The organism is Escherichia sp. B1147, from assembly GCF_001660175.1.
GTDB lineage: Bacteria > Pseudomonadota > Gammaproteobacteria > Enterobacterales > Enterobacteriaceae > Escherichia > Escherichia whittamii.
Genome location: NZ_LFHY01000017.1, coordinates 115,344 through 163,977 on the forward strand (window position 1 = coordinate 115,344; position 48,634 = coordinate 163,977).

Annotated in this window: 42 protein-coding genes, 2 tRNA genes, 1 other RNA gene and 2 pseudogenes (1 of these 47 running past the window's edge); 24 read left to right on the forward strand and 23 right to left on the reverse strand. The window is 50.0% G+C overall.

Annotation, left to right across the window (positions count from 1 at the left end; genetic code table 11):
- From nemA to A9180_RS18570, 4 genes are all read left to right on the forward strand, one after another.
- A protein-coding gene (gene nemA, locus A9180_RS18555) for an N-ethylmaleimide reductase (RefSeq protein WP_064530037.1) crosses the window boundary here: on the forward strand, nt 1-757 show its 3' portion. It extends 341 nt beyond the left edge of the window; the window shows 757 of its 1,098 coding nt (coding positions 342-1,098); its start codon lies off the left edge, out of view; the stop codon is at nt 755-757.
- A gap of 80 nt (nt 758-837) precedes the next feature.
- Nucleotides 838-1,245 (forward strand): lactoylglutathione lyase, encoded by a 408-nt coding sequence (gene gloA / locus A9180_RS18560; protein ID WP_064530038.1) that lies wholly within the window; start codon nt 838-840, stop codon nt 1,243-1,245.
- Nucleotides 1,246-1,346: 101 nt separating this feature from the next.
- The gene (gene rnt, locus A9180_RS18565; protein WP_001282281.1) at nt 1,347-1,994 is read left to right on the forward strand and encodes a ribonuclease T; all 648 of its coding nucleotides are present in this window, start codon (nt 1,347-1,349) and stop codon (nt 1,992-1,994) included.
- A gap of 92 nt (nt 1,995-2,086) precedes the next feature.
- Nucleotides 2,087-6,703, forward strand: coding sequence for an ATP-dependent helicase (locus tag A9180_RS18570; protein WP_064530039.1), 4,617 nt, complete (start codon nt 2,087-2,089; stop codon nt 6,701-6,703).
- 47 nt (nt 6,704-6,750) lie between these two features.
- Here the strand turns inward: A9180_RS18570 and grxD are convergent, their stop codons facing one another.
- The gene (gene grxD, locus A9180_RS18575) at nt 6,751-7,098 is read right to left on the reverse strand and encodes a monothiol glutaredoxin 4 (RefSeq protein ID WP_000108172.1); all 348 of its coding nucleotides are present in this window, start codon (nt 7,096-7,098) and stop codon (nt 6,751-6,753) included.
- A gap of 335 nt (nt 7,099-7,433) precedes the next feature.
- On the opposite strand from grxD, the gene A9180_RS18580 reads away from it, so the two are divergent.
- A complete protein-coding gene (locus A9180_RS18580) occupies nt 7,434-8,264 on the forward strand; it encodes a C40 family peptidase (protein WP_064530040.1) in 831 nt (276 codons plus the stop codon).
- Between the two features lie 127 nt (nt 8,265-8,391).
- On the forward strand, nt 8,392-8,973 hold the full coding sequence (gene sodB / locus A9180_RS18585) for a superoxide dismutase [Fe] (protein ID WP_064530041.1): 582 nt from the start codon (nt 8,392-8,394) through the stop codon (nt 8,971-8,973).
- Nucleotides 8,974-9,210: 237 nt separating this feature from the next.
- Here sodB and A9180_RS18590 read toward each other — a convergent pair whose 3' ends face one another.
- A complete protein-coding gene (locus tag A9180_RS18590) occupies nt 9,211-10,380 on the reverse strand; it encodes an MFS transporter (protein WP_064530042.1) in 1,170 nt (389 codons plus the stop codon).
- Between the two features lie 165 nt (nt 10,381-10,545).
- A complete protein-coding gene (locus A9180_RS18595; protein WP_064530043.1) occupies nt 10,546-10,635 on the reverse strand; it encodes a YnhF family membrane protein in 90 nt (29 codons plus the stop codon).
- A gap of 297 nt (nt 10,636-10,932) precedes the next feature.
- Between A9180_RS18595 and purR the strand changes: the two genes are divergently transcribed.
- Nucleotides 10,933-11,958: an HTH-type transcriptional repressor PurR gene (gene purR, locus A9180_RS18600; protein ID WP_000190978.1), complete on the forward strand. Its 1,026-nt coding sequence runs from the start codon at nt 10,933-10,935 to the stop codon at nt 11,956-11,958.
- On the opposite strand, the gene punR is transcribed toward purR, so the two are convergent.
- A complete protein-coding gene (gene punR, locus A9180_RS18605; RefSeq protein WP_064530044.1) occupies nt 11,955-12,887 on the reverse strand; it encodes a DNA-binding transcriptional activator PunR in 933 nt (310 codons plus the stop codon). The two genes, purR and punR, sit on opposite strands and share 4 nt — an antisense overlap.
- Nucleotides 12,888-12,999: 112 nt before the next feature.
- On the opposite strand from punR, the gene punC reads away from it, so the two are divergent.
- Nucleotides 13,000-14,211, forward strand: coding sequence for a purine nucleoside transporter PunC (punC, locus tag A9180_RS18610; RefSeq protein WP_064530045.1), 1,212 nt, complete (start codon nt 13,000-13,002; stop codon nt 14,209-14,211).
- A 288-nt stretch (nt 14,212-14,499) separates the two neighbouring features.
- The gene (cfa, locus tag A9180_RS18615) at nt 14,500-15,648 is read left to right on the forward strand and encodes a cyclopropane fatty acyl phospholipid synthase (RefSeq protein ID WP_064530046.1); all 1,149 of its coding nucleotides are present in this window, start codon (nt 14,500-14,502) and stop codon (nt 15,646-15,648) included.
- Between the two features lie 44 nt (nt 15,649-15,692).
- On the opposite strand, the pseudogene A9180_RS18620 reads toward cfa, so the two are convergent.
- Nucleotides 15,693-16,333, reverse strand: a pseudogene (locus A9180_RS18620) (riboflavin synthase subunit alpha).
- A gap of 215 nt (nt 16,334-16,548) precedes the next feature.
- Here A9180_RS18620 and mdtK point away from each other — a divergent pair.
- Nucleotides 16,549-17,922: a multidrug efflux MATE transporter MdtK gene (mdtK, locus tag A9180_RS18625; RefSeq protein ID WP_064530048.1), complete on the forward strand. Its 1,374-nt coding sequence runs from the start codon at nt 16,549-16,551 to the stop codon at nt 17,920-17,922.
- A 37-nt stretch (nt 17,923-17,959) separates the two neighbouring features.
- Here the strand turns inward: mdtK and A9180_RS18630 are convergent, their stop codons facing one another.
- Complete coding sequence (locus A9180_RS18630) at nt 17,960-19,216, reverse strand: AIDA repeat-containing protein (protein WP_064530049.1); 1,257 nt, start codon at nt 19,214-19,216, stop codon at nt 17,960-17,962.
- A gap of 309 nt (nt 19,217-19,525) precedes the next feature.
- On the opposite strand from A9180_RS18630, the gene A9180_RS18635 reads away from it, so the two are divergent.
- The 4 genes from A9180_RS18635 to A9180_RS18650 all read left to right on the forward strand — a co-directional run bounded on the left by A9180_RS18635 (nt 19,526) and on the right by A9180_RS18650 (nt 21,840).
- Nucleotides 19,526-19,602: transfer RNA gene (locus A9180_RS18635), tRNA-Val, on the forward strand.
- 4 nt (nt 19,603-19,606) lie between these two features.
- Nucleotides 19,607-19,683 (forward strand) — tRNA-Val (locus tag A9180_RS18640).
- Nucleotides 19,684-19,795: 112 nt separating this feature from the next.
- Nucleotides 19,796-20,101: a monooxygenase gene (locus tag A9180_RS18645; RefSeq protein WP_064530050.1), complete on the forward strand. Its 306-nt coding sequence runs from the start codon at nt 19,796-19,798 to the stop codon at nt 20,099-20,101.
- A gap of 134 nt (nt 20,102-20,235) precedes the next feature.
- Nucleotides 20,236-21,840 carry an FAD-NAD(P)-binding protein gene (locus tag A9180_RS18650; protein WP_064530051.1) on the forward strand — a complete coding sequence of 535 codons (1,605 nt, stop codon included), beginning with the start codon at nt 20,236-20,238 and terminating at the stop codon, nt 21,838-21,840.
- Between the two features lie 11 nt (nt 21,841-21,851).
- Here A9180_RS18650 and ydhT read toward each other — a convergent pair whose 3' ends face one another.
- The 7 genes from ydhT to fumD all read right to left on the reverse strand — a co-directional run bounded on the left by ydhT (nt 21,852) and on the right by fumD (nt 28,263).
- Nucleotides 21,852-22,664: a protein YdhT gene (gene ydhT, locus A9180_RS18655; protein ID WP_064530052.1), complete on the reverse strand. Its 813-nt coding sequence runs from the start codon at nt 22,662-22,664 to the stop codon at nt 21,852-21,854.
- A gap of 3 nt (nt 22,665-22,667) precedes the next feature.
- Entirely contained in the window at nt 22,668-23,453 is a 786-nt protein-coding gene (phsC, locus tag A9180_RS18660) for a thiosulfate reductase cytochrome B subunit (RefSeq protein WP_064530053.1), read from the reverse strand.
- A complete protein-coding gene (locus A9180_RS18665; protein WP_064530054.1) occupies nt 23,450-24,118 on the reverse strand; it encodes a 4Fe-4S dicluster domain-containing protein in 669 nt (222 codons plus the stop codon). Before A9180_RS18665 ends, phsC begins: the two co-directional genes overlap by 4 nt.
- A gap of 63 nt (nt 24,119-24,181) precedes the next feature.
- A complete protein-coding gene (locus A9180_RS18670; protein WP_064530055.1) occupies nt 24,182-24,832 on the reverse strand; it encodes a YdhW family putative oxidoreductase system protein in 651 nt (216 codons plus the stop codon).
- 12 nt (nt 24,833-24,844) lie between these two features.
- Entirely contained in the window at nt 24,845-26,947 is a 2,103-nt protein-coding gene (locus A9180_RS18675) for an aldehyde ferredoxin oxidoreductase (protein WP_064530056.1), read from the reverse strand.
- 20 nt (nt 26,948-26,967) lie between these two features.
- Complete coding sequence (locus A9180_RS18680; RefSeq protein WP_064530057.1) at nt 26,968-27,594, reverse strand: ferredoxin-like protein; 627 nt, start codon at nt 27,592-27,594, stop codon at nt 26,968-26,970.
- A 459-nt stretch (nt 27,595-28,053) separates the two neighbouring features.
- Entirely contained in the window at nt 28,054-28,263 is a 210-nt protein-coding gene (fumD, locus tag A9180_RS18685) for a fumarate hydratase FumD (protein ID WP_000528337.1), read from the reverse strand.
- Between the two features lie 350 nt (nt 28,264-28,613).
- On the opposite strand from fumD, the gene A9180_RS24815 reads away from it, so the two are divergent.
- The 3 genes from A9180_RS24815 to lpp all read left to right on the forward strand — a co-directional run bounded on the left by A9180_RS24815 (nt 28,614) and on the right by lpp (nt 30,775).
- Entirely contained in the window at nt 28,614-28,808 is a 195-nt protein-coding gene (locus tag A9180_RS24815) for a hypothetical protein (protein WP_242664678.1), read from the forward strand.
- A gap of 7 nt (nt 28,809-28,815) precedes the next feature.
- Nucleotides 28,816-30,228, forward strand: coding sequence for a pyruvate kinase PykF (pykF, locus tag A9180_RS18690; RefSeq protein WP_064530058.1), 1,413 nt, complete (start codon nt 28,816-28,818; stop codon nt 30,226-30,228).
- A 310-nt stretch (nt 30,229-30,538) separates the two neighbouring features.
- Nucleotides 30,539-30,775 carry a murein lipoprotein Lpp gene (lpp, locus tag A9180_RS18695; RefSeq protein WP_000648420.1) on the forward strand — a complete coding sequence of 79 codons (237 nt, stop codon included), beginning with the start codon at nt 30,539-30,541 and terminating at the stop codon, nt 30,773-30,775.
- 63 nt (nt 30,776-30,838) lie between these two features.
- On the opposite strand, the gene ldtE is transcribed toward lpp, so the two are convergent.
- From ldtE to A9180_RS18745, 10 genes are all read right to left on the reverse strand, one after another.
- Nucleotides 30,839-31,843, reverse strand: a complete 1,005-nt coding sequence (gene ldtE / locus A9180_RS18700; RefSeq protein ID WP_064530059.1) for a L,D-transpeptidase LdtE — start codon at nt 31,841-31,843, stop codon at nt 30,839-30,841.
- 148 nt (nt 31,844-31,991) lie between these two features.
- Nucleotides 31,992-32,408, reverse strand: a complete 417-nt coding sequence (sufE, locus tag A9180_RS18705) for a cysteine desulfuration protein SufE (RefSeq protein ID WP_064530060.1) — start codon at nt 32,406-32,408, stop codon at nt 31,992-31,994.
- A gap of 12 nt (nt 32,409-32,420) precedes the next feature.
- Nucleotides 32,421-33,641 (reverse strand): cysteine desulfurase SufS, encoded by a 1,221-nt coding sequence (sufS, locus tag A9180_RS18710; protein WP_064530061.1) that lies wholly within the window; start codon nt 33,639-33,641, stop codon nt 32,421-32,423.
- Nucleotides 33,638-34,909, reverse strand: a complete 1,272-nt coding sequence (gene sufD, locus A9180_RS18715) for a Fe-S cluster assembly protein SufD (protein WP_064530062.1) — start codon at nt 34,907-34,909, stop codon at nt 33,638-33,640. The genes sufS and sufD overlap by 4 nt, the downstream gene beginning before the upstream one ends.
- On the reverse strand, nt 34,884-35,630 hold the full coding sequence (sufC, locus tag A9180_RS18720) for a Fe-S cluster assembly ATPase SufC (RefSeq protein ID WP_064530063.1): 747 nt from the start codon (nt 35,628-35,630) through the stop codon (nt 34,884-34,886). The genes sufD and sufC overlap by 26 nt, the downstream gene beginning before the upstream one ends.
- 9 nt (nt 35,631-35,639) lie before the next feature.
- A complete protein-coding gene (sufB, locus tag A9180_RS18725; RefSeq protein ID WP_000089364.1) occupies nt 35,640-37,127 on the reverse strand; it encodes a Fe-S cluster assembly protein SufB in 1,488 nt (495 codons plus the stop codon).
- An 8-nt stretch (nt 37,128-37,135) separates the two neighbouring features.
- On the reverse strand, nt 37,136-37,504 hold the full coding sequence (gene sufA / locus A9180_RS18730) for a Fe-S cluster assembly scaffold SufA (RefSeq protein WP_064530064.1): 369 nt from the start codon (nt 37,502-37,504) through the stop codon (nt 37,136-37,138).
- Nucleotides 37,505-38,056: 552 nt separating this feature from the next.
- A complete protein-coding gene (locus A9180_RS18735; RefSeq protein WP_064530065.1) occupies nt 38,057-38,245 on the reverse strand; it encodes a YdiH family protein in 189 nt (62 codons plus the stop codon).
- A gap of 98 nt (nt 38,246-38,343) precedes the next feature.
- On the reverse strand, nt 38,344-38,754 hold the full coding sequence (gene menI, locus A9180_RS18740; RefSeq protein WP_064530066.1) for a 1,4-dihydroxy-2-naphthoyl-CoA hydrolase: 411 nt from the start codon (nt 38,752-38,754) through the stop codon (nt 38,344-38,346).
- Complete coding sequence (locus tag A9180_RS18745) at nt 38,751-41,807, reverse strand: FAD-binding and (Fe-S)-binding domain-containing protein (RefSeq protein WP_064530067.1); 3,057 nt, start codon at nt 41,805-41,807, stop codon at nt 38,751-38,753. Before A9180_RS18745 ends, menI begins: the two co-directional genes overlap by 4 nt.
- Before the next feature lie 388 nt (nt 41,808-42,195).
- Between A9180_RS18745 and ydiK the strand changes: the two genes are divergently transcribed.
- The 7 genes and pseudogenes from ydiK to aroD all read left to right on the forward strand — a co-directional run bounded on the left by ydiK (nt 42,196) and on the right by aroD (nt 48,566).
- Nucleotides 42,196-43,308, forward strand: a complete 1,113-nt coding sequence (gene ydiK, locus A9180_RS18750; protein ID WP_064530068.1) for an AI-2E family transporter YdiK — start codon at nt 42,196-42,198, stop codon at nt 43,306-43,308.
- Nucleotides 43,309-43,494: 186 nt separating this feature from the next.
- Nucleotides 43,495-43,602: antisense sRNA RprA (gene rprA, locus A9180_RS18755), an RNA gene on the forward strand.
- Between the two features lie 134 nt (nt 43,603-43,736).
- Nucleotides 43,737-44,093, forward strand: coding sequence for a YdiL family protein (locus tag A9180_RS18760; RefSeq protein WP_064530069.1), 357 nt, complete (start codon nt 43,737-43,739; stop codon nt 44,091-44,093).
- 98 nt (nt 44,094-44,191) lie between these two features.
- On the forward strand, nt 44,192-45,406 hold the full coding sequence (locus tag A9180_RS18765) for an MFS transporter (RefSeq protein WP_064530070.1): 1,215 nt from the start codon (nt 44,192-44,194) through the stop codon (nt 45,404-45,406).
- Between the two features lie 226 nt (nt 45,407-45,632).
- Nucleotides 45,633-46,899 (forward strand): annotated as a pseudogene (locus tag A9180_RS18770) (MFS transporter).
- A gap of 11 nt (nt 46,900-46,910) precedes the next feature.
- Nucleotides 46,911-47,777, forward strand: a complete 867-nt coding sequence (gene ydiB, locus A9180_RS18775) for a quinate/shikimate dehydrogenase (protein ID WP_064530072.1) — start codon at nt 46,911-46,913, stop codon at nt 47,775-47,777.
- 30 nt (nt 47,778-47,807) lie between these two features.
- Nucleotides 47,808-48,566 carry a type I 3-dehydroquinate dehydratase gene (gene aroD, locus A9180_RS18780; RefSeq protein ID WP_064530073.1) on the forward strand — a complete coding sequence of 253 codons (759 nt, stop codon included), beginning with the start codon at nt 47,808-47,810 and terminating at the stop codon, nt 48,564-48,566.
- Nucleotides 48,567-48,634: the final 68 nt, after the last annotated feature.

Genomic DNA, 48,634 nt, shown 5'->3' on the forward strand with positions numbered 1-48,634 from the left:
ACCAGGCGGTCAGCCCCCGGTAGCCCCTTCTGCGCTAAGTGCGGGGACTCGTACATCACTGCGTGACGAAAATGGTCAGGCGGTCCGCGTAGAAACATCGATGCCACGTGCACTGGAACTGGAAGAGATTCCGGGTATCGTCAACGATTTCCGCCAGGCCATCGCCAACGCCCGTGAAGCCGGATTTGATCTGGTCGAACTCCACTCCGCTCACGGTTATTTACTGCATCAGTTCCTGTCGCCTTCTTCGAACCATCGTACCGATCAGTACGGCGGCAGCGTGGAGAATCGCGCACGTCTGGTACTGGAAGTCGTCGATGCCGGGATTGAAGAATGGGGTGCCGATCGCATTGGCATTCGCGTTTCGCCAATCGGTACTTTCCAGAACACGGATAACGGCCCAAATGAAGAAGCCGATGCACTGTATCTGATTGAACAACTGGGCAAACGTGGCATTGCTTATCTGCATATGTCCGAACCAGACTGGGCTGGAGGCAAACCGTATACTGAGGCGTTCCGCGAAAAAGTGCGCGCTCGTTTCCACGGCCCGATTATCGGGGCTGGTGCATACTCTGTCGAAAAAGCCGAAACGCTGATCGGTAAAGGGCTAATTGATGCGGTGGCGTTTGGTCGTGACTGGATTGCGAATCCGGATCTGGTTGCCCGCTTGCAGCGCAAAGCAGAGCTTAACCCACAGCGTGCCGAAAGCTTTTACGGCGGCGGTGCGGAAGGTTATACCGATTACCCTACGCTGTAATCCAACATTGCGAGCGGCGCAAAGCCGCCGCTATACTAAAACAACATTCTGAATCTGTTAGCCATTTTGAGGATATAAAAATGCGTCTTCTTCACACCATGCTGCGCGTTGGCGATCTGCAACGTTCCATCGATTTTTATACCAACGTGCTGGGCATGAAACTGCTGCGTACCAGCGAAAACCCGGAATACAAATACTCACTGGCATTCGTTGGCTACGGCCCGGAAACCGAAGAAGCGGTGATTGAGCTGACTTACAACTGGGGCGTGGATAAATACGAACTCGGCACCGCTTATGGTCACATCGCCCTTAGCGTCGAGAACGCCGCAGAAGCGTGCGAAAAAATCCGTCAAAACGGCGGTAACGTAACCCGTGAAGCGGGTCCGGTAAAAGGTGGCACTACGGTTATCGCGTTTGTGGAAGATCCGGACGGTTACAAAATTGAATTGATTGAAGAGAAAGACGCCGGTCGCGGTCTGGGTAATTAATCTCCGCCGGGCGTGAATTCATCGCGCCCGCATCTTTACTGCATCAGCGGGTAATATTTGTCATAATGCGCGCTGCAATTTATCCGTATTAAGAGAATCAGATGTCCGATAACGCTCAACTTACCGGTCTGTGCGACCGTTTTCGTGGTTTTTATCCCGTTGTGATCGATGTTGAAACAGCCGGATTTAACGCCAAAACCGATGCGCTGCTTGAGATTGCCGCCATCACCCTGAAAATGGATGAACAAGGCTGGCTGATGCCGGACACCACATTACATTTCCACGTCGAACCGTTTGTCGGCGCGAATTTGCAACCAGAAGCCCTCGCCTTCAACGGCATTGACCCAAACGATCCCGATCGCGGCGCGGTCAGTGAATACGAGGCGCTGCATGAAATTTTTAAAGTTGTACGTAAAGGCATTAAAGCGAGCGGCTGTAACCGCGCCATTATGGTGGCGCACAATGCTAATTTCGACCACAGCTTTATGATGGCCGCCGCAGAACGCGCCTCACTGAAACGTAACCCGTTCCACCCTTTCGCCACTTTCGACACCGCGGCGTTGGCCGGGCTGGCGCTCGGACAAACCGTATTATCAAAAGCCTGCCAGACCGCTGGCATGGACTTTGATAGCACCCAGGCACACTCTGCACTATACGACACCGAACGCACTGCTGTGCTGTTTTGTGAAATCGTCAATCGCTGGAAACGTCTGGGAGGCTGGCCGCTGCCTGCCGCCGAAGAGGTGTAATCGAGTTGATGCCTGATGACATGTAATGACGCAGGCATCTATAGTGAGGCTATTCCACGAATCATGCATGATAAACACGGGGAATAGCGTTAATGGCAGACAGCCCAACCCCTTCATCGCCCCTGCCGGACGTTTTTTCACCGGCGACCCGCGACTGGTTTCTTCGCGCCTTTAAGCAGCCAACCGCCGTCCAGTCACAAACCTGGCATGTGACGGCGAGAGGCGAACATGCGTTGGTGATTGCACCCACCGGCTCCGGGAAAACGTTGGCGGCTTTTCTCTACGCTCTGGATCAACTTTTCCGCGAAGGCAGCGAGCATGCCAGCGAGGCGCATAAACGCAGAACCTCGCGTATCCTCTATATTTCACCGATTAAAGCCTTAGGCACCGACGTTCAGCGCAATTTGCAGATCCCGTTACAAGGCATTGCAGAGGAACGGCGACGGCTCGGCGAAGCGGAAGTCAACCTCCGCGTGGGGATCCGAACTGGCGATACGCCCACGCAGGAACGCAGCAAACTGACCCGCAATCCGCCGGATATTCTGATAACCACGCCCGAATCACTCTATCTGATGCTGACTTCCCGCGCACGCGAGACGCTGCGCGGCGTCGAAACGGTAATTATTGATGAAGTCCACGCGGTTGCGGGCAGCAAACGCGGGGCGCATCTGGCGTTAAGCCTGGAACGGCTCGATGCACTGCTATACACCTCAGCACAGCGAATTGGCCTTTCCGCCACCGTACGCACAGCCAGCGATGTGGCCGCGTTTCTTGGCGGCGATCGCCCGGTGACGATAGTCAACCCACCCGCAATGCGACATCCGCAGATCCGCATTGTTGTTCCAGTGGCCAATATGGATGATGTCTCATCGGTCGCCAGCGGCACCGGGGAAAACAGCCATGCGGGGAGAGAAGGTTCAATCTGGCCGTATATTGAAACCGGCATTCTTGATGAAGTGTTGCGCCATCGCTCGACCATCGTCTTCACCAATTCTCGCGGCCTGGCGGAAAAACTGACGGCTCGGCTGAATGAGCTTTACACCGCACGATTGCAGCGTTCCCCGGCCATCACCATAAACGCCGATCATTTTGAGTCTACCTCTGGCGCAACCTCTAACCGCGTACAAAGTAGCGACGTTTTAATTGCCCGCTCGCACCACGGTTCCGTCTCTAAAGAGCAACGGGCGGTAACCGAACAAGCGCTGAAATCGGGCGAACTGCGCTGCGTGGTCGCGACTTCCAGTCTCGAACTGGGGATTGATATGGGCGCGGTGGATCTGGTGATTCAGGTGGCAACGCCGCTTTCTGTCGCCAGCGGGCTACAGCGCATTGGTCGCGCCGGACATCAGGTTGGCGGTGTATCTAAAGGGCTGTTTTTCCCCCGTACCCGGCGTGATTTAGTCAATTCCGCCGTCATTGTCGAGTGTATGTTTGCAGGCAGGCTGGAAAACCTGACGCCACCGCACAATCCGCTCGATGTACTGGCGCAGCAAACCGTTGCCGCTGCAGCAATGGACGCCTTACAGGTGGAGGAATGGTACGCTCTGGTGCGTCGCGCGGCACCGTGGAAAGATCTGCCGCGGCGCGTATTTGACGCCACGCTGGATATGCTTTCAGGCCGCTATCCTTCCGGTGATTTTTCCGCTTTCCGCCCCAAACTGGTATGGAATCGGGAAAACGGAATATTAACTGCGCGTCCAGGCGCACAACTGTTAGCGGTAACCAGCGGTGGCACCATTCCGGACCGTGGCATGTACAGTGTGTTATTACCGGAAGGTGAAGAACAGACAGGATCGCGGCGAGTGGGCGAACTGGATGAGGAGATGGTGTATGAATCGCGAGTGAATGACATTATCACTCTCGGCGCTACCTCATGGCGGATCCAGCAAATTACCCGCGATCAGGTCATTGTGACACCTGCACCGGGTCGCTCTGCCCGACTTCCCTTCTGGCGGGGCGAAGGCAATGGACGCCCCGCTGAATTGGGCGAAATGATAGGCGATTTTCTCCATTTGCTGGCGGATGGCGCTTTCTTTTCCGGAAATATTCCGCCGTGGCTGGCAGAAGAAAATACGCTCACCAATATTCAGGGGCTGATTGACGAACAGCGTAACGCCACGGGCGTAGTCCCTGGAAGTCGCCACCTGGTTCTCGAACGCTGTCGTGATGAAATTGGCGACTGGCGCATTATTTTACACTCACCCTATGGACGACGCGTGCATGAACCGTGGGCGCTGGCGATTGCCGGACGACTGCATGCGCTATGGGGCGCTGATGCCTCGGTTGTCGCCAGCGATGACGGTATTGTTGCCCGCATTCCAGATACCGACGGCAAATTGCCTGACGCCGCGATATTCTTGTTTGAACCGGAAAAATTGCTGCAAATTGTCCGCGAGGCGGTGGGCAGCTCGGCACTTTTCGCCGCCCGTTTTCGCGAATGTGCCGCACGGGCATTATTAATGCCTGGCCGAACACCGGGACATCGCACCCCACTCTGGCAACAACGTTTACGCGCCAGCCAGTTACTGGAAATCGCCCAGGGCTATCCGGATTTCCCTGTCATTCTCGAAACTCTGCGTGAATGCCTGCAGGATGTGTATGATCTTCCCGCGCTGGAACGTTTGATGCGTCGCCTGAACGGTGGCGAAATTCAAATTTCCGATGTCACCACCGCAACGCCCTCACCTTTTGCCGCCAGTTTATTGTTCGGTTATGTGGCGGAATTTATGTATCAAAGCGATGTCCCACTCGCGGAGCGGCGAGCTTCAGTGCTGTCGCTGGATAGCGAATTGCTGCGCAATCTACTCGGTCAGGTTGATCCTGGTGAGTTACTCGACCCACAGGTCATTCGTCAGGTGGAAGAAGAGTTACAGCGGCTGGCTCCTGGCAGAAGAGCGAAAGGTGAAGAAGGATTGTTCGACCTGCTGCGCGAACTGGGACCAATGACCGTTGATGACCTGACGCAACGGCATACAGGCCGCCGTGAAGAGATTGAGACGTATGTAGAAAATCTTCTCGCGGCAAAAAGAATCTTCCCGGTGATCGTTGCAGCTCAGGAGCGTCTGGCCTGCATGGACGACGCTGCCAAATTACGCGATGCACTCGGAGTGCAACTGCCGAACTCGCTGCCAGATATTTACTTGCACCGTGTCAATTACCCGCTTCGCGATCTTTTTTTGCGCTATCTCCGGACACATACTCTGGTGACTTCAGAACAACTTGCCCGCGAAATTGGCCCTGGCATCGCCATTGTCGAAGAGCAACTTCATCAATTGCGCGAACAAGGGCTGGTGATGAATCTTCAACAAGACATCTGGGTGAGCGATGAAGTTTTTCGTCGTTTGCGTTTACGTTCCCTGCAGGCTGCCAGAGAGGCTACGCGTCCGGTACCAGCCATTGCTTATGCACGATTGCTACTGGAGCGTCAGGGTGTGCTCCCCGCCACCGATGGTAGCCCGGCACTTTTTGCCTCAACATCGTCAGGCGTTTATGAAGGCGTGGATGGCGTCATGCGGGTTATCGAACAGCTTGCTGGTGTCGGTTTACCCGCCTCGCTGTGGGAAAGCCAGATCCTGCCCGCTCGGGTGCGCGACTATTCGCCCGAGATGCTGGACGAACTGCTGGCAACCGGCACGGTTATCTGGTCGGGGCAAAAAAAACTCGGGGAGGATGACGGTCTGGTGGCACTGCATTTACAGGAATATGCCGCCGAATCGTACATTCCCGCAGAACAGGATCACGCGAAACGTTCAGCGCTTCAGCAAGCAATTATCGCAGTTCTGGCTGACGGGGGCGCCTGGTTTGCGCAACAAATCGGTCAACGAACAGGCGAGAAAATTGGCGAGTCAGTAGATCCATCAGCCCTGCAAGAGGCGCTCTGGGAATTGGTCTGGGAAGGCGTCATCACCAGTGATATTTGGGCACCGTTGCGCGCCCTCACCCGCAGCAGAGCCAGCGCACGCCCCTCAACTCGCCGTAGTAGCCGGGCTCGTCGTGGACGTCCGGTCTATGTACCGTCAGTCATGCCGTTAGTAACTTACAACACGCCGAAACTGGCCGGACGCTGGTCTTTATTGCAGGTAGAGCCACTAAACGATACCGAATGGATGCTGGCGCTGGCGGAAAATATGCTCGACCGCTACGGCATCATCAGCCGTCAGGTGGTAATTGCTGAAAATATTCCTGGTGGATTTCCGTCGATGCAAACGCTTTGCCGCAGCATGGAAGATTCCGGGCGAATTATGCGTGGCCGGTTTGTTGAAGGTCTGGGCGGCGCACAATTTGCTGATCGCCTGACTATTGACCGATTGCGCGATCTCGCCACCGCCACCAGCCAATCGCAGCAATTCACGCTGGTTGCACTCTCTTCCAACGATCCGGCGAATGTGTGGGGAAATCTCCTGCCCTGGCCTGCACATTCGGCGACGCTGGTTCCGACTCGTCGAGCTGGCGCGCTGGTGGTCGTCTCCGGTGGCAAATTGTTGCTCTATCTGGCGCAAGGTGGCAAAAAAATGCTGGTCTGGCAGGAAAAAGATGAATTATTACCACCGGAGGTTTTCCAGGCGCTAACTACCGCGTTGCGGCGAGAACCACAGCTACGCTTTACGCTGACAGAAGTGAATGACCAACCGGTCCGGCAAACGCCGATGTTTACGCTGCTGCGTGAGGCGGGATTTTCAAGTTCGCCACAAGGGCTGGATTGGGGATAAAAGCACTGACGGATGCCTGTTAGCATCCGCCAGTATTGCGGGACGGATTATTCAGCATCCGGCTCTTCAGACTTGTATTTAGCAGCAGTTTCTTTGATCAGCTGCTGCAGTTCGCCACGCTGATACATTTCAATCACGATATCACAGCCGCCCACCAGCTCGCCGTCAACCCACAGTTGCGGGAAAGTCGGCCAGTTAGCATATTTCGGCAGCTCCGCACGAATGTCCGGGTTCTGCAGGATATCAACGTAGGCAAAACGTTCGCCACAAGCGGCAAGCGCCTGGACTGCCTGAGCAGAAAAACCGCAGCTTGGCAGTTTTGGTGAACCTTTCATGTACAGCAGGATCGGGTTTTCAGCAATCTGGCGTTGGATTTTTTCGATAGTGGTGCTCATTGTCTTGCTTCCTCAAACTTCTTTACGGCAGTAATCTGACATTGTAGCGGGTCAGTGCGGCATCGGAAAATAACATTTTCATCACGCTTTTGCTATTTTATCCCTTTGCTCTATTTGTTGCATTTCAAATATTCGTTTCTTCTCTGCCACGCTGCAAGCTGGCGCATTTGTGACCACTTTTAGCTTTCACTGCTGCTTTTTTTTTGCACTCGCCGACGAAACGTATTTTTTAACAATAAAAGCTATTAACTTTCTCTTCTTCTATGCATTAGAATCATCAAGTTTTGTAAATCAGACGCAGGCATGATAGACCTGCCTTAACAGAGGGACGCTCAGTGGCGCGGATAAACCGTATTTCGATCACGCTCTGTGCTTTACTTTTTACCACCCTGCCTTTAATGCCTATGGCCTATGCTTCCAAGCAAGCCAGGGAGAGTTCTGCTACCACTCATATCACCAAAAAAGCAGATAAAAAGAAAAGCACGGCAACTACCAAAAAGACCAATAATAAAGGCAGTCAGAAAACCGCCAAAAAAGCCGTCAGTAAAAGTACGACCAAAAGTAAAACCGCTTCTTCCGTTAAAAAATCCTCCATTACCGCTTCTAAAAACGCTAAAACTCGCAGCAAAAACGTTGCCACTAAAACGGCGTCTGCCAGCTTTACGGAAAAGTGCACCAAACGTAAGGGCAATAAATCACATTGCGTGAAAGTCAAAAATGCCGCCCCAGGCACTATTGCCGACGCGCACAAAGCCAAAGTTCAGAAAGCCACTAAAGTGGCAATGAATAAACTGATGCAGCAAATTGGCAAGCCATATCGTTGGGGGGGAAGTTCGCCGCGTACCGGTTTTGATTGCAGTGGACTGGTTTATTACGCCTATAAAGACTTGGTTAAGATCCGTATTCCGCGCACAGCCAACGAAATGTATCACCTGCGCGATGCGGCACCTATCGATCGCAGCGAACTGAAAAATGGTGACCTGGTCTTCTTCCGCACTCAAGGGCGTGGGACTGCCGATCATGTAGGCGTGTATGTTGGCAATGGTAAATTTATTCAGTCACCACGCAGTGGCCAGGAAATTCAAATCACGTCGTTAAGTGAAGATTACTGGCAACGCCACTATGTTGGCGCCCGTCGGGTAATGACCCCAAAAACACTTCGCTAAAAGTTTACCCTGTTGTTACGACAACAGGGTAAGTTCATCTTTTGTCACACCTTTTAATTTGCTACCCTATCCGCACGCACAATAAGGCTATTGTGCGTATACCAATGAATAATAAAGGAGAGTAGCAATGTCATTCGAATTACCTGCACTACCATATGCTAAAGACGCTCTGGCTCCGCACATTTCTGCGGAAACCATCGAGTATCACTACGGCAAACATCATCAAACTTATGTCACTAACCTGAACAACCTGATTAAAGGTACCGAGTTTGAAGGTAAATCACTGGAAGAGATTATTCGCAGCTCTGAAGGTGGCGTATTCAACAACGCAGCTCAGGTCTGGAACCACACTTTCTACTGGAACTGCCTGGCACCGAACGCCGGTGGCGAACCGACTGGCGAAGTCGCTGAAGCTATCGCCGCATCTTTCGGTAGCTTTGCCGATTTCAAAGCACAGTTTACTGACGCTGCGATCAAAAACTTTGGTTCTGGCTGGACCTGGCTGGTGAAGAACAGTGATGGCAAACTGGCTATCGTTTCTACCTCTAATGCTGGTACTCCGCTGACTACCGATGCGACCCCACTGCTGACCGTTGATGTCTGGGAACACGCTTATTACATCGACTATCGCAATGCGCGTCCTGGTTACCTGGAGCACTTCTGGGCACTGGTGAACTGGGAATTCGTAGCGAAAAATCTCGCCGCATAATAACTGATGGCAGATGCAACATTGCCTGATGCGCTACGCTTATCATGCCTACGCGGATCATCAATCCAGGTCGGATAAGGCGCTTGCGCCGCATCCGACAAGCGATGCCTGATGCGACGTTTAACGCGTCTTTTCAGGCCTATGCGGATGAGGCGTTAACAACACATCTGGCAAGATAAATCGCACTTTGCCTGAAAATCGTAACGCAGAAGGTATCCCTTCTGCGTTTTTGTTTTATTAGCTGTTGGCAACGCAAACTGCTTCAGGTTGTTTTCTGGCTGACATCAACACCAGCAACAATGCCAGTCCTGCGACAATCGCCCCCATCACCGGCACAAAACTGTACCCCAGACCACCTGAAATCACTGCGCCACCTGCCGCAGCACCCAGCGCATTGCCCAGGTTAAAGGCACCGATATTCACTGACGAAGACAGCCCCGGCGCTTCGCTGGCAACTCGCATCACACGCATCTGTAACGGTGGCACCACCGCAAAAGTTGCTGCGCCCCACACCACCATGCTGATAGCGGCACCAAACTCATTACGAGCCAGGAACGGGATCGCCAGCATAATCACCATCAGCAGCAACAAAAAGCCTTTCAGCGTGCCATTAACCGAACGGTCCGCCAGTTTACCGCCGAAATAGTTACCGATAGAAAACCCGACGCCAATCAGTACCAACATTGCCGTTACGAATATCGGTGTCGCGTGGGTGATGCTTTGCAGTACCGGAGAAATATAGGTATAGAGCGTAAACATTGCCCCTGCCCCCAGCACTGTTGTCAGCAATGCCGAAAGCACCTGCGGACGCAACAGGACCGCCAGCTCTTTTTTCACTTCCGGTCGCGCTCCTGCGCCACCTTTTGGTAACGAGAAGAACAGGCTAACCATTGAAATCACGCCCAGCCCCGCCGTTGCCAGAAACGACATCCGCCAGCCAATAGTTTCGCCAAGCCAGGTCGCCGCAGGAACACCGCCAATATTTGCCAGAGTTAAACCCATAAACATAGTGGCGACGGCGCTGGCCTGTTTGTGTTTAGGTACAACGCTTGCGGCCACGACTGAACCCAAACCAAAAAATGCCCCGTGATTCAGGCTGGTCAAAATGCGTGAAAGCATCAGCGTCATATAATCCGGCGCGATAGCAGAAAGCACATTGCCAAGAGTGAATATGGCCATCAGGAAAATAAGCGCACTACGCCGGGCACGGTGAGACAGTAGTAATGTCATCAGCGGCGCGCCAACCATTACGCCAACCGCATAAGCGCTGATAAGCATGCCCGCAGCGGGAATCGAGACATCCACACCGCGCGCAATGACGGGCAATAAGCCCATTGGCGAGAACTCCGTTGTCCCGATACCAAACGCGCCAACTGCCAGCGCCAACAACGGATAGTTAATTTTCATGCCTAATCTCCACCTCTTCGCGTCATTACACGATATTCATCAAAGTGGCGAAAGCATGACAGCAATCACAAAAAATTGAAAATAACAAAAAGAGAAAACACTTTTGCCATTTTGCTAACAAAAGGGAAGAGAGTGCGAGGGAGGATGCGCTCCCTCGAAGGGAAATCAGTGCAGCGCGGCAGTCAAACCTACGGCTACGATCAAACCGAGGACAATAATGGTTGTTACCAGTGAAGATTTAAGGTCGGCACTCATCAAGTTTTCTCCTTTTTTATTACCCTACAAAAAGTGATATTACGCATTTTTACACACTGTGAAGAAAAAATCTCCCGTCATTTATAATGATAAGTGTTTTACCACTTCCCCTTTTCATCAAGATCGGCCAAAATTCCACGCTTACACTATTTGCGTACTGGCCATTAACCCCTTCCTGACGCTCTGTGTCGTTTTTCCGGCGTACCGCAACACTTTTGTTGCGCGTAAGGTGTGTAAAGGCAAACGTTTACCTTGCGATTTTGCAGGAGCTGAAGTTAGGGTCTGGAGTGAAATGGAATGGCAACAATAAAAGATGTAGCGAAGCGAGCAAACGTTTCCACTACAACTGTGTCACACGTTATAAACAAAACTCGTTTCGTCGCTGAAGAAACGCGCAACGCCGTGTGGGCAGCGATTAAAGAATTACACTACTCCCCTAGCGCGGTAGCGCGTAGCCTGAAGGTTAACCACACCAAGTCTATTGGCTTACTGGCTACCAGCAGCGAAGCGGCCTATTTCGCGGAGATCATCGAAGCGGTTGAAAAAAATTGCTTCCAGAAAGGTTACACGCTGATCCTCGGCAACGCGTGGAACAATCTGGAGAAACAGCGCGCCTATCTGTCGATGATGGCGCAAAAACGCGTCGATGGCCTGCTGGTGATGTGTTCTGAATACCCGGAACCGTTGCTGGCGATGCTGGAAGAGTATCGCCATATCCCAATGGTGGTGATGGACTGGGGTGAAGCAAAAGCTGACTTTACCGATGCGGTCATTGATAACGCGTTTGAAGGTGGCTACATGGCCGGGCGTTATCTGATTGAACGCGGTCACCGCGAAATCGGCGTTATCCCCGGCCCGCTGGAACGTAACACCGGTGCAGGCCGCCTTGCCGGTTTTATGAAGGCAATGGAAGAAGCGATGATCAAGGTGCCGGAAAACTGGATTGTGCAGGGTGACTTTGAACCTGAATCCGGTTATCGCGCCATGCAGCAAATCCTGTCGCAACCGCATCGCCCTACTGCTGTCTTCTGTGGTGGTGATATCATGGCAATGGGCGCACTTTGCGCTGCTGATGAAATGGGTCTGCGCGTACCACAGGATGTTTCGCTGATCGGTTATGATAACGTGCGCAACGCACGCTACTTTACCCCAGCGTTGACCACTATCCATCAGCCAAAAGATTCGCTGGGCGAAACGGCATTCAACATGCTGTTGGACCGTATCGTCAACAAACGCGAAGAACCGCAGTCTATCGAAGTTCATCCGCGGTTGATTGAACGCCGTTCCGTGGCTGACGGTCCGTTCCGCGACTATCGTCGTTAATCATCCGTTGCGGGAGTCTCTTCAGGCTCCCGCAACCACTCCTTATTTAGCGTCTCACTATCGCCGAGATACTCCAGCAACCAGGTTAAGGCTGGCGACATATCATTCTGCTGCCATGTCAAACAACATGCCGAATCAGGGAATGGGTTTTCCAGTTCTAATGCTACCCACTTCCCTTCGTTGAGCCAGGGTTTAGCGAAATGCGTCGGCACCATGCCAATGCATAATCCAGCCGAGATACAGGTTGCCGATGATTCCCAGTCAGGCACCACCACCCTTTTTTGGTTATCAAGCAGCCAGGTAATACGTTTGGGCAGCGTACGTGAGGTATCTTCGCGCACCAGCGATGGCCAATTGCGCAACGTATCGTCGCTGAACGGCCCATTCATCGACACAAGCGGATGATGACTGGCAACAACGCAACTCCAGCTCAACATTCCCATATCCCGGAAGGCATAACGGCCCCCGACCGGAATCGCTCGTGTCGCGCCAATCGCCAGCTCCACGCGCCCATCGGAAAGCGCATCCCAGACGCCGTTGAACACTTCCTGAAATACCAGAAGTTCGACATCATCAAAATGGCGATAAAAATCAACGATCATCTGCCGCGTGCGTTCTGGTCTGACAATATTATCTACCGCGATGGCTAACTGACCGCGCCAGCCGTTCGCTATCTGCTGGCATTGCTGGCGAGTGATCTGCATTTTTTTGACAACAGACCGCCCTTCTTTGAGAAACCACACCCCGGCAGCGGTCAGTTCCACATCACGATGTCGACGTTCAAAAAGCGGCACTGCCAGCCACTCTTCCAGTTGACGCACGGTATAGCTGACCGCAGAAGGAACACGATGCAACTCCTGGGCCGCAGCGCTGAAGCTACCATTTCGCGCCACCGCATCAACAACTTCCAGAGAATACTCGGACCACATAGCTTGCCTGCAAAATTTTTGAAATCAGTCATCAAATATTACCGTTTCACAACACGAATTTCACTCCCTACACTTTGCGGCGGTGTTTAATTGAGAGATTTAGAGAATATACATGCAACCTGGGAAAAGATTTTTAGTCTGGCTGGCGGGTTTGAGCGTACTCGGTTTTCTGGCAACCGATATGTATCTGCCTGCTTTCGCCGCCATTCAGGCCGACCTGCAAACGCCTGCGTCTGCCGTCAGTGCCAGCCTTAGTCTGTTCCTTGCCGGTTTCGCCGCTGCCCAACTTCTGTGGGGGCCACTCTCCGATCGCTATGGCCGTAAACCCGTTCTTTTACTCGGCTTGACGATTTTTGCTCTTGGTAGTCTGGGAATGCTGTGGGTAGAAAACGCGGCGACTCTGCTGGTATTGCGTTTTGTGCAAGCTGTTGGCGTCTGTGCCGCGGCCGTTATCTGGCAGGCATTGGTGACGGATTACTATCCTTCACAAAAAGTTAACCGTATTTTCGCGACCATTATGCCTTTAGTGGGTCTTTCTCCGGCGCTTGCTCCGCTGTTAGGTAGCTGGCTGCTGGTACATTTTTCCTGGCAGGCGATTTTCGCCACCCTGTTTGCCATCACCGTGGTATTGATTCTGCCTATTTTCTGGCTTAAGCCCACCACGAAAGCACGTAATGATAGCCAGGATGCACTGACCTTTACCGACCTGCTGCGCTCTAAAATCTATCGTGGAAACGTGCTGATTTATGCGGCCTGTTCAGCCAGTTTCTTTGCCTGGCTAACAGGTTCACCGTTTATCCTCAGCGAGATGGGCTACAGTCCGGCGGTAATCGGATTAAGTTATGTTCCGCAAACCATCGCGTTTCTTATTGGTGGTTACGGCTGTCGCGCCGCATTGCAGAAATGGCAGGGTAAGCAGTTGTTACCGTGGCTGCTGGCACTGTTTGCCGTCAGCGTGGTAGCAACCTGGGCTGCAGGCTTCATTAGCCATGTGTCGCTGGCCGAAATTCTGATCCCATTCTGTGTGATGGCCATTGCCAACGGCGCAATCTACCCGATTGTGGTCGCCCAGGCACTACGCCCTTTCCCGCATGCGACAGGCCGCGCGGCTGCATTACAGAACACCCTGCAATTGGGGCTATGTTTCCTCGCAAGCCTGGGGGTTTCCTGGCTCATCAGCGTTAGCACGCCGCTGTTCACCACCACCAGCGTAATGTTATCGACCGTAGTGCTGGTTGCTATCGGCTATAAGATGCAGCATCAACCTGAATCTCACTGCCCGAATCATGGTGAGACGGAAGTCGCGCATAGTGAATCACATTGATCTATAGCGATATCTTTATACTTAGGCTGCTAACAAAATTTTGTTGTATGATTGAGATTAGCAGCCTATACTGAATCCCAGTTGTTAATATTACGATAAATATTATGTTTTTACGGGGACAGGAGCGTTCCCGAGTCACTATGGATGGTCATTTCGGCAAGGGTTCCTCCTTTCCTCTGTTCTACGTCGGATTATAGACTCGCGGTTTTCCTGCGAGATTTCTCACAAAGCCCAAAAAGCGTCTACGCTGTTTTAAGGTTCTGATCACCGACCAGTGATGGAGAAACTATGAGTTCATCGTGTATAGAAGAAGTCAGCGTACCGGATGACAACTGGTACCGTATCGCCAACGAATTACTTAGCCGTGCAGGCATCGCCATTAATGGCTCTGCCCCGGCAGATATTCGAGTTAAAAACCCCGATTTTTTTAAACGCGTTCTACAGGAAGGATCGTTGGGGTTAGGCGAAAGTTATATGGATGGCTGGTGGGAATGTGACCGACTGGATATGTTTTTTAGCAAAGTCTTACGCGCTGGGCTTGAAAACCAACTCCCCCATCATTTCAAAGACACACTACGCATTGCTGGCGCACGTCTCTTCAACCTGCAAAGTAAAAAGCGTGCCTGGATAGTCGGTAAAGAGCATTACGACCTTGGTAATGACCTGTTCAGCCGCATGCTGGATCCCTTCATGCAGTATTCCTGCGCTTACTGGAAAGATGCCTATGACCTGGAATCTGCCCAACAAGCGAAGCTCAAAATGATTTGTGAAAAATTGCAGTTAAAACCGGGCATGCGGGTTCTGGATATCGGCTGCGGTTGGGGCGGACTGGCGCATTACATGGCGTCCAGGTATGACGTAAGTGTGGTTGGTGTCACGATTTCTGCCGAACAACAGAAAATGGCCCAGGAACGCTGCGCAGGTCTGGATGTCACCATTTTGCTACAGGATTACCGTGACCTGAACGACCAGTTCGACCGTATTGTTTCAGTTGGTATGTTCGAGCACGTCGGACCGAAAAATTACGATACCTATTTTGAGGTGGTGGATCGTAATCTGAAGCCAGAAGGGATTTTTCTGCTACATACTATCGGCTCGAAAAAAACCGATCTGAATGTTGACCCGTGGATTAACAAATATATTTTCCCGAATGGTTGCCTGCCCTCTGTACGCCAGATTGCGCAATCCAGTGAACCACACTTTGTGATGGAAGACTGGCATAACTTTGGCGCTGACTATGACACTACATTGATGGCCTGGTATGAGCGATTCCTCGCCGCCTGGCCGGAAATTGCCGATAACTACAGTGAACGCTTTAAACGGATGTTTACGTATTATCTGAATGCTTGCGCTGGTGCCTTCCGCGCCCGTGACATCCAGCTCTGGCAGGTGGTGTTCTCACGTGGAGTCGAAAGCGGCCTTCGCGTGGCTCGTTAAGTGTTATTTCATCGCCCCCATTTCGGGGGCGATGTCATTTCAAATCAGGCTTCAGTATCGGGCTGATTTATTTCTTTTCCCGCGCCGCCAACACACGTTCTACCGTATCTACCACTGCCTGAGTTTGCGGATCGATTTCGATATTGACGCGTGCGCCGAGTTTTTTCTTACCGAGAGTGGTACGTTCCAGCGTTTCTGGAATTAAATGCACACAAAAACGGGTCGCTGTCACTTCACCAACCGTCAGGCTGATGCCATCAATACCAATAAACCCTTTATACAGGATATATTTCATTAACTGCTCATCCTGTACTTTGAACCAGATCTGGTGGTTATTTTCTGATGTTATTATTTTCGATACTTCTGCGGTGGTCATAATATGACCTGACATTAAATGTCCGCCGATTTCATCGCTGAATTTAGCAGCGCGTTCTACGTTTACCCAATCCCCAACGTTTAAATCGCCAAGGTTAGTTATACGTAACGTTTCTTTCATCAGATCAAAACTGATACGGTTGCCGTTAATTTCCGTTACAGTCAGGCAGCAACCGTTATGCGCGACTGAAGCACCTGTCTCCAGACCATCCAACATGTAATCAGGTAATTCCACTACATGGGTTCGAAAATTTGCTTTCTCGTCAATCGACACCAACTTCGCAGTGCCCTGCACTATCCCCGTAAACATACTTACAACTCCTGAAATCAGTTAGGACATTCTGTTCAGCACAATAGCAGGTGGGAAACGTCCTTACCAGTAAAGGGGATTGAGTGGTTATTTTTTCACTGGAGAATTAATAAATCCTCGCTACAATAGACTGAAATTCCCCTGCTTCTTCTTTTTGCTGCCCATTCAGGCGGTTTTTTAGTCTCTCATATAACAACAATATAAAAGGTGTTCACGTGCAGAAATACATCAGTGAAGCGCGTCTGTTATTAGCATTAGCAATCCCGGTGATTCTCGCGCAAATCGCCCAAACAGCGATGGGTTTTGTCGATACCGTCATGGCGGGCGGCTATAGCGCCACCGACATGGCGGCAGTCGCCATTGGTACTTCTATCTGGCTCCCGGCGATTCTTTTCGGTCACGGACTGCTGCTGGCAATGACGCCAGTCATCGCGCAATTGAATGGTTCCGGTCGCCGTGAACGTATTGCGCATCAGGTGCGACAAGGTTTCTGGCTGGCCGGTTTCGTCTCCGTGCTTATTATGCTGGTGCTGTGGAATGCGGGTTATATCATCCGCTCCATGCAAAATATCGATCCGGCCCTCGCCGATAAAGCAGTAGGTTATCTGCGTGCACTGCTGTGGGGGGCGCCAGGCTATCTGTTCTTCCAGGTCGCACGTAACCAGTGTGAAGGTTTGGCAAAAACCAAGCCGGGCATGGTAATGGGCTTTATTGGCCTGCTGGTGAACATTCCGGTTAACTATATCTTTATTTATGGTCACTTCGGTATGCCTGAACTCGGTGGCGTCGGCTGTGGTGTGGCGACTGCGGCGGTGTACTGGGTAATGTTCCTTGCTATGGTTTCCTATATTAAACATGCCCGTTCTATGCGCGATATCCGCAACGAAAAAGGCACCGCTAAACCAGACCCGGCAGTAATGAAAAGACTTGTGCAACTGGGTTTACCTATCGCACTGGCACTGTTCTTTGAAGTAACACTGTTTGCGGTGGTTGCGCTGTTGGTATCTCCACTCGGTATTGTCGATGTGGCAGGCCACCAGATTGCCCTGAACTTTAGTTCTCTGATGTTCGTTCTTCCGATGTCACTGGCAGCGGCTGTGACTATCCGTGTGGGTTATCGTCTGGGTCAGGGTTCCACGCTGGATGCGCAAACTGCCGCACGAACCGGACTTATGGTTGGCGTCTGTATGGCAACGATAACGGCAATTTTTACAATCTCGCTACGGGAGCAGATTGCTCTTCTGTATAACGATAATCCAGAAGTTGTGACACTGGCCGCACACTTGATGTTGCTGGCTGCGGTGTATCAGATTTCTGACTCGATACAGGTAATCGGTAGCGGGATTTTGCGTGGTTATAAAGATACGCGATCAATTTTTTATATTACCTTTATCGCGTATTGGGTGTTGGGTTTACCAAGTGGCTATATTCTGGCATTGACCAATCTGGTGGTTGAGCCGATGGGGCCGGCAGGCTTCTGGATAGGCTTTATTATCGGTCTGACTTCTGCTGCCATTATGATGATGCTACGAATGCGCTTCTTGCAGCGTCTGCCATCGGCTATCATTTTGCAACGCGCATCTCGATAAAAAATGAGGCGCAATCCGCAAAGATTGCGCCTTAATTTTAGGCTGACTGGAGCGTTGCGCCAATACCATCTTCGTCCGGTTGCAATTTAAGTGCGCTGCAAACAGGCTGCCGACTGGCATCCGTTATCTCAACATGAATATCACCGCTGACTTCCCCTTTCACGCTGATGAATTCCGGAGAAATTTCTTTCGCACTGGTTTGCAGGCAAATCGTGCCTTCCCCACGCAGACATTTCACCTTCAACTGCACATGGGTTGCGGTTGACGTTATCAGCCACACTTTTCCACCATCGAGATTCAGGTTGCCAACATAGAAAGTGACATTGTCACCTTTAACCGTACTGCCATCGAGGATCAGCACGCCTTCCTGCTGGACCGTTATCGTTGATTGTTTCAGATCAGCACCATAGCCAACTATCATAGAAGCGCCGACCTGTAAGGCAACGCTCCCCGTCAATTCAACCGGAGCACAGTCTTCTTCTACGACGAATTTTTCATCCGCACTGGTGGGAGACATCACAATCACTGTCCCACTTTGTACCACTGCGTTTTCCAGCGTACCCGCATGCACTTCAGCCCGACCACCGGTTTTAACTGTCAGGTTTTTAGTCTTACCAGAACTGTAGAGCTGCAGACCATCTGTCCCCAGGCGATAAACGGCGCCATTCTCAACGATGGTATGAATATCTTCACCGCCGAGATTATTCATGGTGCCGCCCGCAAGCAGCGTTTCACTGGCTTTACCTGCCAGCATAAAAACGCCGCCGTGGTTTATCTCACCATTGATGGCTTCTCCACCAGGGTAAACCAACAGTTCACCACCTTCATCAACAACAACTGCTGATACTGTTCCGTTGACCAACAAGCCACCATCCTGATCCAGAATGATTTTTTCCGCGCGATGGCCCTCCAGTACCCGCAGATTACCGCCATTCTCCAGCAATAAACCGCAGGCATAGCCCTGATCAACGCTAAATTCACCTTCGGGATGGCGGCCATTAACAGTAGCGAGCGTTGAGAGACTAATCGCTCCGCCGTCTGACTGAACAATGTCAGTGGCTATTGCGCCGTCACCGACGGATAACGTGCCATTGTTGCTGTACTGTGTACATTTGGCGATGCCACCAGTTTCAACTTTCAGCCAGCCAGCACCTGTGACCACGGTATTTTCTGCTCTTCCGCCAGCCTCAACAATCAACTCGCCATCAGTAAGTTGAGTCGCGCCAATAACGTCGCCAGCATGAACAATTTGCACTTTCCCGTCGCTCATCAAGTTTTTTGCTTCAGATCCCATGACTTATTCCTTTACTGCATCTGTGTGCCTTTATTGATACCTAAGTGTAAAGGCTACGAAGGATTTATCCACGATAGAATTGATGTGGTGGCAACGTGCTCTGTTTTACATTGTGGGTCGAGGAATAATTGGCTGTATCAGCTCTAAATATGATCTATGGCTAAAAATCGCCCTTGCAAATCAACAAAATATAGACAATTTGCTTAAAAGCTCTGCAAACGATAGAAATAGCGCAGAAAATTGCGATTTGCCTCTTGCCACCTTCACTCTCTGCCGCTAATATTCGTCCCCGTTGTCACCTACAACGTTGCGTTCATAGCTCAGTTGGTTAGAGCACCACCTTGACATGGTGGGGGTCGTTGGTTCGAGTCCAATTGAACGCACCATCCTGCGTCCGTAGCTCAGTTGGTTAGAGCACCACCTTGACATGGTGGGGGTCGGTGGTTCGAGTCCACTCGGACGCACCAGATTTTCTTAATCTGGTCTTCTCTCTCCTTTTTCTTCCCTGTTTCTTCTCTGTATCCAATACGTTAAAAGATTTACACTATCTTCGTATGAATTATCAGAAGGAGAATAGCTATGGCAACTTTATTACAACTTCATTTTGCTTTTAATGGCCCCTTTGGCGACAAAATGGCTGAACAACTTAAACCGCTTGCCGAGTCGATTAATCAGGAACCCGGTTTTCTGTGGAAAGTGTGGACAGAAAGTGAAAAGAACCGCGAAGCCGGTGGCATCTATCTCTTTACTGATGAAAAAAGCGCCCTGGCCTATCTGGATAAACATACTGCCCGCCTGAAAAATCTCGGTGTCGAAGAAGTTATTGCCAAAGTTTTCGATGTCAATGAGCCACTGAGTCAAATCAATCAGGCAAAACTCGCCTGACAAGTCTTCATGAAGGGCGGTTAGCGCCCTTTTCATCCCTGTCTGAAATTTCCCAAATTCTAAAAATCTCAACCAAACTTATCTGATAACACTCAATTCGATTCGCAAGAAAGAATGCATACAGGTAAGTAACAATGAAAAAAATTGCCATTGTGGGTGCCGGGCCAACAGGGATCTACACTTTCTTCTCGCTTTTGCAGCAACAAACGCCACTTTCCATTTCTCTCTTCGAGCAAGCCAACGAGGCTGGTGTCGGTATGCCGTACAGTGGTGAAGAAAACTCTAAAATGATGCTGGCAAATATTGCCAGCATTGAAATACCGCCGATTTATTGTACTTATCTGGAATGGTTGCAAAAGCAAGAGGCCAGCCATCTGCAACGTTATGGCGTTAAAAAGGAAAGCTTGCACGATCGCCAGTTTTTACCGAGGGTCCTGTTAGGAGAATATTTCCGTGATTGCTTTTTACGGTTGGTAGCGCAAGCACGGCAGCAGCAATTTGAAATCAACGTTCATGAATCTTGCCAGGTGACTGATCTGCAAGTCACAGACTCTGGCGTGCTTATCTTCACAGATCGGGATTTGCCAGTTGAGACGTTTGATTTAGCCGTGATAGCCACCGGTCATGTCTGGCCCGACGAAGAAGAGGCAAGCCGAACCTATTTCCCCAGCCCATGGTCAGGGTTAATGGAAGCGAAAATTGAAGCCTGTAGCGTAGGCATTATGGGAACATCTTTGAGCGGGCTGGATGCCGCAATGGCGGTTGCTATCCAGCATGGATCTTTTATTGAAAAAGATAATCAACGCATTCTGTTTCAGCGCGATAGCGACAGTGAAAAACTCAGTATTACATTGATGTCACGCACCGGCATTTTGCCAGAAGCCGATTTCTATTGCCCTATTCCCTACGAACCTTTATGCATTGTCACTGAACAGGCCCTGAACGCGGAAATTGAAAAAGGTCCACAGGGCCTTCTGGATCGGGTATTTAAACTTATAGTGCGAGAGATTACTTCGGCTGATCCTGACTGGAGCCGACATATTGCGATAGAGCGCCTGAATGTCGATACCTTCGCTCAAGCCTGGTTTGCCGACCGCAAACAGCATGACCCATTTACCTGGGCAGAAAAAAACTTAGCAGAGGTCGAGCGCAATAAACGTGAAAAACATACCGTTCCCTGGCGCTATGTCATTCTTCGCCTGCATGAAGCCGTACAGGAAATTGTTCCGCATCTGAATGAGCACGACCATAAACGGTTCAGTAAAGGCCTTGCCAGAGTATTTATCGACAATTATGCAGCTATCCCTTCTGAATCTATAAAGCGATTACTGGCTTTGCGCGAGGCGGGAATTATTCATATTCTCGCCCTCGGTGAGGACTACGATATGGAAATTGACAAAACGCGCACAATCCTGAAAACAGCAGACAACAGCGACTCGTTTGACGTTTTTATTGATGCTCGTGGGCAGCGCCCGCTCAAAGTGAAAGACATTCCTTTCCCAGGACTACGTGTTCAGCTACAGAAAACAGGCGATGAAATCCCTGATGTCGGTGAAGATTATACGCTACAGCAACCGGAAGAAGTTCGTGGTCGCGTGGCGTTCGGCGCGTTGCCCTGGCTAATGCACGACCGGCCTTTCGTTCAGGGGCTTACGGCTTGTGCTGAAATTGGCGAGGCTATGGCGCAGGCCGCCGTGAAGCCAGCATCCCGTGCACGTCGGCACCTGTCGTTTGATTAAGGGTAACGGTGTCAGCATTCCACAAATTGATGCTGCTCATTCAGACGATAGCGAACTCCGGCGCGAATATTATTTTCACCTTCAACGGCTACGGCAAAGCGCACTCTTTCGCCGTCATGATACGCCAGCGCGGCGCTGCCCCCTGGCCCGAGAATAATTGAATCCACTACGCCCGTACTCACTACCGTTGAATTTTCACCGCTGGCGATGATATGAACGTTATCGCCGCTATTGGCAATTTTGGCGTTTGCGCCAAAGCTGGCGATTTGCACCAGATCGCCATTACTGGCGACATGACACCGTTCACCCAATGTACAAACGCGTACTCGCATTCCGGTATTCGCTATACGACTACTGTCTCCGGCGCTGCTTATCCGCGAGGAATTACCAGTTACAGCAACACGAGCACGTTCACCTGAACTACCGATATGGCTGTTAAACCCGACACTGCCAATCCGCACGCTATACCCCATGCTGGCAATTTGCGCAGCATACCCCACGGTGGCGATTCTGGCGTTATCCTCACAGCTGCCGACGCGTGCATGATCGTCGCCCCGGGCAATCTGACTGCAAAATGGCATCTCTACGGGGTCTTTGGCCAGTTTTTGCATTGAGGAAACTTCCTGACGGGCGAAATTTTCGTCTGCCAGCCATTTTTTCCAGGCGTACTCAACCAGACTTTCCGCCCAGTCAGTAAATCCTTCGCCAATCAGGGCGTGGTGAATATCGGCATAAATTCCACCTTGCGGAAAACGCCGCAGAAACCAGCGGTACATAACCGCGCCTACACGCCACTCGCGCAGGTCAGCTCGTGTAATGATCATTCGTTAATGCCGGTGATAGCCATCGACCATACATTTAAAGGTTTCGTGCGGAGTACGCCCCGTGGTGCAAAGATAGAGATGGCCGAAGATAAAAAAGAGGCTTATAACTGCCAGAGCAAAATGGGCCTGTAATAACCAGTATCTTACGCCAGGGAACACGTCCCCTACGGCTTGCGGGTAAAGGCATAGCAGCCCCGTCAACAGTAACAGCGGCAGCAATCCATACATCACACCAACATAGGCAGCCTGCTGTAACGGATTGAATTTAGACTGTGTTGTTGCAGGAAATGGATGATCTTCCCCTTGCATAATTCCAAGCAGATAAAATCGCGTTTGTTTAGCCGCTCGCCCCAGCCAGCCCTGACGACGGATAATGTAGTGATGACCATTACCCCCAACGGCATTAATTAGAACAAAGCCAAGCCAGCAAGCCAGTAACAGGAATCCACAAACTTCATGTACGGCAACCAGACTCTTGACTGCAGCAACGCCCACTAGCGCAAAGTGATTGATTAGCCCACTTGCCAGCAACAAGACAAAGAGTAACGCGTTCGACCAGTGCCATAATCTCACCGCCTTGCTATAGAGATAAACCATCTCGCCATGACCGGTGGAGGATTTCTTTATGCCACGAGCGCGAAGCAAGGCGTGAAGCCCCAACACTAACCACATCCCGACCAGCAGCAGCCCGGCAATGACCAACCACACTGGCCAAAATTCGGGAGAAAACTGCGGTACATAGTTCGCCAACTGGTTATGAAATTGTTCAGCATTTTGCGACGGGTTCATACATTTTCCTTTTTAATCAAATGTTGACCGAACCGGCGATACAGATGCGGTTTCCCGGCACCAGGCAGCTGATATTGATAGTATTTATTTTCCCGTAACCACGCCTGAATCTCTGGGCTATCTTCGCGACCAAAGATCAACGCATGTTCCGGACAGGCGCTAACGCAGATGGGTGGAAAACCTTTTGCCAGTCGTGACTCGGCACAGAAATCACATTTATCCGCCACTTTGGTCAGCGGATTAAGGTAACGAACCTGATACGGGCATGCGCCAATGCAATAGCTACAGCCAATGCATTGCGATTTTTCTACCCGCACAATCCCCTGCTCATCACGCCACGATGCCCCTGTTGGGCAAACGTCGATGCAAGGAGCATCTTCACAGTGCTGGCATGACTGGCGAAAAAAGTGATACAGCGTTTCGTTATTGTTATCGGTGACCGGGATATGCGCGATAGATAAACGACTGCCCTGTGCCGGTACATGGTTAGTTTTACGGCATGCTCTGGCACAAATATTACAGCCATTGCACCGTGATTCATCGTGAATCATGGCATATCGAACTTCCTTTCCTTGTCTGGTATTCGCTAACAAAGAAGGTGCTGAACCGGTAAAAAAGATTACCGTTCCCATCCCCAGAACAAATTTGCGTCGAGTGAAGGACATCTTATTATCCTCTAATGCTGTGGCTGCGACTGTCCACCCTATCCATGATATCTCCCTGAAACTTCAGGGATTCTGAAACTGCTCAACCTCGAACCATTCGCATAAGCCATAAGCTTTGCCATAGCTCATAAAACGCTCGCTAAACAGATACAACACATCCGTCGATGACGTTACCTGACGTATATCGGCATATTCAGGAGCGATATCCATCGCGGCGAGCGCGGCTTCAATCTGCGCCCCCTGGTAGTAATATGGCGCTTGCGTCAGCATGGCGACCTTATAAGGCCGGGGATACGTCTGGCATTCGAAGCGAACGGCGTGTGCAATGGCCCGACAGATGTCCTGCTCAACGACCTGCAAAGACATAGCGGCATAGTTTTCGCTCATGGTTTGCGTTGAGTAGTAATAATCATCTTGACTGCCCGTCATACAGGCGATATCTGCGAAGTCTGGACTCTGCCGTATGCTTTCCAGCAGTGCAGCAAGATCCTCTTCAGCAACCGAATATGGCGGCGACAGGAACACAGCGCGAGCAACCAGTTGACCCGCCGTCGAATGCTGGCGGATAAACTCTGCCAGAATTTCAGCCGGTTCAGGCTCTGTAACCTTATTGTCCGCAGTGTCATCGGGCTGACGCACACTGTGCAACCATTGACGCTTAGTCACGTCAATATCAGGTGCTTCCAGTTGTGTCATTTCCTCCTGCTGGCTCATTACATCCGTTCCTTATGCTGGTAGCAGGTTATGTGTCGCCAGATCGGCGGCAACATCTTCCAGCCCGAGTCGATGAAGCGTTTCTCGCGTTGGACAACCAAGCTGTGGATCCCACCCCATTTCCTTATAGAAAAGCGTGAGTGACTGGTGCATATCATCGCGGTCCATTTTGTCAGTACCTTCGCTAAAGACTGGAATCTGCGGATCTTTATCAAATACCCAGGAACAGATCAGATCATGCTCATTACGCATATCTTTGGTTTGCATCAGTTTTACCGTGTAAGCACGATGCAACGTAAAGATTCGCTCTGCTGCTAAATCTAATTTTTCCTGCGTCATCTCTTCGCCAGTGATTGCTTTAAAGAATTTGGCTTCTAGTGCAAGGTCGCCGCGATAATTGCGGCTTTTCAGCGGCGAAACGGTCATTGGCCACACCCAGTTGCACAGAGTGACGGCGTTATGCAAACAAACCCGCAACAGCGACCATTTGGCATATTTAATTTTTGCGTCATTGATCGGCGTATAGTTTTTGGTTTCATCGTAAGCATCTTCAGAACCAAAAAGCTCTTTTGCCACTTCGCGCTGCAGTTTCAACGGCAAACCGGAGCCAATAAAGTTGATGTGGGTATGCGTCATACAGTCACGGTTGAACATGCAGTTAACAATAGAACCAACCTGTGCCGACGCTTCATTGGCGTGGTGAACCGGATAACCAAACGGCGACCAGAGTTTATTTTTTGCGTAGCCCCAGTACTCTTCACCCAAATTCCAGCGTTCCGCAATGGCATACGAGCCATCAGCCAGGTGACTCAACTCACCCACGCGGTGCGCCAGACGGTAGTAAAAATCTTTAATGAAATTAACGTCCCCAGCTTCCAGTTGATCCCAACGAATTTCCGCATACTCTTCAGCAGGCAGAACGCGCTTAAACACACCTTTGCTGTAACAATAGGTAAAGTCGCGATGCAACTGCCCATAGTTACACCACAGCCCGTAGTCATCGAACAGATTCAGACCAACCAAATTACCAATCACCCGGCCATCATCTTTATCTTCAAAATCTTTCGGCCCGTTCGGGAAAATGGTGGTATGGACGAAGTTAGCGACACAGGTGTTCCCCCCTGTACTGGGTACACCAAACTCTTTAACCCGAGGAATATTCATCTGGGTCATACAACGAATTGGGCATGAGTGGCAGCCACTCATTTTGACGGTGTATTTCTCTGCTGCCGGACCTAAGTCAAAAACGGATTTATAGGTGCGGAAACCAACCGTGTTCTGATTGCCAGGCGGGATTTCCCCTGTTTCAATCGGACCGCCTTCCGCTGCGCCCCAAAACAGCCCTTTACGTGCTGTCCAGCGTGACTTAGGATCAGAGTACTCTGCCCACGATTGTGGCGTACTTGGCACGACATGGTTGTTATTAGCGCCAATAAGTTCGGTCATCATATAGTCATTGAGCCGTTTCATCTCCTGACGATCGGCAATGCTGACCCCTTTTGTCCCTTCAACCGCAATCGCTTTCAGGTTTTTGGAGCCCATTATTGCGCCAGTTCCCGCGCCGCCACTGTGGTTACGGCTATTCAGCATGCCAGAGAGCGGCACTAGATTTTCACCAGCCTGACCAATAGCCGCTACACAGGTTTCAGGGCTGGTTAAACGGCAAATTTCTTCCGTGGTTGCACGCGTCCCTTTCCCCCACAAGAAATCGGCTTTCTCCAGACTAACTTTGTCATCTTTTATATTTAGCCAGACCGGTGATTTCGCTTTACCTTCGATAATAATGACGTCGTATCCAGCAAATTTCATTTGCGCAGCAAAAAAGCCGCCCATATGGGCGTCGACGACTAAATTTCCTTTGGTAAATGTGGAAAGTGAAGTGATATTTACGCGCGAACTACAGGGCGCACCAGATCCTGTCAACGGCCCCGTAGCAAAGACTAATTTATTTGCTTCATCGAAAGGTTTGGTGCCTGGAGGTACTTCGTCATACATAATTTTGTAGCCAAAGCCCATACCACCGACAAAACTTTTAAACTTACTGGAATCTTCGTGGGTAATATTTCCTGTCGTAAGATTGACTCTTAATATATTACCAGTCCAACCGTTAGCCATGATTTTTTCCTTTGCAAGATTCACACAGTAATATCTTTCCACTCGATAATTTTTAACGCCCCTGTCGGGCAGGCGTTTGCGCATTCACCGCACAACACACATTTCGAGGATTTTTTAGTTTCAGTATTTACGGTAGCCATCATCCACGGACACGCAGTGGTACAGGCGCTACAACCAATGCAACGTTTATGATCCACGGTTATACATCCCTCTTCCTGTTGCCAGGTAATCGCGCCAATCGGGCAAACCTTCAGGCATTGCGGATCTTTACACTGGCGACAGGTGTCGGCGGTATAATTCAGATCGCCGTATAATCCGCCACCGGAACCTACGCCATTGTCGCCAAAGAAATAATTACGATGGATTTTGATGCGGGAGAAAAAAGTACCAACGGCGCCATCGTTATAGTTGGTACAGGAGATTTCGCAGCGATGGCAGCCAGTGCAACGCGCACGCTGGGTAACTAACACCCCTTTGGGCGTGTTTATCAGCCCCACCGTTCCGCTATCGACATCTTCCTGTTTACAGCCCAAAAGTGACAATAACGCAGGGGCAATAGTTAAACCAGCAAGACCTTTTCCTGATATACGTAAGAACTCTAATCGCGTTAAGCCAATATCTAATAGTGGACGTTCAACCGGGTTCATTTATTTCGCATCCTCTTCGCAAACACAGTGCTGACAATTCAGCAGCCTGATATTAATCACTCAACTAATACGCTGCTGACTATGCCTCCAACACCAGATATTTTTGTCCTAACCCGATAGCGCATGAGACATGATTTAACGCAAACAAACTAATCCTTTATGGTTAGGCAAAAAAAATAATGTGATTATTCTTAGTGCTTAACATTGATCGTCATCAATTAAAAACGGAAAGCAGGAGATTAAAAGCGGAGTGATATTTATTATCATTTGAAATGAATTTCACTTACCCTACAGTAATTTGTGATATACATTCCAGAATAAAGAAATAGTTAATTCGCTATAAATTAAAATATATATCGAAATCAACTGGATTGCCTTGCTCCATTTATAAAAATAAACTTAGTTGTGACGATATAATAAAGCAGAGGGGATAAGGCATTGCGCACTATCCCCGCGCAATTATTTCACCAGTGCATTAATGACTGTTTCCATCGCTTGTTTTTCCAGTTCGCTGCGTTGGATACGTTTATTTGCTAATGCTGTACGCAGCACACCAGCGATGACGATGTGTTTTGGCTCCTGACCCAGGTCACGCATCTCCAACACCACTTTCCCTACCACTCTGCACATTTCGCGGTACAGCTCATCATCTTTTGTCCGGTTGCCCATTATTCACACCTATTTATCATGCCAGTTATCAGCATATATCAATCTCATTATTTAAACAAAAAACAAACAAAATCAAATAAATAACTCGATAAATTATTATAATTGCATCTGTTGTATACCGAGAGTAGGCACTCTGTCTTTTCTCCAGCAATCCCCCATCTTCCAGCCATCGCTTTCCCATTGCGCAAACAGCGATGATTTTGCGTAATCTGCTACCGAAGACGTTAAATCTTTGATAACAGTTTATTGTGTATATGCATGAATGTTTTTGAAACGCTGTTTTTGTTTTCCTTTTTGATTAAATTCAGCGTATAATCCGCGCCAATTGACTCTTGAATGGTTTCAGCACTTTGGACTGTAGAACTCAACGACTCAAAAACAGGCACTCACGTTGGGCTGAGACACAAGCACACATTCCTCTGCACGCTTTTTCGATGTCACCTATCCTTAGAGCGAGGCACCATCACTTTCGTAATACCGGATTCGCTTTCCGGCAGTGCGCCCAGAAAGCAAGTTTCTCCTATCCTTCTCAACTTAAAGACTAAGACTGTCATGAAAAAGACCAAAATTGTTTGCACCATCGGCCCAAAAACCGAATCCGAAGAGATGTTAGCTAAAATGCTGGACGCGGGCATGAACGTCATGCGTCTGAACTTCTCTCATGGTGACTATGCAGAACACGGTCAGCGCATTCAGAACCTGCGCAACGTGATGAGCAAAACCGGTAAAACTGCCGCTATCCTGCTCGATACCAAAGGTCCGGAAATCCGCACCATGAAACTGGAAGGCGGTAACGACGTTTCTCTGAAAGCAGGCCAGACCTTTACTTTCACCACTGACAAATCTGTTATCGGCAACAGCGAAATGGTTGCGGTAACTTATGAAGGTTTCACCACCGACCTGTCCGTTGGCAACACCGTACTGGTTGACGATGGTCTGATCGGCATGGAAGTTACCGCTATCGAAGGTAACAAAGTTATCTGTAAAGTACTGAACAACGGTGATCTGGGCGAAAACAAAGGTGTGAACCTGCCAGGCGTTTCCATCGCCCTGCCGGCACTGGCAGAAAAAGACAAACAGGACCTGATCTTCGGTTGCGAACAAGGCGTAGACTTTGTTGCTGCTTCCTTTATCCGTAAACGTTCTGACGTTGTCGAAATCCGTGAGCACCTGAAAGCGCACGGCGGCGAAAACATCCAAATTATCTCCAAAATCGAAAACCAGGAAGGCCTGAACAACTTCGACGAAATCCTCGAAGCATCTGACGGCATCATGGTTGCACGTGGCGACCTGGGTGTAGAAATCCCGGTTGAAGAAGTTATCTTCGCCCAGAAGATGATGATCGAAAAATGTATCCGTGCACGTAAAGTCGTTATCACTGCGACCCAGATGCTGGATTCTATGATCAAAAACCCACGTCCGACTCGCGCAGAAGCCGGTGACGTAGCCAACGCCATCCTCGACGGTACCGACGCAGTCATGCTGTCTGGTGAATCCGCAAAAGGCAAATATCCGCTGGAAGCTGTTTCTATCATGGCGACCATCTGTGAACGTACCGACCGCGTGATGAACAGCCGTCTCGAGTTCAACAACGACAACCGTAAACTGCGTATTACCGAAGCGGTTTGCCGTGGCGCCGTTGAAACAGCTGAAAAACTGGATGCTCCGCTGATCGTTGTAGCAACCCAGGGCGGTAAATCTGCTCGCGCAGTACGTAAATACTTCCCTGATGCAACCATTCTGGCGCTGACCACCAACGAAAAAACGGCTCATCAGCTGGTACTGAGCAAGGGCGTTGTACCGCAGCTGGTTAAAGAAATCACCTCTACTGATGATTTCTACCGTCTGGGTAAAGAACTGGCACTGCAGAGCGGTCTGGCACACAAAGGCGACGTTGTAGTCATGGTTTCCGGTGCACTTGTACCGAGCGGCACTACCAACACCGCATCTGTTCACGTCCTGTAATATTGCTTTTGTGAATTAATTTGTATATCGAAGCGCCCTAATGGGCGCTTTTTTTATTTAATCGATAACCAGAAGCAATAAAAAATCAAATCGGATTTCACTATATAATCTCACTTTATCTAAGATGAATCCGATGGAACCATCCTGTTTTCTCTCAATTTTTTTATCTAAAACCAAGCGTTCGATGTTTCTTTGAGCGAACGATCAAAAATAAGTGCCTTCCCATCAAAAAAATATTCTCAACATAAAAAACTTTGTGTAATACTTGTAACGCTACATGGAGATTAACTCAATCTAGAGGGTATTAATAATGAAAGCTACTAAACTGGTACTGGGCGCGGTAATCCTGGGTTCTACTCTGCTGGCAGGTTGCTCCAGCAACGCTAAAATCGATCAGCTGTCTTCTGACGTTCAGACTCTGAACGCTAAAGTTGACCAGCTGAGCAACGACGTGAACGCAATGCGTTCCGACGTTCAGGCTGCTAAAGATGACGCAGCTCGTGCTAACCAGCGTCTGGACAACATGGCTACTAAATACCGCAAGTAATAGTACCTGTGAAGTGAAAAATGGCGCACATTGTGCGCCATTTTTTTTGCCTGCTAATTACGCCTATTGCGTTGCACGTAACATATTTCCTTGCTCTGGTTCGCCATTCTGCGCTGACTCTACTGCAGGCGCATTGCTGGCTGTGGGTGTCGCTCGGCTGCTCACCGCAACCGGATACCCTGCCCGACGATACAATGCTTTATCGACTAACTTCTGATCTACAGCTTTATTATCTTTAAATTGCGTAAAGCCTGCAGGCAGCGTGTACGGCATTGTCTGAACGTTCTGCTGTTCTTCTGCCGATAACGGTCGATGTACTTCAACATAACGCATCCCGTTCGGTTCTAGGGAGTATTTCACCGGCTCATTGATCACTTTTACCGGCGTTCCCGTTCTCACGCTGGAGAACAGTGCTTTAATATCTGGCGCATTCATACGAATACAGCCCGAACTGACGCGCAAACCGACGCTGTCCGGCGCGCTGGTGCCATGAATGAGATATTCGCCGTTACCGTGCGCCAGGCGCAGTGCGTAGCGTCCTAATGGGTTATTCGGCCCGGCTGGAACAACTGGCGGTAATTTGATGCCTCGCTCCAGTGAACGCTGACGAATACCCGCCGTGGGCGTCCAGGTAGGATTGGGGATTTTCTGCCCTACACGTGTTTCCATCACCGGCGTTTCCAGCCCCTGCAAGCCAATGCCTATCGGGTAGACCTGCACGATATTTTCTCCCGGCGGATAATAATAAAGACGCAGTTCCGCAAGGTTCACGATTATCCCCTGACGCGGTGCATCAGGTAATAAGAGTTGCGAAGGAATGGTTATTGTCGTGCCTGGTTTTGGCACTGGGGCAATAGTGTTATTGGCCTCAAGGATTAACATCGCCGCAGTATCAAAACGACGGGCAATAGCCTGAAGGTTTTTATCCCCCTCTTGCACCGTATAGGTTTGATTTTGCCCAACCAGTCGGCTTCCGGTTGGCGGGAGCGGGTAATCTACCGCCCAGGCTGCCTGGATGGCGCTAAAAGCGCCGATAAGAGTCAGTGTTAGCAAAGACGCGCGTTTCATTGTAAACCTCCTGTATTTGCCGGAGACTCACGCTAAGACGACGGATGGCGCTTATGTTTACCTGAAACCGAAACACTCCTGTGCAGGCCAGTGTAAGCATTGACCATCCGGCAAAGTGAGCCAACCGGATGAAAGCTGTTCCTTTAGTTTAGCTAAGTGCAGCGGCTTTGGCGCGAATTGCGCGAATCATCGCTTCCAGACCTTGTGAGCGTGATGGGGTGAGATGTTGGGTAAGCGCCATTTTTTCAAACCACGGGCGCACATCAAAATTGACAATATCCTGCGGTGTCATTTGATCGTAGAGAATAAAGACGACTGCAATAAGCCCTTTCACAATGGCCGCATCGCTGTCTCCCTGCAATTCAATAATTCCCTTCGCATTCTGGCGCATCACAATCCACACCTGACTCTGACAGCCCTGAATGCTATTTTGCGGACTTCTGTCTTCGTCGTGTAATTCTGGCAGACGCTGGCCCAGTTCAATAATGTAGAGATATTTCTCTTCCCAGTTGGCGCAGCGTAAAAAATTACGCAGCAATTTTTCTTTATCCGGCAATACAGCCATAGAGCCTCCCTTTTACCCCAGTAGACGATGAATACGTTGCAATCCAGTCACCAGACGATCCACTTCTTCATGGGTGTTGTACATTGCCAGCGACGCCCGACACATAGCAGGGACGTTGTAATAGGCCATTAATGGCATTGCGCAGTGATGTCCGGTACGCACGGCAATACCGTAGTTATCAAGAAAACTGCCGACATCATAGGCGTGGTGTTGGCCGAGATTAAAGGCAATAACGCCAAGTCTGTCTGGCGGACCATAGAGCGTCAGATCCGGCACCGCTGCCAACTGCGACAATGCGTAATGCATCAGATTCTGTTCATACTCGGCAATGTTGTTAAGCCCCAGCGCCGAAACATACTCCAGCGCCGCGCCAAGGCCAATAATACCTCCCGTATTGGGCGTACCTGCTTCAAACCGCCACGGCGCTTTGGCCCAGGTAGTGCCTTCACTCAGGCTGACGGTGGCGATCATTGAACCGCCTCCTTCCCACGGCGGCATCTCCTGCAACAAGGCTTCTTTGACATACAGCACGCCAATGCCAGTGGGGCCATACAATTTATGCCCGGAAAAAACGTAGAAATCGCAGTCCAGCGCCTGAACGTCCACCGGATGATGCATCACCGCCTGAGCGCCATCCACCAGCACTTTTGCACCATGCTGATGTGCAAGTGAGATCATCTCCACCAGCGGATTTTCAGTTCCCAACACGTTAGAGACATGGGTAATTGCCAGCAGTCGGGTTTTCTCGTCGAACAGATTGGGCAGAGTCTCCAGTTGCAACGTGCCGTCGGGGTTAAGCGGGATCACTCGCAACTCTGCGCCAACGCGTGCGCAAAGCATTTGCCAGGGAACAATATTGGCATGATGTTCCATTTGGCTAATGATGATATTGTCGCCCGCCCGCACGTTGCTGTTGCCCCAGCTATTGGCGACCAGGTTAATGCCTTCCGTCGTGCCGCGGACAAACACCAGTTCTTCCGCAGAACGGGCATTGACAAACAACGATGCCCGCTTGCGCACGTTCTCCATTTTCTCGGTCGCCTGGGCGCTTAACGTGTGAATGCCGCGATGCACTGCCGCGTAGCCGTGGCGATAGAATTCGGCCTCTGCGTCAATAACCTGACTCGGTTTCTGCGCACTGGCGGCGCTGTCGAGATAAGCCAGTGGCAGACCGTTAACCTCACGCGAGAGCACCGGAAAATCGGCTCGTACCTTCTCAACGGAAAAAGTCATCTTGCACCTCCCGGCAGCCGTTGACCGATTCGGGCCAGCACCTGCTGTTTGAGCCCATCATCACGCAATGCTTCCGTCAGTTCGGCGGCAAAGGCGTAGATGATCATCTGCAGGGCATCCTGTTGATTGATCCCACGCGAACGCAGATAGAACATCTGTTCGTCATCAATACGCCCCACCGTCGCGCCGTGGCTGCATTTCACATCATCAGCATAGATTTCCAACTGCGGTTTGGTATCCACTTCCGCCAGCTTGCCCATCAGCAGATTATTGTTGGTCATCTGGCCGTCAGTCTTGACGGCATGCTGCGCGACGTTAATCAAACCGTTAAATACCGCGCGGCCTTTGTCGCTGACGATAGTTTTGTGCAACTGGCGGCTATTACAAAAACCTTTATTGTGTTCCAGCCAGGTGCGGGTATCGCAAACCTCGTTTTTCACCGGCATCGCCAGGCTATTGATCCGCAGCGTGCTGTTTTCGCCATTAAGTTGCGTACTGGTGTTGTGTCTCAGCACGGCACCACCAAGCAGGAAACTATGGCTAAATGCCGTGGCATCGTCAGCCAGTAGCAAGTCGTTGTGCGCAAAGTGGTGGCTAACCGGGTTTTCAAACGCCAGCTTGATATGCTGCAAGTTGGCGTTAGCTGCAACGTTGATGGTAAACCGCGCCCCGGTAAAATGGCGGGCATCATTAAGGCTGACAAAATGTTCAATCACCGTCGCTTCGGCACCTTCCGCCAGATCCAGATGATGGCGGTAATGGACGGTGTTCACCTCTTCACCAGTCACGCCCTGGGTGATATGTATTAACAGCAAGGGTTTAGCAGGTCGTTGACCGCGCTTCACGGCGATATGCGTAACACTTTGCGCCAGACTTTCCGTTAGATGCAGAAATACTTCCGGCTGTATGGCATCAGGCAGTCCCTGGCGTTCGTCATTAATACTCACCTCATAGCCGCTGCCTTCGGTCGTATCGCTAAGTGATGGTACGTAGCGTCCATCGACAAACACCAGCCGTACAGCGTCTAACGTTAACGCTAAGGCATCACGCTGCTGCGGTGATATCTCCCCCGCAATGCTGACAAACTGGCTATTGGTTAGCCCTTCCAGCGGTGTATATTTCCAGTGTTCATGTTTACGTGTCGGCAAACCGGTACGCAGCAATTGTTGTAAATGCTGTTGAGCTTCGGGGGAGCGTTTCGCCCCTTCGGCCTCAAACAAGTGATGCCACTGTTGCAGCGCATTACTGCTGTTCGGTAAGCCAGCCATAACCCTGCTCCTCCAGTTGTTTGACCAACGTGAAATCACCGGATTTCACAATTCGCCCCTGATACAGCACGTGGACGTAATCAGGCTTGATGTAGTCGAGAATGCGCTGGTAGTGCGTCACGATAATGAACGAACGCTTGCCATCACGCAGCGAGTTCACGCCATCGGCAACCACTTTTAATGCATCGATATCCAGCCCGGAGTCCGACTCATCAAGAATGCATAACTCCGGCTCCAGCACTGCCATTTGCAAAATATCGTTGCGCTTTTTCTCGCCACCGGAAAAACCAACGTTTACCGAACGGGTTAATAAATCTTCCGGCATCTTCAGCAAGGCAATTTTTTCTTCCATCAAATCCTGAAAATCGAAGCGGTCGAGCGTTTCCTGACCGCGATAACTACGCACCGCATTGAGCGCCGTTTGCAGGAAAAACTGGTTACTGACGCCAGGGATCTCCACCGGATACTGGAAGGCCATAAAGATGCCTTCGCCCGCGCGATCTTCCGGCGACAACGCAAGCAAATCTTTGCCTTTAAACTCAACTGTGCCGTCCGTCACTTCATAATCTTCGCGCCCGGCAAGCGTTGCCGATAAGGTACTTTTACCCGAACCGTTTGGTCCCATAATGGCGTGAACTTCGCCGGGACGAACGTCGAGGCTTAATCCGCGCAGGATAGCTTTATCTTCCACGCTGACATGTAAATCTTTAATACTTAACATATTTATTCCTTATCCGACGCTGTGTTCAAGGCTGATGGCGAGGAGTTTTTGTGCTTCAACGGCAAATTCCAGTGGCAGTTCCGAGAACACATCTTTGCAGAAACCGTTAACAATCATCGAGATGGCGTCCTCTTCGCTGATTCCGCGCTGCAGGCAGTAAAACAGTTGATCTTCGCCAATGCGCGACGTAGTTGCCTCGTGCTCCAGTTGCGCACTGTTGTTACGGCACTCGACATACGGGAAAGTATGCGCCCCACAGTTGGCGCCAATCAGCATTGAGTCGCACTGCGTGAAGTTGCGCGCATTGGTCGCCGTCGGCATGATTTTCACTAATCCGCGATAGCTGTTCTGGCTGTGCCCGGCGGAGATCCCTTTCGAGATAATGGTCGATTTAGTGTTTTTACCGATGTGGATCATCTTAGTGCCGGTATCAGCCTGCTGATGACCGCTGGTCAGCGCCACCGAGTAAAACTCACCGATGGAGTTATCGCCGCGCAAAATGCAGCTGGGATATTTCCACGTAATGGCTGAACCGGTTTCTGATTGCGTCCACGACATTTTGCTGTTTTCCCCTTCGCACAAAGCTCGCTTGGTGACGAAGTTGAGAATACCGCCAGTGTTGTTATCGCCAGGGAACCAGTTTTGCACCGTGGAATATTTCACCTCGGCATTTTTATGGATGATGACTTCCACCACCGCCGCGTGTAGCTGGTAGCTATCACGCACTGGGGCAGAACAGCCTTCAATGTAGCTGACGTAGCTGTCTTCGTCGGCTACCAGAATGGTGCGCTCAAACTGCCCGGTTTTTTCCGCGTTAATGCGGAAATAGGTGGAAAGCTCCATCGGGCAGCGCACGCCTTTAGGCACATAAATAAACGTACCGTCAGAGGCTACCGCCGCATTGAGCGCGGCAAAAAAGTTGTCATTCCCCGGCACCACGGTGCCGAGATATTTACGCACCAGTTCCGGATGGTCGTGAATCGCCTCACCAAAGGAACAGAAGATAATTCCCTGCTCCGCCAGTTTTTCACGATAAGTGGTGGCAACCGAAACCGAGTCGAAAATGGCATCCACCGCCACCTCTTTGCCTTCCCGCACGGGAACGCCTAGCTGCTCAAACGCCGCCTCCACCTCTTTACTTAAAAAGGCGTTCGCGCCAGTTTGCTGCACCGCGCCAGGTTCCGACGCACAAGTATCGTCACAATTACCGCACGACGGTGCCGAGTAATAGCTGTAATCCTGATAATTCAGCTTGTCGTAGTGCGCTTTCAGCCAGTGCGGCTCTTCCATCTCCAGCCATGCACGATAGGCGTTGAGACGAAACTCCAGCATCCACTCCGGCTCATTACGCTTCGCTGAAATTGCACGCACCACCTCTTCGTTTATCCCCTTTGCCAGCTCATCAGTGGCTAACTGGGTAAAGAATCCTTCTTTATAATTCAGCGGGCCGCCGGTCCAGGTTTTGACATCGTCAGTTGCTTCAGTATTACGAGACATAGTACCGCCTATACCCCAAAGCTTTCGCCACAGCCACATTCATTCTGGGCTTTCGGGTTGTGAAATTTGAATATCTGATTGAGTCCTTCGCGAACGAAATCGACTTCCGTGCCATCAATAAACGGCATCGCTTGCAGCGGGACGAACAGCTTCGCGCCGTCACGTTCAAACAGCAGATCGTCTTTCTCTGGCTCACTGACGCTGTCGAGTACATAGCCAAAGCCCGCGCAGCCCGTTTGCTTCACGCCTAAGCGCACGCCGACCATGCCCGACTGCTTCTCTACCAGTTCACGGATATGCGCCGCGGCTGCGGGTGTTAACGTTAAGCCTTGCCAGGCGAAATCCTCTGGATTAAACGTTCCTGAATGCATGTCCATCGATTTACCTCACTTCATCGCTTTCAGAGGATAACAGCATGTTAGTGATAATGATTATCAGTTCAACCCAGCAAGCGCAGGGGCTTTACCATAAAACATGCTTTTTGCCTGCATTTAATAAGCATAGACCCTGATGAGAGGGTTAACAGGCTCGCTAAGAATTAGGTATCTCATTGTTAGATAATGATTATTACTGAAGGAGCGTTAAGGCTGTGATGGAAAAGAAAAAGTTGTATCGAAAATGACTATTTAAGAGATAGGTAAAAAAGTGGCGAGTTCAGAAATAAAAAAATCCTTAAGTCTGTGCATTACAGGCTTAAGGATTTCTACCCCATCCGGCGCTTATCTCCGGCACTCATATGGCTTAGCTCTTGAAGGGGCGATAAGAATAATCTCATAAGACCGGGTCGCCGTTTTAACACAAACTGCGATTTGTATTATTTTTGAGCAAAATCAGGCAGGTAACAACAGGAGGACAGTCAGAGAGCAATCGTCAGACCTGGACAGATGTTAATCCAGGTCGATGAGCATTCAGACTCTGTTCAGTAGCGATTAATGCACGCCCAGACGCCAGGCGAAGTAGATTTCTTCTTTCAGTTCCGCAGAAGAGAGGGTAAGCAGGTCAGCAAATTCAAGTTCTAGTTGTTTCAGACGCTTGAGATATTGAGCGGGTGAAAGATTGCTTTGGTCACGGCGTAAAAATTCGATAGCCAACTGGGTGGGATTAAGTTGAGTAGACATAGCATCCTCGCTTTAGACAAGACCTGCACAGTATACCACCGTTTACTGCGCAGATAATAACCAAAAGCAATATGCATCACACTTTTCTGGTGACAACGTCACAAAATGGCGGTCGTCAATCTTGACGAACAGCACAAACGCCCTTTCTCATCGAAGATTTCTACCTGCCATACCTGATGCCGTGAACCGAGATGCAGTGGCTTACAAACGCCGCGTACCCGCCCTTCTCGTGCCGAGCGAACATGGTTAGCATTGATTTCCAGGCCAACGACTTTTTGCTCGCCTTCGGTACATAAATACCCGGCAACGGAACCAATACTTTCAGCCAGCACCACAGACGCCCCGCCATGTAGCAGCCCAAAAGGCTGCTTTGTCCGCGAGTCTACCGGCATTGTTGCTTCCAGCGTTTCATCACCAATATGTTCAAAACGAATATCCAGAAGCCCCACCATGTTTCCTTCACCCATGGCATTCAGTGCTTCAAGGGTGATTTTACGTTTCCATATCATTTAATAATCTCCAGTAATGCCTGCACGGGATGGCGTACCCCCGTCCCTTCAACCCGTTTAACCTGGCTGCGGCAAGAATACCCGGTCGCCAGACAGCGATTACGCGGCAGTCTTTGCATCGCCTGATGCCAGGATAATTCATATATCCCGAGCGAGTTTTTATGGTTTTTCGCTTCATGTCCGTAAGTTCCCGCCATGCCGCAGCAACCCACGCTGACATTTTCCAGCTTCGCGCCAAAACGGGCAAATATCGCGGCCCATTGCGCTGGCGCGCCAGGCAAAGCGGTAACTTCGGTACAGTGACCGAAGAAATACCACGGCTCGCCGCTTACCGCGGTAACAGGCTGTGATTCAAGCGCACTCGCCAGCCATTCATTCGCCAGCAATACATTGAAATTCCCACGATCTTCGCCCAGCGTAAGTTTATATTCATCGCGATAACAAAGCACCAGTGCCGGATCGACACCTACCATTGGCATTCCCAGTTTCGCCATGCGGTTGAGGAAATCCGCCGTCTTTTTCGCCGTCTTCGCGAAGCGATTCAGGAAGCCTTTAATATGCTGCGCTTTACCATTCGGTGAGAAGGGCAGTAACACCGGCTGGAAACCTAATTTTTCGACCAGACGGACAAAATCCGCAACCACTTGCGCATCGTAATAACTGGTGAAAGGATCCTGCACTACAAGCACCGTGCGGGCTCTCTCCTCTGCACTGAGCGCTTCGAGCTGTTCCAGCGTCATGTTTGCCGAGCGATGCCCCACCATTTGTTGCTGTAACGACGGCACTGAAAGCAGCGGCAAGTCGACCATACCGATGTGTTTTTCCGAGAGTTTTCGCACCAGCGGCTGGTTTATGAAAAAGTTAAACGTCTTTGGCGCACGCGCCATCAGCGGCGCGTAACTTTCAACCGTTGCCACCAGATGGTCGCGTAATGGGCGTAGATAACGCGTGTGATAGAGTTGCAGGAAACGAGAGCGAAACTCCGGTACGTCAATTTTGATCGGACACTGAGTCGAACACGCTTTACAGGCCAGGCAACCCGACATCGCCTCTTTCACTTCGTGCGAGAAGTCATATTCGCCTTTATTTGCATGCCAGCTGTTGCGCGTGCGGGCAATTAACGTACGCAAGCTGACCCCAGACGCTGGTAGCTCTTGCTCCAGTTTTAGTGGGTCAACACCGCGATCCGCCAGCAAACGTAACCATTCACGCACCAGCGTTGCGCGCCCTTTCGGTGAATGAATTCGGTTCTGAGTAATTTTCATTGACGGACACATCGGACTGCGGGCATCAAAGTTGAAGCACAAACCGTTGCCATTACATTCTATAGCCCCGCGCCACTGCTGACGTACCGCGATGGGGATCTGGCGGTCATACGTGCCACGCTTCACCGCGTCCACTTTCATCATTGGCGCGTCAATACCTTCTGGCGGGCAGATTTTCCCAGGGTTTAGTCGGTTATGCGGATCAAACGCCGCTTTAACCTTGCGCAGTTCTGCGAAAAGTTCCTCACCAAAAAACGCCGGACTGTATTCGGCACGAAAACCTTTGCCGTGCTCGCCCCACAACAAACCACCGTATTTTGCAGTAAGCGCCACCACGTCATCAGAGATTTGCTTCATCAGGATCTCTTGTTGCGGATCGCACATATCCAGCGCCGGACGGACGTGCAAGACACCAGCGTCGACATGACCAAACATGCCATAACTTAAGCCGTGGCTGTCGAGCAGCGCGCGAAATTCAGCAATATAATCCGCCAGATGCTCCGGCGGCACGCAGGTATCTTCGGCAAATGGAATCGGTTTGGCTGCGCCTTTGGCATTACCGAGCAGACCGACGGCTTTTTTGCGCATTGCATAAATACGCTCAACACCAGCCAGCTCACTGCACACCTGCCAGCCGATCACCCCCGCCTGCTGACTGGCAATCAGTTCATCCAGCCGCGCACAGAGCGCATTTACCCGCTCGTCAATCAGCGCCTCATCATCTCCGGCAAATTCAACAATGTTCAGCCCGAGCATCTCTTTGTCTGGCACATTGGTAATCAACTCGCTGACGGAATGCCAGACAATATCTTCCCGCGCCAGATTCAGCACTTTTGAATCCACCGTCTCTACCGAAAGCGCACGCGCCTCAACCATAAACGGCGCGTTACGCAGCGCGGAGTCAAAAGAGTCATATTTGACGTTCACCAGACGGCGCACTTTAGGCAGACGAGTAATATCCAGTCGCGCTTCGGTAATAAAGGCCAGCGTCCCTTCTGATCCGGTCAGAATGCGCGTCAGGTCGAACTCGGTCATGTCATCGTTAAAGACATGGCGTAGGTCATAACCGGTAAGAAAGCGGTTAAGTTTGGGGAATTTGTCGATGATTAACTGGCGTTGCTGGCGGCAGCGTTGATAAACAGTGTTGTAGATCCGCCCGATAGCGGTATTGGTTTTACCTAACGTTTCAGCCAGTTCGACGGGTAAAGGTTGCGTATCGAGAATATCGCCCCCCAACAACACCGCTCTCACGCCCAGCACGTGATCTGACGTTTTGCCATAGACCAGCGAACCCTGGCCGGAAGCATCGGTATTGATCATCCCGCCGAGCGTTGCCCGGTTGCTGGTCGAAAGTTCTGGCGCAAAAAAGTAGCCAAATGGTTTCAGGTACTGATTCAGTTGATCTTTAATCACACCTGCTTCAACGCGCACCCAGCCCTCTTCAGGATTAATTTCAATGATGCGGTTCATATGGCGGGACATATCGACAATAATCCCCTGGTTGAGCGCCTGGCCGTTAGTGCCAGTACCGCCGCCGCGCGGGGTGAAGATTAGCGATGTATAGCGTTCCTGCGCGGCCAGACGGGCAATTAACGCCACATCGGCGGTGGAACGCGGAAATACCACCGCATCGGGGAGAAGTTGGTAAATACTGTTGTCGGTCGACATTGTCAGACGATCGGCATAATTTGTTGCCGTATCGCCGGTAAAACCCTGTTGCTCCAGCTCTTGCAAAAAATTAAGCACCAGTTGAACGACGCCGGGTGCCTGGGAAATCTGTGGAATCATTATATTGACCCTTTCCTGCGGTCTGTGATGTAGGTCGATACACAGTTCTTTCAGGCTGCTGCAATAGCGCACTGAAAGGTGATGTGTGTTTACTCTATGGATTTCGAGTTACGGGAAGGCGGCAAGCGAGTGAACGCCAGGAGCTTACAAAAGTAAGTGACTGGGGTGAACGAACGTAGCCGCAGCACATGCAACTTGAAATACGACGAGTAAACCGTTTGCGTGTTGCCTGAGTTGTTGTACCACATTTTTTTCTAACACGCCCCTCAGAATTAAGGGCAGAATCGGCCTGTTAAAAACCGCTTAAATTGCTCATCATTATGCAGGTGAGTTTCGCGTGTTCACGTCGCGTCGACGATTTGACGCACAAAAAAGGTGAAAAGTAGTTATGGTAAATGTTCGTCAGCCCAGGGATGTCGCACAAATTCTGCTTTCGGTGCTGTTTTTAGCCATCATGATTGTGGCATGTCTGTGGATTGTTCAACCCTTTATTCTCGGCTTTACATGGGCCGGTACGGTGGTTATCGCCACCTGGCCGGTATTGCTACGTTTGCAAAAGATCATGTTTGGCCGCCGCTCTCTCGCCGTTCTGGTGATGACGTTGCTCTTAGTGATGGTGTTTATCATCCCTATTGCCTTACTGGTTAACAGTATCGTCGACGGCAGTGGCCCGTTAATTAAGGCAATCTCCAGTGGCGATATGACATTACCGGATTTAGCGTGGCTCAATACCATTCCGGTGATTGGCACAAAGCTGTACGCAGGCTGGCACAATTTGCTGGATATGGGCGGCACGGCAATTATGGCGAAAGTCCGTCCTTATATTGGCACCACCACCACCTGGTTCGTCGGACAAGCCGCGCATATCGGGCGCTTTATGGTGCATTGTACGCTGATGCTTCTCTTCAGCGCCCTGCTGTACTGGCGCGGTGAACAGGTAGCGAAAGGCATTCGCCATTTTGCAACTCGTCTGGCAGGTGCTCGCGGTGATGCTGCTGTACTGCTGGCGGCCCAGGCTATCCGCGCGGTGGCGCTAGGCGTTGTGGTGACCGCGTTAGTACAGGCAGTGCTTGGCGGTATCGGTCTGGCCATTTCCGGTGTGCCTTACGCCACGCTACTGACGGTGTTAATGATCCTCTCCTGCCTTGTGCAGCTTGGCCCGCTGCCAGTGTTGATTCCGGCGATTATCTGGCTTTACTGGACCGGCGATTCCACCTGGGGAACGGTATTGTTAGTGTGGAGCGGTGTGGTTGGCACTCTGGATAACGTCATTCGCCCAATGTTAATTCGCATGGGGGCAGATTTACCGCTAATTCTCATCCTCTCCGGGGTTATCGGTGGTTTGATTGCCTTCGGTATGATCGGTCTGTTTATTGGTCCGGTACTGCTGGCTGTTTCCTGGCGTCTGTTTGCCGCGTGGGTTGAAGAAGTCCCGCCGCCGACGAATCAACCGGAAGAAATTCTCGAAGAACTGGGCGAAATTGAAAAGCCGAATAAGTAACTCTCTCATCAGGCGGCTCTGCCGCCTGATTGTTAATCATTGCTAATTGATATTTCATTTCTCACCCCCGTATTTCCCTGCATCCCTCAATTCAGCTGGTAGTACCTGTCGAAAATCATTTACAGTTTTTAAACTAATGAGACGAATCTGATCGACGCAAAAAGTCCGTATGCCTACTATTAGCTCACGGTTATAAATCAACATATTGATTTATAAGCATGGAAATCCCCTGAGTGAAACAACGAATTGCTGTGTGTAGTCTTTGCCCATCTCCCACGATGGGCTTTTTTTTAACATTTATTGCTTCATTACCCCGCCTCTCGTTCTTTCCAATAATGTTGCACAAGATACTGTGACTCTCTTCAAGCCGTAAGCAGGCTGATAATGTTATTTATATTTTATTCTTTTTTTCATGCAGTCATGACACGATGAACGCTTATGAACTCCAGGCACTACGCCATATTTTTGCTATGACCATTGATGAATGCGCAACCTGGATTGCCTTGACGGGCGACAGTGAAAGCTGGCAACAATGGGAGAAAGGAAAAACGGATATTCCTGACGAGATAGTTGAAAAAATGCTGGCGATGCGCCAGCAAAGAAAAAGACATCTTCACGCCATCATAGAAAAGATAAACAGCCGCATCGGCAACAACACCATGCGTTTTTTCCCCAATTTAACCGCATTTCAACGTATCTACCCAGAAGGTAATTTTATTGACTGGAAGATTTACCAGTCGGTCGCAGCTGAATTATATGCTCACGATCTGGAGCACCTGTGTTGATATTTTAACGGGATACAACGGTCGTCATTACAAAAAGAATGAACGGATGCTGACATAACAACATTAATTTTTTTAAGCAATATTGCTAAGTAGATCTTATGAAAAATCCCTACCTCCCTACCGCGCTCGGGTTGTATCTCAATTACCTGGTGCATGGTATGGGTGTCATTTTGATGACTTTGAATATGGCCTCGCTGGAGACGCTCTGGCAGACCAATGCAGCGGGCGTCTCCATTGTCATCTCATCATTAGGCATTGGTCGATTAAGTGTCTTATTTTTTGCAGGATTACTCTCCGATCGTTTTGGCCGACGTCCTTTTATCATCCTGGGAATAGGCTGCTATCTGATGTTCTTTTTTGGCATTTTGCATGCAAATAACATTATCATCGCGTATGTATTTGGTTTTCTCGCCGGTATGGCGAATAGTTTTCTTGATGCAGGCACCTACCCCAGCCTGATGGAAGCATTTCCTCGTTCGCCTGGCACAGCCAATATTTTGATTAAAGCGTTTGTCTCCTGCGGGCAATTCTTATTACCGTTAGTTATTAGTCTGCTGGTATGGGCTGAACTGTGGTTTGGTTGGTCCTTTATGATTGCCGCAGGTATTATGATTATTAACGGTCTTTTTTTATACCGCTGTACCTTTCCACCCCATCCGGGGCGTCGCTTACCTGACGTTAAGAAACCCACAACCACCACGAAGCATCGCTGCTCAATTATTGATTTAGCCAGCTATACCTTATATGGCTATATCTCAATGGCAACCTTTTATCTGGTGAGTCAGTGGCTGGCACAATACGGACAATTTGTCGCAGGTATGTCTTACACAATGTCGATCAAATTACTCAGTATCTACACCGTAGGGTCACTACTTTGTGTATTTATCACCGCGCCACTCATTAGCAAAACGGTTCGTTCAACAACATTGTTGATGCTGTACACTTTTATCTCATTTATTGCCCTGCTCACCGTCTGCCTGCATCCCACATTTTATGTGGTGATAATATTTGCTTTCGTCATCGGTTTTACCTCCGCTGGTGGTGTTGTGCAAATTGGCCTGACGTTAATGGCCGCTCGTTTTCCCCACGCCAAAGGCAAAGCTACAGGGATCTATTACAGCGCGGGCAGTATTGCGACCTTTACCATCCCGTTGATTACTGCACATCTTTCCCAAAGAAGTATTGCCGATATTATGTGGTTCGATACCGCCATCGCCGCCGTCGGTTTTTTACTGGCTCTATTTATCGGCTTACGTAGCCGTAAAGAAGCACAACAGACGTCATTAAGAGAAAATGTCGCTACTGGCGTGTAATGCAATATTCTTTTCAGGTCATGCAAGATCTTACGGATAAATTAATCTTTCCGCACTAATTAAGGAAAACTACGCTCAAAAACAAACTATCACATGCAATATTCCTGGAAATATAAACTTTATGTCATGTACCCAGAGAAAATCATCTTCAGTATAGTGATTATGAAAACCGGCGGAGAACAACACGTACGGTGACAAAATTATCTTTCAGCAAGGAGCTGTGAAAATGTCTCAAAATAAGGCTTTCAGCACGCCATTTATCCTGGCTGTTCTTTGTATTTACTTCAGTTATTTCCTACACGGCATTAGTGTTATTACGCTTGCACAAAATATGTCATCTCTGGCAGAAAAATTTTCGACCGATAACGCTGGTATCGCCTATTTAATTTCCGGTATCGGACTGGGGCGTCTGATCAGTATTTTATTCTTCGGCGTAATCTCCGATAAATTTGGTCGGCGAGCGGTAATATTCATGGCCGTCGCCATGTATATGCTGTTTTTCTTTGGTATTCCAGCCTGCCCAAGTTTAGCTCTCGCTTACGGTCTGGCAGTATGCGTTGGTATCGCCAACTCGGCCCTTGATACCGGTGGATACCCGGCGTTGATGGAATGCTTCCCGAAAGCTTCGGGTTCAGCCGTAATATTGGTTAAGGCGATGATATCGTTTGGGCAAATGCTCTATCCGATGCTAGTGAGTTATATGCTGTTGAATAACATCTGGTACGGTTATGGGCTGATTATCCCTGGCATCCTGTTTGTACTGATCACGCTGATGCTATTGAAAAGCAAATTCCCTGGTCAGTTGGTAGATGCCAGCGTAGCGGGTGAACTACCGCAGATGAACAGTAAGCCGTTAGTCTGGCTGGAAGGTGTTTCATCGGTGCTGTTCGGTGTTGCCGCGTTCTCGACCTTTTATGTGATTGTAGTGTGGATGCCCAAATATGCGATGGCGTTTGCCGGTATGTCGGAAGCCGAGGCATTAAAAACCATCTCTTATTACAGTATGGGATCACTGGTCTGTGTCTTTATTTTTGCTGCGTTACTGAAAAAAATGGTCCGGCCTATCTGGGCCAACGTTTTTAACTCTGCGCTGGCAACAGTTACTGCCGCCATTATCTATCTCTACCCTTCTCCATTAGTGTGTAATGCCGGAGCCTTTGTCATCGGTTTCTCTGCTGCTGGCGGTATATTACAGCTCGGTGTTTCGGTAATGTCAGAGTTCTTCCCCAAAAGCAAAGCCAAAGTCACCAGTATTTATATGATGATGGGAGGGCTGGCCAACTTTGTTATTCCACTGATTACCGGATATCTGTCGAATATCGGCCTGCAATATATCATCGTTCTCGATTTTACTTTCGCGCTGCTGGCCCTGATTACCGCAATTATTGTTTTCATCCGCTATTACCGCGTCTTCATTATTCCTGAGAATGATATCCGGTTTGGCGAACGTAACTTTAGCACCCCGGTTAAACACAATTAAGCAAAGAAATTAAAGGAGTTAATTATGGATGTTACCGCTAAATACGAATTGATTGGCCTGATGGCCTATCCTATCCGCCACAGTTTATCGCCTGAAATGCAGAATAAAGCCTTAGAGAAAGCGGGATTGCCATTTACCTATATGGCCTTTGAAGTGGATAACGATAGCTTTCCCGGTGCAATTGAAGGACTAAAAGCCTTAAAAATGCGCGGAACTGGTGTATCAATGCCAAACAAACAACTGGCGTGTGAATATGTTGATGAATTAACGCCAGCAGCCAAACTGGTTGGCGCTATCAATACCATCGTTAATGATGACGGCTACCTGCGTGGCTATAACACCGACGGCACGGGCCATATTCGCGCCATTAAAGAGAGCGGTTTTGATATCAAAGGCAAAACAATGGTGCTGTTAGGTGCCGGTGGCGCATCAACGGCGATTGGCGCGCAGGGGGCAATTGAAGGGTTAAAAGAAATTAAACTCTTCAACCGTCGGGACGAGTTTTTCGATAAAGCCCTCGCCTTCGCGCAACGGGTCAACGAAAACACCGATTGCGTCGTCACGGTCACGGATCTCGCCGATAAGCAGGCTTTTGCCGACGCACTGGCTTCTGCCGACATTTTAACCAATGGCACAAAAGTGGGTATGAAGCCTCTTGAAAATGAATCATTGGTTAATGATATCAGTCTGTTACATCCAGGACTGCTGGTCACCGAATGCGTGTATAACCCGCACATGACAAAGTTATTGCAGCAGGCGCAACAAGCAGGTTGCAAAACGATTGATGGATACGGCATGTTGTTGTGGCAAGGGGCTGAACAGTTCACGTTATGGACTGGCAAAGATTTCCCTCTGGAATACGTTAAACAGGTCATGGGGTTCGGCGCCTGACAGGCTGACCGCGTGCAGAAAGGGTAAAAAATGAAAACCGTAACTGTAAAAGATCTCGTCATTGGTACGGGCGCACCAAAAATCATCGTCTCGCTGATGGCGAAAGATATCGCCAGCGTGAAATCTGAAGCTCTCGCCTATCGTGAAGAGGACTTTGATATTCTGGAATGGCGTGTGGACCACTTTGCCGACCTCTCCGGTGTGGAGTCTGTGATAGCAGCGGCAAAAATCCTCCGTGAGTTAATGCCAGAAAAACCGCTGCTGTTTACCTTCCGCAGTGCCAAAGAAGGCGGTGAGCAGGCGATTTCCACCGAGGCTTACATTGCACTCAATCGCGCAGCCATCGACAGCGGTCTGGTCGATATGATCGATCTGGAGTTATTTACCGGCGATGATCAGGTTAAAGAAACTGTCGCCTATGCACATGCGCATGATGTGAAGGTTGTCATGTCCAACCATGACTTCCATAAAACGCCGGAAGCCGAAGAGATTGTTGCCCGTTTGCGTAAAATGCAGTCTTTCGACGCCGATATTCCTAAAATTGCGTTGATGCCGCAAAGCACCAGTGATGTCCTGACGTTACTTGCCGCTACCCTTGAGATGCAGGAGCAGTATGCCGATCGACCAATCATCACCATGTCGATGGCAAAAAAAGGCGTAATCTCCCGTTTGGCTGGGGAAGTATTTGGTTCAGCGGCAACGTTTGGCGCAGTAAAAAAAGCCTCTGCGCCTGGACAAATATCGGTGAATGATTTGCGCACAGTATTAACTATTTTGCACCAGGCATAATAAATAACGTACCGGCGGGAGTAAACTTCCCCCCCGGATTAAAAAAAAAATTATTAAAAAATATTTTT

What these genes read in the sequence shown, in the direction of transcription:
- gloA (WP_064530038.1), top strand. Translation starts at nt 838, where the DNA reads ATGCGTCTTCTTCACACCATGCTGCGCGTTGGCGATCTGCAACGTTCC.
- rnt (WP_001282281.1), top strand. Translation starts at nt 1,347, where the DNA reads ATGTCCGATAACGCTCAACTTACCGGTCTGTGCGACCGTTTTCGTGGT.
- A9180_RS18570 (WP_064530039.1), top strand. Translation starts at nt 2,087, where the DNA reads ATGGCAGACAGCCCAACCCCTTCATCGCCCCTGCCGGACGTTTTTTCA.
- grxD (WP_000108172.1), bottom strand. Translation starts at nt 7,098, where the DNA reads ATGAGCACCACTATCGAAAAAATCCAACGCCAGATTGCTGAAAACCCG.
- sodB (WP_064530041.1), top strand. Translation starts at nt 8,392, where the DNA reads ATGTCATTCGAATTACCTGCACTACCATATGCTAAAGACGCTCTGGCT.
- A9180_RS18590 (WP_064530042.1), bottom strand. Translation starts at nt 10,380, where the DNA reads ATGAAAATTAACTATCCGTTGTTGGCGCTGGCAGTTGGCGCGTTTGGT.
- A9180_RS18595 (WP_064530043.1), bottom strand. Translation starts at nt 10,635, where the DNA reads ATGAGTGCCGACCTTAAATCTTCACTGGTAACAACCATTATTGTCCTC.
- purR (WP_000190978.1), top strand. Translation starts at nt 10,933, where the DNA reads ATGGCAACAATAAAAGATGTAGCGAAGCGAGCAAACGTTTCCACTACA.
- punR (WP_064530044.1), bottom strand. Translation starts at nt 12,887, where the DNA reads ATGTGGTCCGAGTATTCTCTGGAAGTTGTTGATGCGGTGGCGCGAAAT.
- punC (WP_064530045.1), top strand. Translation starts at nt 13,000, where the DNA reads ATGCAACCTGGGAAAAGATTTTTAGTCTGGCTGGCGGGTTTGAGCGTA.
- cfa (WP_064530046.1), top strand. Translation starts at nt 14,500, where the DNA reads ATGAGTTCATCGTGTATAGAAGAAGTCAGCGTACCGGATGACAACTGG.
- A9180_RS18630 (WP_064530049.1), bottom strand. Translation starts at nt 19,216, where the DNA reads ATGGGATCTGAAGCAAAAAACTTGATGAGCGACGGGAAAGTGCAAATT.
- A9180_RS18645 (WP_064530050.1), top strand. Translation starts at nt 19,796, where the DNA reads ATGGCAACTTTATTACAACTTCATTTTGCTTTTAATGGCCCCTTTGGC.
- A9180_RS18650 (WP_064530051.1), top strand. Translation starts at nt 20,236, where the DNA reads ATGAAAAAAATTGCCATTGTGGGTGCCGGGCCAACAGGGATCTACACT.
- ydhT (WP_064530052.1), bottom strand. Translation starts at nt 22,664, where the DNA reads ATGATCATTACACGAGCTGACCTGCGCGAGTGGCGTGTAGGCGCGGTT.
- phsC (WP_064530053.1), bottom strand. Translation starts at nt 23,453, where the DNA reads ATGAACCCGTCGCAAAATGCTGAACAATTTCATAACCAGTTGGCGAAC.
- A9180_RS18665 (WP_064530054.1), bottom strand. Translation starts at nt 24,118, where the DNA reads ATGTCCTTCACTCGACGCAAATTTGTTCTGGGGATGGGAACGGTAATC.
- A9180_RS18670 (WP_064530055.1), bottom strand. Translation starts at nt 24,832, where the DNA reads ATGAGCCAGCAGGAGGAAATGACACAACTGGAAGCACCTGATATTGAC.
- A9180_RS18675 (WP_064530056.1), bottom strand. Translation starts at nt 26,947, where the DNA reads ATGGCTAACGGTTGGACTGGTAATATATTAAGAGTCAATCTTACGACA.
- A9180_RS18680 (WP_064530057.1), bottom strand. Translation starts at nt 27,594, where the DNA reads ATGAACCCGGTTGAACGTCCACTATTAGATATTGGCTTAACGCGATTA.
- fumD (WP_000528337.1), bottom strand. Translation starts at nt 28,263, where the DNA reads ATGGGCAACCGGACAAAAGATGATGAGCTGTACCGCGAAATGTGCAGA.
- pykF (WP_064530058.1), top strand. Translation starts at nt 28,816, where the DNA reads ATGAAAAAGACCAAAATTGTTTGCACCATCGGCCCAAAAACCGAATCC.
- lpp (WP_000648420.1), top strand. Translation starts at nt 30,539, where the DNA reads ATGAAAGCTACTAAACTGGTACTGGGCGCGGTAATCCTGGGTTCTACT.
- ldtE (WP_064530059.1), bottom strand. Translation starts at nt 31,843, where the DNA reads ATGAAACGCGCGTCTTTGCTAACACTGACTCTTATCGGCGCTTTTAGC.
- sufE (WP_064530060.1), bottom strand. Translation starts at nt 32,408, where the DNA reads ATGGCTGTATTGCCGGATAAAGAAAAATTGCTGCGTAATTTTTTACGC.
- sufS (WP_064530061.1), bottom strand. Translation starts at nt 33,641, where the DNA reads ATGACTTTTTCCGTTGAGAAGGTACGAGCCGATTTTCCGGTGCTCTCG.
- sufD (WP_064530062.1), bottom strand. Translation starts at nt 34,909, where the DNA reads ATGGCTGGCTTACCGAACAGCAGTAATGCGCTGCAACAGTGGCATCAC.
- sufC (WP_064530063.1), bottom strand. Translation starts at nt 35,630, where the DNA reads ATGTTAAGTATTAAAGATTTACATGTCAGCGTGGAAGATAAAGCTATC.
- sufB (WP_000089364.1), bottom strand. Translation starts at nt 37,127, where the DNA reads ATGTCTCGTAATACTGAAGCAACTGACGATGTCAAAACCTGGACCGGC.
- sufA (WP_064530064.1), bottom strand. Translation starts at nt 37,504, where the DNA reads ATGGACATGCATTCAGGAACGTTTAATCCAGAGGATTTCGCCTGGCAA.
- A9180_RS18735 (WP_064530065.1), bottom strand. Translation starts at nt 38,245, where the DNA reads ATGTCTACTCAACTTAATCCCACCCAGTTGGCTATCGAATTTTTACGC.
- menI (WP_064530066.1), bottom strand. Translation starts at nt 38,754, where the DNA reads ATGATATGGAAACGTAAAATCACCCTTGAAGCACTGAATGCCATGGGT.
- A9180_RS18745 (WP_064530067.1), bottom strand. Translation starts at nt 41,807, where the DNA reads ATGATTCCACAGATTTCCCAGGCACCCGGCGTCGTTCAACTGGTGCTT.
- ydiK (WP_064530068.1), top strand. Translation starts at nt 42,196, where the DNA reads ATGGTAAATGTTCGTCAGCCCAGGGATGTCGCACAAATTCTGCTTTCG.
- A9180_RS18760 (WP_064530069.1), top strand. Translation starts at nt 43,737, where the DNA reads ATGAACGCTTATGAACTCCAGGCACTACGCCATATTTTTGCTATGACC.
- A9180_RS18765 (WP_064530070.1), top strand. Translation starts at nt 44,192, where the DNA reads ATGAAAAATCCCTACCTCCCTACCGCGCTCGGGTTGTATCTCAATTAC.
- ydiB (WP_064530072.1), top strand. Translation starts at nt 46,911, where the DNA reads ATGGATGTTACCGCTAAATACGAATTGATTGGCCTGATGGCCTATCCT.
- aroD (WP_064530073.1), top strand. Translation starts at nt 47,808, where the DNA reads ATGAAAACCGTAACTGTAAAAGATCTCGTCATTGGTACGGGCGCACCA.